The sequence below is a fragment of the Chitinophaga vietnamensis genome (assembly GCF_902167635.1).
Lineage (GTDB): Bacteria > Bacteroidota > Bacteroidia > Chitinophagales > Chitinophagaceae > Chitinophaga > Chitinophaga vietnamensis.
Genome location: NZ_CABHMS010000001.1, coordinates 634386 through 692056 on the forward strand (window position 1 = coordinate 634386; position 57671 = coordinate 692056).

General features: G+C 49.9%; 48 protein-coding genes (2 of these 48 cut by a window edge). 25 read left to right on the forward strand and 23 right to left on the reverse strand.

Annotation, left to right across the window (positions count from 1 at the left end):
• Positions 1-383, reverse strand: the 5' portion of a protein-coding gene (locus FPG75_RS02695; RefSeq protein WP_236652709.1) for a nucleotide exchange factor GrpE. 205 nt of this gene lie to the left of the window's left edge; only the first 383 of its 588 coding nucleotides appear in the window; its start codon is at positions 381-383; the stop codon falls past the left edge of the window.
• A 122-nt stretch (positions 384-505) separates the two neighbouring features.
• Here FPG75_RS02695 and FPG75_RS02700 point away from each other — a divergent pair, with 122 nt between their 5' ends.
• Positions 506-1678 carry a class I SAM-dependent rRNA methyltransferase gene (locus tag FPG75_RS02700; RefSeq protein WP_143305014.1) on the forward strand — a complete coding sequence of 391 codons (1173 nt, stop codon included), beginning with the start codon at positions 506-508 and terminating at the stop codon, positions 1676-1678.
• Between the two features lie 108 nt (positions 1679-1786).
• On the opposite strand, the gene FPG75_RS02705 is transcribed toward FPG75_RS02700, so the two are convergent.
• The 6 genes from FPG75_RS02705 to FPG75_RS02730 all read right to left on the reverse strand — a co-directional run bounded on the left by FPG75_RS02705 (position 1787) and on the right by FPG75_RS02730 (position 14571).
• Complete coding sequence (locus tag FPG75_RS02705) at positions 1787-2320, reverse strand: hypothetical protein (RefSeq protein WP_143305015.1); 534 nt, start codon at positions 2318-2320, stop codon at positions 1787-1789.
• A 4-nt stretch (positions 2321-2324) separates the two neighbouring features.
• Entirely contained in the window at positions 2325-4925 is a 2601-nt protein-coding gene (locus FPG75_RS02710; RefSeq protein WP_236652710.1) for a GH116 family glycosyl-hydrolase, read from the reverse strand.
• A gap of 246 nt (positions 4926-5171) precedes the next feature.
• On the reverse strand, positions 5172-5420 hold the full coding sequence (locus tag FPG75_RS02715; RefSeq protein ID WP_161596638.1) for a T9SS type A sorting domain-containing protein: 249 nt from the start codon (positions 5418-5420) through the stop codon (positions 5172-5174).
• A 280-nt stretch (positions 5421-5700) separates the two neighbouring features.
• On the reverse strand, positions 5701-6732 hold the full coding sequence (locus tag FPG75_RS02720; protein WP_143305018.1) for a PorP/SprF family type IX secretion system membrane protein: 1032 nt from the start codon (positions 6730-6732) through the stop codon (positions 5701-5703).
• An 18-nt stretch (positions 6733-6750) separates the two neighbouring features.
• Entirely contained in the window at positions 6751-9594 is a 2844-nt protein-coding gene (locus FPG75_RS02725; RefSeq protein ID WP_143305019.1) for a PKD domain-containing protein, read from the reverse strand.
• 108 nt (positions 9595-9702) lie between these two features.
• Positions 9703-14571, reverse strand: coding sequence for a PKD domain-containing protein (locus FPG75_RS02730; RefSeq protein ID WP_143305020.1), 4869 nt, complete (start codon positions 14569-14571; stop codon positions 9703-9705).
• Between the two features lie 84 nt (positions 14572-14655).
• Here FPG75_RS02730 and FPG75_RS02735 point away from each other — a divergent pair, with 84 nt between their 5' ends.
• Positions 14656-15240, forward strand: a complete 585-nt coding sequence (locus tag FPG75_RS02735) for a methyltransferase domain-containing protein (protein ID WP_143305021.1) — start codon at positions 14656-14658, stop codon at positions 15238-15240.
• A 176-nt stretch (positions 15241-15416) separates the two neighbouring features.
• Complete coding sequence (locus tag FPG75_RS02740; protein WP_143305022.1) at positions 15417-15992, forward strand: dihydrofolate reductase family protein; 576 nt, start codon at positions 15417-15419, stop codon at positions 15990-15992.
• A 129-nt stretch (positions 15993-16121) separates the two neighbouring features.
• Here FPG75_RS02740 and FPG75_RS02745 read toward each other — a convergent pair whose 3' ends face one another.
• Positions 16122-17618: a carboxypeptidase M32 gene (locus FPG75_RS02745; protein WP_143305023.1), complete on the reverse strand. Its 1497-nt coding sequence runs from the start codon at positions 17616-17618 to the stop codon at positions 16122-16124.
• 33 nt (positions 17619-17651) lie between these two features.
• Here FPG75_RS02745 and FPG75_RS02750 point away from each other — a divergent pair, with 33 nt between their 5' ends.
• The 5 genes from FPG75_RS02750 (at position 17652) to FPG75_RS02770 (ending at position 23817) form a co-directional block, all read left to right on the forward strand.
• Positions 17652-18746 carry a Nif3-like dinuclear metal center hexameric protein gene (locus FPG75_RS02750; protein ID WP_143305024.1) on the forward strand — a complete coding sequence of 365 codons (1095 nt, stop codon included), beginning with the start codon at positions 17652-17654 and terminating at the stop codon, positions 18744-18746.
• 3 nt (positions 18747-18749) lie between these two features.
• Complete coding sequence (locus tag FPG75_RS02755) at positions 18750-19502, forward strand: zinc ribbon domain-containing protein (protein ID WP_143305025.1); 753 nt, start codon at positions 18750-18752, stop codon at positions 19500-19502.
• Between the two features lie 285 nt (positions 19503-19787).
• Positions 19788-21275: a tetratricopeptide repeat protein gene (locus FPG75_RS02760; protein ID WP_143305026.1), complete on the forward strand. Its 1488-nt coding sequence runs from the start codon at positions 19788-19790 to the stop codon at positions 21273-21275.
• A 17-nt stretch (positions 21276-21292) separates the two neighbouring features.
• Positions 21293-22942 carry a DNA repair protein RecN gene (recN, locus tag FPG75_RS02765; protein WP_143305027.1) on the forward strand — a complete coding sequence of 550 codons (1650 nt, stop codon included), beginning with the start codon at positions 21293-21295 and terminating at the stop codon, positions 22940-22942.
• A gap of 62 nt (positions 22943-23004) precedes the next feature.
• A complete protein-coding gene (locus tag FPG75_RS02770; protein ID WP_143305028.1) occupies positions 23005-23817 on the forward strand; it encodes an enoyl-ACP reductase FabI in 813 nt (270 codons plus the stop codon).
• A gap of 165 nt (positions 23818-23982) precedes the next feature.
• Here FPG75_RS02770 and FPG75_RS02775 read toward each other — a convergent pair whose 3' ends face one another.
• The gene (locus FPG75_RS02775; protein ID WP_012794455.1) at positions 23983-24204 is read right to left on the reverse strand and encodes a DUF2795 domain-containing protein; all 222 of its coding nucleotides are present in this window, start codon (positions 24202-24204) and stop codon (positions 23983-23985) included.
• A gap of 139 nt (positions 24205-24343) precedes the next feature.
• On the opposite strand from FPG75_RS02775, the gene FPG75_RS02780 reads away from it, so the two are divergent.
• Positions 24344-24970 carry an ABC transporter ATP-binding protein gene (locus FPG75_RS02780; protein WP_236652711.1) on the forward strand — a complete coding sequence of 209 codons (627 nt, stop codon included), beginning with the start codon at positions 24344-24346 and terminating at the stop codon, positions 24968-24970.
• On the opposite strand, the gene FPG75_RS02785 is transcribed toward FPG75_RS02780, so the two are convergent.
• From FPG75_RS02785 to FPG75_RS02795, 3 genes are read right to left on the reverse strand one after another with little or no spacing between them, the layout of a single operon-like run.
• Positions 24967-25869 (reverse strand): histone deacetylase family protein, encoded by a 903-nt coding sequence (locus tag FPG75_RS02785; RefSeq protein ID WP_143305030.1) that lies wholly within the window; start codon positions 25867-25869, stop codon positions 24967-24969. The two genes, FPG75_RS02780 and FPG75_RS02785, sit on opposite strands and share 4 nt — an antisense overlap.
• Positions 25870-25881: 12 nt before the next feature.
• Entirely contained in the window at positions 25882-26550 is a 669-nt protein-coding gene (gene pdeM / locus FPG75_RS02790; RefSeq protein WP_143305031.1) for a ligase-associated DNA damage response endonuclease PdeM, read from the reverse strand.
• Between the two features lie 18 nt (positions 26551-26568).
• Positions 26569-29022: a ligase-associated DNA damage response DEXH box helicase gene (locus FPG75_RS02795; protein WP_143305032.1), complete on the reverse strand. Its 2454-nt coding sequence runs from the start codon at positions 29020-29022 to the stop codon at positions 26569-26571.
• Positions 29023-29091: 69 nt separating this feature from the next.
• Here FPG75_RS02795 and FPG75_RS02800 point away from each other — a divergent pair, with 69 nt between their 5' ends.
• The gene (locus FPG75_RS02800) at positions 29092-30417 is read left to right on the forward strand and encodes an NCS2 family permease (protein ID WP_143305033.1); all 1326 of its coding nucleotides are present in this window, start codon (positions 29092-29094) and stop codon (positions 30415-30417) included.
• Here the strand turns inward: FPG75_RS02800 and FPG75_RS02805 are convergent.
• The 3 genes from FPG75_RS02805 to FPG75_RS02815 all read right to left on the reverse strand — a co-directional run bounded on the left by FPG75_RS02805 (position 30388) and on the right by FPG75_RS02815 (position 32808).
• Positions 30388-31446, reverse strand: coding sequence for a S66 peptidase family protein (locus FPG75_RS02805; RefSeq protein WP_143305034.1), 1059 nt, complete (start codon positions 31444-31446; stop codon positions 30388-30390). The two genes, FPG75_RS02800 and FPG75_RS02805, sit on opposite strands and share 30 nt — an antisense overlap.
• Before the next feature lie 37 nt (positions 31447-31483).
• Positions 31484-31885, reverse strand: coding sequence for an ester cyclase (locus tag FPG75_RS02810; RefSeq protein ID WP_143305035.1), 402 nt, complete (start codon positions 31883-31885; stop codon positions 31484-31486).
• 62 nt (positions 31886-31947) lie between these two features.
• Positions 31948-32808, reverse strand: a complete 861-nt coding sequence (locus tag FPG75_RS02815) for a helix-turn-helix domain-containing protein (RefSeq protein ID WP_161596639.1) — start codon at positions 32806-32808, stop codon at positions 31948-31950.
• Between the two features lie 42 nt (positions 32809-32850).
• On the opposite strand from FPG75_RS02815, the gene FPG75_RS02820 reads away from it, so the two are divergent.
• Complete coding sequence (locus FPG75_RS02820; RefSeq protein WP_143305037.1) at positions 32851-33429, forward strand: hypothetical protein; 579 nt, start codon at positions 32851-32853, stop codon at positions 33427-33429.
• On the opposite strand, the gene FPG75_RS02825 is transcribed toward FPG75_RS02820, so the two are convergent.
• Both FPG75_RS02825 and FPG75_RS02830 read right to left on the reverse strand, forming a co-directional pair.
• Positions 33430-34029: a hypothetical protein gene (locus FPG75_RS02825; protein WP_143305038.1), complete on the reverse strand. Its 600-nt coding sequence runs from the start codon at positions 34027-34029 to the stop codon at positions 33430-33432.
• Positions 34030-34071: 42 nt separating this feature from the next.
• Complete coding sequence (locus FPG75_RS02830; RefSeq protein WP_143305039.1) at positions 34072-34545, reverse strand: Lrp/AsnC family transcriptional regulator; 474 nt, start codon at positions 34543-34545, stop codon at positions 34072-34074.
• Between the two features lie 143 nt (positions 34546-34688).
• Between FPG75_RS02830 and FPG75_RS02835 the strand changes: the two genes are divergently transcribed.
• Positions 34689-36059, forward strand: coding sequence for an MFS transporter (locus FPG75_RS02835; RefSeq protein WP_161596640.1), 1371 nt, complete (start codon positions 34689-34691; stop codon positions 36057-36059).
• Between the two features lie 28 nt (positions 36060-36087).
• On the opposite strand, the gene FPG75_RS02840 is transcribed toward FPG75_RS02835, so the two are convergent.
• Together FPG75_RS02840 and guaA are read right to left on the reverse strand one after the other, a co-directional pair.
• Positions 36088-37392, reverse strand: coding sequence for an ABC transporter substrate-binding protein (locus tag FPG75_RS02840; RefSeq protein ID WP_143305041.1), 1305 nt, complete (start codon positions 37390-37392; stop codon positions 36088-36090).
• 117 nt (positions 37393-37509) lie between these two features.
• On the reverse strand, positions 37510-39048 hold the full coding sequence (gene guaA, locus FPG75_RS02845) for a glutamine-hydrolyzing GMP synthase (protein WP_143305042.1): 1539 nt from the start codon (positions 39046-39048) through the stop codon (positions 37510-37512).
• A 94-nt stretch (positions 39049-39142) separates the two neighbouring features.
• Here guaA and FPG75_RS02850 point away from each other — a divergent pair, with 94 nt between their 5' ends.
• The 10 genes from FPG75_RS02850 (at position 39143) to FPG75_RS02895 (ending at position 48485) form a co-directional block, all read left to right on the forward strand.
• Positions 39143-39877, forward strand: a complete 735-nt coding sequence (locus FPG75_RS02850) for a head GIN domain-containing protein (protein WP_143305043.1) — start codon at positions 39143-39145, stop codon at positions 39875-39877.
• Between the two features lie 285 nt (positions 39878-40162).
• On the forward strand, positions 40163-41083 hold the full coding sequence (locus tag FPG75_RS02855; protein WP_143305044.1) for a TroA family protein: 921 nt from the start codon (positions 40163-40165) through the stop codon (positions 41081-41083).
• A gap of 176 nt (positions 41084-41259) precedes the next feature.
• The gene (locus FPG75_RS02860; RefSeq protein WP_143305045.1) at positions 41260-42396 is read left to right on the forward strand and encodes a beta-ketoacyl-ACP synthase III; all 1137 of its coding nucleotides are present in this window, start codon (positions 41260-41262) and stop codon (positions 42394-42396) included.
• Positions 42397-42420: 24 nt separating this feature from the next.
• Complete coding sequence (locus FPG75_RS02865; protein WP_143305046.1) at positions 42421-42819, forward strand: hypothetical protein; 399 nt, start codon at positions 42421-42423, stop codon at positions 42817-42819.
• Positions 42820-42827: 8 nt separating this feature from the next.
• On the forward strand, positions 42828-43832 hold the full coding sequence (locus tag FPG75_RS02870; RefSeq protein ID WP_143305047.1) for a BtrH N-terminal domain-containing protein: 1005 nt from the start codon (positions 42828-42830) through the stop codon (positions 43830-43832).
• 3 nt (positions 43833-43835) lie between these two features.
• Positions 43836-44582, forward strand: coding sequence for an ABC transporter ATP-binding protein (locus tag FPG75_RS02875; RefSeq protein WP_236652712.1), 747 nt, complete (start codon positions 43836-43838; stop codon positions 44580-44582).
• 3 nt (positions 44583-44585) lie between these two features.
• Positions 44586-45878: an ABC transporter permease gene (locus FPG75_RS02880; protein WP_143305048.1), complete on the forward strand. Its 1293-nt coding sequence runs from the start codon at positions 44586-44588 to the stop codon at positions 45876-45878.
• Between the two features lie 89 nt (positions 45879-45967).
• Positions 45968-46225 (forward strand): phosphopantetheine-binding protein, encoded by a 258-nt coding sequence (locus FPG75_RS02885; RefSeq protein ID WP_127035163.1) that lies wholly within the window; start codon positions 45968-45970, stop codon positions 46223-46225.
• Positions 46226-46237: 12 nt separating this feature from the next.
• A complete protein-coding gene (locus FPG75_RS02890; RefSeq protein WP_143305049.1) occupies positions 46238-47452 on the forward strand; it encodes a beta-ketoacyl-[acyl-carrier-protein] synthase family protein in 1215 nt (404 codons plus the stop codon).
• A gap of 16 nt (positions 47453-47468) precedes the next feature.
• Positions 47469-48485 carry a beta-ketoacyl synthase chain length factor gene (locus FPG75_RS02895; protein WP_161596641.1) on the forward strand — a complete coding sequence of 339 codons (1017 nt, stop codon included), beginning with the start codon at positions 47469-47471 and terminating at the stop codon, positions 48483-48485.
• Here FPG75_RS02895 and FPG75_RS02900 read toward each other — a convergent pair.
• From FPG75_RS02900 to rpsT, 3 genes are all read right to left on the reverse strand, one after another.
• Positions 48482-49597, reverse strand: a complete 1116-nt coding sequence (locus tag FPG75_RS02900) for a PDDEXK nuclease domain-containing protein (protein WP_143305051.1) — start codon at positions 49595-49597, stop codon at positions 48482-48484. The genes FPG75_RS02895 and FPG75_RS02900 overlap by 4 nt on opposite strands.
• Before the next feature lie 188 nt (positions 49598-49785).
• Complete coding sequence (locus FPG75_RS02905) at positions 49786-51510, reverse strand: M14 family metallopeptidase (RefSeq protein WP_143305052.1); 1725 nt, start codon at positions 51508-51510, stop codon at positions 49786-49788.
• Between the two features lie 87 nt (positions 51511-51597).
• A complete protein-coding gene (rpsT, locus tag FPG75_RS02910) occupies positions 51598-51852 on the reverse strand; it encodes a 30S ribosomal protein S20 (RefSeq protein ID WP_143305053.1) in 255 nt (84 codons plus the stop codon).
• A 257-nt stretch (positions 51853-52109) separates the two neighbouring features.
• Here rpsT and FPG75_RS02915 point away from each other — a divergent pair, with 257 nt between their 5' ends.
• Both FPG75_RS02915 and odhB read left to right on the forward strand, forming a co-directional pair.
• On the forward strand, positions 52110-54866 hold the full coding sequence (locus FPG75_RS02915) for a 2-oxoglutarate dehydrogenase E1 component (RefSeq protein WP_143305054.1): 2757 nt from the start codon (positions 52110-52112) through the stop codon (positions 54864-54866).
• An 85-nt stretch (positions 54867-54951) separates the two neighbouring features.
• Positions 54952-56514, forward strand: a complete 1563-nt coding sequence (gene odhB, locus FPG75_RS02920; protein WP_143305055.1) for a 2-oxoglutarate dehydrogenase complex dihydrolipoyllysine-residue succinyltransferase — start codon at positions 54952-54954, stop codon at positions 56512-56514.
• A gap of 61 nt (positions 56515-56575) precedes the next feature.
• On the opposite strand, the gene FPG75_RS02925 is transcribed toward odhB, so the two are convergent.
• Complete coding sequence (locus FPG75_RS02925; protein WP_143305056.1) at positions 56576-57385, reverse strand: hypothetical protein; 810 nt, start codon at positions 57383-57385, stop codon at positions 56576-56578.
• A 73-nt stretch (positions 57386-57458) separates the two neighbouring features.
• On the opposite strand from FPG75_RS02925, the gene FPG75_RS02930 reads away from it, so the two are divergent.
• Positions 57459-57671: the start of an RsmB/NOP family class I SAM-dependent RNA methyltransferase gene (locus FPG75_RS02930; protein ID WP_144695821.1), read on the forward strand. Its footprint extends 1002 nt past the window's final position; only the first 213 of its 1215 coding nucleotides appear in the window; its start codon is at positions 57459-57461; its stop codon lies off the right edge, out of view.

Below are 57671 nucleotides of genomic sequence, written 5' to 3' on the forward strand. Positions count from 1 at the left end.
CCAAACACCAGGCTGGTGCCATCTTTCACGGCGTCCAGATCAGTAGCAGTTTCCATCTGTTTGGCCGCCCGCTCGCTGTCGTCCAGCACATCCAGCAAAGATAAGATTACTTCCTTGCTGGCTGTTTGCATCAGCTCAATCTTCTCTTTGGCCGTACGCCTGCGGAAATTGTCGAACTCCGCCTGCAAGCGCAGATATTTATCACGCAATTCATTCAGCTCCTGTTCCTTCTTTTCCAGTTCTCCAGATTCTTCCAGTTCATCATTCATATGCGAAGTACCGCTCACGTTCTCATCAGTATTGATATCCGGCATGCTTTGCTCGTTTTCACTGCCCTGCTTAGCTTTTCCGTTGTTATGCATGTCTTTTTGGTTTTCTGTCATAGTTGTAATGATTAATCTGCAAAGATACCCCAGTCAATTACTTTGCCAAGCGCCTGTTCGGTGACAATTAGGCAGGATATTTCATTGCTAATCCCGTACCTTTGCAAATCCAAATGCAATAAATGACAAAGGTTTTTTTAAAGAAAAAAATACAGAACAGGGTACTACAGGGCCATCCATGGGTTTTTGGCAATGAAGTGGGTGAGATAGACGGCCCCGTGAACGCCGGAGACATCGTGGACGTATTCACCCACCAGGGCTTCTTTGTGGGGAGGGGTTACATCAACCCTCAGTCGCAGATACTGGTACGCCTGCTCACCCGCGATAAGAATGAAATGATCAACGACGAGTTTTTCTACCGCCGCCTGCTCAAATGCTGGGAATACCGCCAGAAGCTCGGCTACGTGGAAAACTGCCGCCTCGTATTCGGTGAAGCAGATGAAATGCCCGCCCTCATCATCGATAAATTCAATGACCACTTCGTGCTGCAAACACTGTCGCTCGGAATGGATAAATGGAAAGGCGCCATCGTAGATGCGCTCAACAAAATATTCTCTCCCAAAGGTATCTATGAACGCAACGATGTGCCCGTGCGGGAACTCGAAGGCCTGCCCCAGCAAAAAGGCTTTCTCAGCGCACCTTTCGATACCAATGTGATCATCAATGAAAACGGCCTGAAATTCCATGTAGACGTAGTGAATGGCCAGAAAACGGGCTACTTCCTCGATCAGCAGGACAACCGCCGTGCTATCCAGCATATCGTTAAAGGCGCAGACGTGCTGGAAGCATTCTGCTATACCGGTACTTTCTCCTGCCATGCCGGCCACTACGGTGCAAAGAGTGTATTGGGGCTCGATATTTCCGAACATGCCGTGAACACCGCCCGCCGTAATGCGGAGCTCAACAAACTACAGGATGTATGCCAGTTCCAGGCTGTAAATGCTTTCGACCAGCTGAAACAATGGACCCGCGAAGAAAAGAAATTCGATGTGGTGATCCTCGATCCGCCTGCATTTACCAAAAGCCGTGAAAATATCCAGAAGGCCATCACCGGTTATAAAGAGATCAACCTGCGTGGTATGAAGCTGCTAAAGCCCGGCGGGTTCCTCGTTACAGCCTCCTGCACCAACCTGGTGCCGCCTTCCATGTTCCTCGAGATCATCGATATGGCCGCTAAAGACGCTAAAAAGAAACTGCGCCAGGTCACTTTCCAAACGCAGGCACAAGATCACCCGATCATGTGGAATATCGAAAATACCACCTATCTGAAATTCTTGATAGTAGAAGTACAATAAATAATTATTTGGTTATTTGATTATTTGGATATTTAGATATTTAGGTTCAAGGAAGATCTTCTTTGAACCTAAATATCTAAATATCCAAATAATCAAATAACCAAATAATTATTTATTGTTTAACTGTTCCCTGAGCCGCTGCTCTTTCTCCGGGCTCCAATATTTACAATCCAGGTTGATAAATACAGAAGAATAAGGCACTGTGGTATTGGTTTTCAACACCAGCACCTTGAACAGTGATGCTGTCTTATCCATTTTTGCAAACACGGAATCGTGCAGGAGCGATTGCACGCTGTGGCCTTTCAGTACGGCTTGCAGCGAATCGCGGTAGGGGCCTGCATCCGGTACAAAGGAAAGTTCTTTATCTGTATAGAGAACAGGACTTACATGCGTGCCTGCATTGAGCTGCGCTATCACGTATTGCGTTACTGCCGGTACAGTGGAATTGGTATTGAGATAGATGATGCCGGCGGACGATTGCAGCGGGAAAGCCTTATCAGCCACAATGATCCAGTTGCGGTGACCCAGCAGCGGAAGCAGGCTGTCTACCTGCGATTGCCAGCTCTCGGCGGCCTTTTGCGGCGCTTGCTGACAGGCAAACAGCATGATAACGGTAACGGCTATATGAAAATATCGGCGCATGGTATCAGGTGAGTAAAAGGTGAAAAGATTGACCTGCTGTTATCTGCACAGGCCTGTCCAGTTGTATGATCAACTCGCCGTTCTCTTTCCGGGAAGTGGCGGCGATATTTTTATTGTCGACGCTTACGCTCGCCCTGCGGGCATTTCCCACCGGGAAGCGGAATGTTTGCAAACGCAAGGTGCCGTACTTCAACGCGAGCGCGTGCTGTTGCCGCTGCCCCGATACCTGCTGTGAGTAAGTGCCCCAGCCTTCTGCCGTAACAAAGGGTGCGCGGAAATCATTTTTATGAAAGGCCGGTGCAAATCCGATCTCTCCTTTAGGGCCATGGTAGCGGAACCCGCAGGCGGTCACAAATGTGCCATAGCTGGCCATGGCGCGGGCATAGTGATCGCTGCATTCTATTTCATTGAATGGGTTGCGCTTGGCGGCATGATAGCGGTCGTGCACCGCTTTGGTAAGCGTGAGGGCTTCTTCGGTCATGCCTTCGGCCATCATATGCGAGGCTACCTGGTGCTCAAAGCCGGTCATGCATTCAAAGAAGTAGCCCAGCTGCCAGGCATCTTTCACTCCGAAAGGATATGCTTCATTTTTGGGGTTGGTGTTCATCACCATACCGGCTTCGCCTGGAAGCGCGTAGGGGCGCCAGCCCTGGTGCTTTGCTTCAAAAGGCCCCACGTCAGGCATGTAATTGTATTTCCAGAGCGCCTGCAATGCCGATTTTGTTTTTGCTTTATCCAGCACGCGGTCCATACCTACCTGGAATGCCCAGCTCTGGCCATAAACCTGATCAATATGACAGGTATTATAAGAGCCGATCACGGAGCGTCCTTTCACTTTATCCGGTTGATGAATGAAGTATTCGCCATTGAACAATTGCGATTCCATATTGCTGCGGCCCTTGTCCACATAGGATTTGCAGGTTGCGGCGAAATCGGTGTCGTTCATTTCTTCCGCCATCAGTTGCCCGGCTTTCACGGCCGCGATGCAGAGGCCTACGATCCACGCGATCTCACCATCCCATACGGCATCGAGCGTATTTTCCATGGGAGTATCTTCCATGCCATCGCCGTTGCGGTCCTGTTGGATGATGAACTGTGTAGCCCTTTTGATGTTGGGCCAGTTATGTTGTAAGAAGGTATTGTCTTTGCTCATCTGGTGTTCGCGGTAGATGCGCAATACGGTGCCTGCTTGTCCGTCGATGGCGGGGCGCTTTTCTGCTTCGCCGCGGAACAGGATGCCGCCGTCGGCCATCTGCGCGATGCCGAGGTCCACCCGCTGGCGTGTGTCCCTTTCCAGTGCGGGGAAGATGCGGCCTACCGCCTGTGCATATTGCCATACATGCGTGCAGGTGCCTTCGCAGGAACCTACGCCTTCCCACGCATAGAAGCGGCCGGAGCGGAAGCGGTGCGCGGTGGTGGTGGCTAGTGTGGAGATATTGAGGAAAGTACGTTCCAGGAACCACCAGGGCAAGGTGGCGTCATACCAGGTGTCTTTCCACTGGCGGCTTTGCCCGGAGAGGCTTTCATAGTGCGTAGCTACATAATCGATCACTGCGGCAGCATCGGCAAAGCGGTTGGCATAATATCTTCCTTCTCCCTGTATTCCTTTAAAATGAAGATTCGGAAAGTACCAGCTGATCGCAAAATTATTTCGTATAGCCTTTCCCGGTAGTATCTCCTGTGAAAGCGATGTTGATGCAGTCAGTGTAGCAGATATCTCTTTCGTAACCGTTTGTGCGTAATGGCGCAAAGCGAGGTTAGTTGCCTGGAAATCCGTGTCCATCGCCGCTTTGCTGTCAAGTGCGGCGATGCACATATTCCCGTGGTCGGGTTGTTGCAGCAATGCGGGATCATCGCCACTCTTGTTGCGTACGCTGCACATAACGCCACTCCATTTACTGCTGCGCATAGCAGTGTTCACTCTTTCATGTATATCATTTTTAGCGGATGATATGGCTGTTTTATTTTCGAGCCATCCTATCAAAGTGGCTTGTACCGGCACTTTGCCGGTGTTTTTAATTTCATAGGAGAGAATGGTGACGGGCAACCCGGAGTCATCTTCATTCAGGGGGATGAAGGGAGAGAAGGCTTCCAGTGTTACGGTTACCGGCAATGCCGGATCGATATAAGGGATGGTGGCTATCGGGTAGGTGGCTTCAAAGCTGATCTCCGGCCAGCTGGCTTCATCCAGGCGGCGCAGGATATGTTGCCGGCCGCAGGTGAGCGAGAGGGCAAAGCCCTGATCGAGCGGACGTATATCTTTCGAAGGCTGGATATAGCAGGCGCCATCGCGGGAGCGTACTTTCTTTCCTTCGTTAAGCACCGGGTTATTCCATGGCACTTCTTTCGGCTCAATGCCTTCCTGGTTTTTATTGAAGATATCCCAGAGCCAGAGGCGGCCATCGCCGCCGAGATACACGGTGCCGCAGAGGATACCGCCTACCGGCATACCGATATATTGCAATTCATTTTTACGCTTGAAATAAGTGGTGGCTTGCCCTCTTTCATACAGGGATGCTATCCAGGCTGCATCCGGTTGTTTATGGAGCAGTAACCGGCTTGCCTGGCCCAGCGCGGGCAGACGCAGTGTTACTGTGCCGGCCATAGTAAGACCGATATTCCTCAGAAATTGTCTTCTAGCGATCGTCATTTGTTTATTGGATGATACTTGTGGGAAAGCGCGGAATAAAATAAATCATTGTTCACTGCCATGGAATCTAAAACAATATAAAAAAGATTTATAAGCCTTGTGTGGGGATGTTAAATGAGGCTCATAAAAAGAGAAGAAATCATTAAAAAACGAAAGGCTGTTTCTGATCAGAAACAGCCTTTCGTTCATTATCTTTTATACTTACTTGACCACATTGAATTTGCCGGATTCTATCAGGTTACCGCGCTGGTCCCTGAGTTGGTAGATATACAGCCCGCTGTAGTAGTTATCCAGGTTCAGCGGCGTTCTGTTGCTGATACCTTTTAACTGTTCCATTTTTTTACCTAAAAAATTATACACAATAAGATCGTAGGTGCGGTCGTTAGTATGTTGTTGCGGTTGAATTTCGAAGTAGATAGTAGTTGTTGCCGGGTTGGGATATAATTTCACGACCTTACTTCCCCCGTCCTGATTAGGTAGGTTCCTATCGCTTTGAGCCTTTCCGACAAGGGTAATGAGGCTAAAAACTATTGTAAGAATGAGGGTAGAGGTCTTCCACATAGTATTATAAAGATAGAATTTTTTTCAAATATTTCCTAATTTTTGTTTGTCAGATACACAATATCGTCTCCCCAGTAAATTTAACAAACGACAAGCCATTTTGTTAGACCTGCCGTCTTTTTTATGTAAATTTTAACGCTTTTGATAAGTTGTTGATAATCAACGTTTATTAAAAACGTGGACAGTTCACACTCTCCAGCGTGCTGTTCCTGCTATTCAGGAAACCTTTGAATACGAGTGATATCTCGAAGCCCCCAAAGGTTTGACTGGCCGTGCGCAACTTGGAAATATTGGTATCATAGCTCATCGACACTTCGTATTTGTCCATATCCAGTTTGATGGTAGGGATGATGGCATCGTTCCAGCGGAGGAAAAGGCCGCCATACACACCCCTGGTGGATTCCAGGCCTTCGTTGAGCAGGCCGTAGCCGATCATGGCGCCGCCAATATATTCGGAATAAGTGCCCTGGTGCAACTGATTGTATTCTGCAATTACTTTTACACGTTCCGCGGCAGGAAAGGTAATGCCTGCGTTGAATGTAAGTTTGGGCTCTAGCTGTATGCTGTTGTCTTTGTAGAAAGACACTTTGGCGCGGTTGAAATGATAATATCCCACCCCGATATAGTAGTTGATATCTTCCCGGATCACACTGTTGTAACTCAGGCCCACACCGGCATCCAGGTAGCTGTAGCCTTTCAGCGCCAGGCGGCCTTCTTCGCCGGTGGCCGCCGCCGGATCGAAACGGCCATTGGTGTATTGGTTGTTGAACGTCATGTTGGTGGGATCGAACTGGCGCTGTACAAAGCCGCCCATAAAGCCCAATGAGAGGAAACTACTCTTATCCTCACTCAGCGACTTATGATAGTTGATGGCCGGAAACACTTGTGTAGACTGCAATTTAGAGGTGCCGGCACGATCGTATGTGAATTGCATACCCGCTGTTACATAATCGTTGCTCCTGCCTACAGGAAATTTAAGTTCACCGCTGAGGGTACCGGTTTGGTAAGGGATAGTAACACTGTTCCACTGGTTGCGGTATACGGCCTGTATACGCACGTCACCGTTGAAAATGCCTATCAGCGCGGGGTTACGTAGGATAGGCGTTTCATAGAACTGGGAAAGGTGTATATCCTGCGCAAACAGTTCAGGTGCGCTTGCGAGGCAGACGAGCAACATCAGGATGCGGTAGATCGTTTTCATGTTGGCCAGGTTAAAAGATTATCTGAGTAATGTTACGTTGCCTTTCAGCTGGAAAAATTCGTTCGTGTCGCAATATGCTTCTATGAAGTAGATGTACACATCTGATGGTTGCGGCTTTCCGTTGAAATTGCCGTTCCAGCCAGCGCTTACATCGTCTATATTGATCTGTTCCCGGTGATATACTTCCTGTCCCCAACGGTTAAAGATGCGGAAGGACTTAATGAACCTGATCCCTTTCCCTCGAGGATAAAAAATGTCATTCTGCCCGTCGCCATTAGGGCTGAAGGTATTCGGAATGAACACTACATCGGTGTTGCAGATGAGATCTACATTCACGACGCCACTTTTCGTACACCCGTAAGCGTTAGTTCCGGTAACGCTATAGGTGATCGGCTTGCGCACGGCGGCCGTTACGAGCGGGCAGGTGGGGCAGTCGAGATAATCGGTGGGCGACCATTGCCACTTCACAATATCGGTGCTGCCGGTGGCCGCGAGTTTCACGATGGTGCCTACGGTAACTGTTTGATCTTTGCCGGGGTCTACGCTGGGCACCGGTTTCACAGAAATGTTGACAGACAGCGGCCCGGCGGCGGGACACATCGGATCATTGGTACCGGTTACCTGGTAAGTGATATCTTTTGACGGTGTGGTGATCGGTTCTGCAATGGTATTGTTAGTAAGGCCATCTACCGGTGTCCAGTTGTAGAAAGCGGCGCCGGCGGCACGCAATTTCACTGAGCTGCCATAGCACACCATGGTGTCTTTGCTCACAGTGAGGTTGGCTTTCGGCACTACGCTGATGTCCGCGGAGTCCAACATCGTACATCCGTTGGCGTTAGAGGCCTGCGCGATATAACGCGCATTGGCCACCGGCGATACGGTAGGGGTGTTACAAAATACGCAGCTGATATTGTTGTTGGAAAGCCATTGCACCGTGCCATCGGAAAGCGCATTCAGCGTGGTGCTGGCGCCTTCGCATATCTTCGACTGCGTGCTGCTGACGCGTATGAAAGGCGTGGGATTGACGTTAATAGCTTTGGTGATAGAGTCCATGCAATTGCGTGCATCGGTGATCACCAGTTTCACGTTATAACCGCCGGAAGCCGTGTATTTAGTGGGTGGCGGTGTTTGCGAAGCAGACGAAAGGCCGTTGCCAAGATCCCAGCTGTAATTGGTGATAGGTGTATTCGGTGAAGTAACAGAAGTATTCACAAAGTTGACCGGCTGGCCTGCGCAGTTGTTACCACTGGTGTTGAAATCGGCCTGTGGCGCCATGATGGAGATATTGCCCGGCTTATCCACCACATCATCACAGTAGGCTGGATCGTTATAATGGATCACCAGCTGATCGTGAAAGGTGCCGGTGCTTTGCCATGTTTTCGTATAGCTTTGTAAGGTAGTATTGTAGGAGGTGCCATCACCGAGGTTCCAGGTGTAGCTGGCCACGAGGGTGAGCGGCACATTGAGCACTTCATAGGTTACCTTGCTGCCGCGGCAGACGGTACTTACGCCGGTGGTGAAGTCGGCCTTGAAATATTGCAAGGTCTGAAAGCTGCTGTGGTTGCAGGGGCCGCCGTTTTCTCTCACTGTAAGCCTCACGGTGTATTTGCCGGGCGTAGTGTAATTATGTACGGCATCTTTAGTGAATACCAGCGGGGAGTTATCGCCAAAGTCCCATTCGTAGGTACTTTGAGCGGTGGTGTTGGTGGAATTATTGGTGAAGATGAACTGGCTTTTATCCGTACAGGAACGCACAAACGAAAACTTCGATACTGGCCCGGAAATGGTCACCATGGCTGGCGGAGCGCTAGTATAGCAGCCATTGCTGCCAGCTTTCATCTTTACGGTAAGCGTGCCGTTGGCGTTGAAAGCATGTTTAATATCGTTGCTGGAAGTATCGAGTTGAGCGCCGTCGCCAAAGTCCCAACTGTAGGTATCTACATAGTTGGCATTGGCCAGCAGCCTTACCGGGTCGCCGGTGCAGGTGCTGGTAGGCGATACGCTGAAACTTACGTTGGACGGCGGGTTGCCGGTATGTACCAGTTTGTCGAACGTTTTGGTAACGGTACATTGTTGCTGGGTGGTAACGGTAAGGCCTACACTATAAGTGCCGGTTTGCGCGTAGTTATGGGTAACGGAACCGGTGTTAGTGACCTGTGAATTTCCATCTCCAAAATCCCATTTATAAGACAATACCGGGTCGTTCACCGTGTTGGTGGAAGAAGCGGAAAACGAAGCAGTATAAGGCACGCAGCCGGATACCGGCCCGCTCATCGTAATATCCGGAAGGGATACGTTGATATAATTATTTTTAGATAAGGAAGAAGCGCAACCATTGATATTGGCGGCAGTGAGCGTAACGCTGAATTTACCGGCACTTGCATAGGAATGCGAGATCGTGGTTTGATCAGTGGTAACGGGTGCGCTGCCATCTCCAAAATCCCAGGTATGCGATACGGCGCCAGGCGTAAGATCCGTGAAGTTGGCGGTATATGGTTTGCAGCTTTGCGTTACATTGGCGTTGAAATCCACTACAGGCGTGCTGCCGGCTACAAAGTCGCGCCAATAGGTGCTGGCGCCGCTGCTATATTGCACGGTAAGCGTCACCTTCTTCGGTCCGCCGCTGCTGTAGGTGATCTGCGGGGATACGTCGTGAGAGGTGCGGCCATCGCCGAAATCCCAACTATAGCTGATAGCGCCGCTGGTAGAGGTATTCTGAAATGTGATCGTTACGGGAGCACAGAGATTGGCAGGAGATGCAGTATAGTTAAAACCTGCCTGCTGCGACAAAGCCGCTTCAGCTGGTATAAGGGCTAACAGGAGCAGCAATGCCCGTAAACACTTTGCCTGTAGATATTTCATAGGTTGGACAGGTTTTCCATTGACTGTTTGAAAGCACAAATTAACGAAATTTATATATATTTTATACAGCTATCCATTTTTCCAGCGGCTATTGGCGGCTGGAAAACTTTATCTCAGCAAAGTAATATTGCCTTTGAGAATGGATACTTCTCCTTTGTCGCACACCACTTCGGCATAGTACACAAATACATCGGGGTTGAGCGGATTGCCCTTGAACCGGCCATCCCAGCCGAAAGTGGGGTCATCGGTATTAAAGTTGGCCCGCTCAAACACCATCTGCCCCCAGCGGTTGAATATCCGGAACACCCGCACGGTTTGTACGCCTTTGCCCCTGATGTAGAAAATATCATTCTGTCCGTCGCCATTGGGAGAGAAGGTATTAGGAATGAACAGCATGCTGGAGCTACATATCAGTTTGATGCTGATCTCATCAGAACTGGTGCATCCCCACTGGTTCACCACAGATACCAGGTAGGTGATATCGGATTTCGGTATAGCCGTTGGCGTTAGGCAGTCCGTGCAACTCAGGTCTGTGGCGGGCGTCCACTGAATGCGGACGATGTCGTTACTGCCTTGCGCATTGATGGGCACCACGGTGCCAGTGGGTACGGTAACACTTGGTCCTGCCTTGATAACAGGTGCAGGACGAACGAAAACGCGAGCGAGCGCAGTGTCAGCAAAACAGCCGTTATCATCCCAGCCTACTACCTGGTAGGTGATATTGCCCGCAGGGCTGGCCACAGGGTTGGGAATATCGTCGCGATTGAGGCCGCGGGCGGGTATCCAGCGGTAGTGCATGGCGCCGCCGGCATTCATTTGTATGCTTTGGCCGGCGCAGATCTCCTGGTCTTGCGCATAGATGTGGAAAGGCTGCACCACGCTGACTTTTACAGCCGCCATATTCGTACAGTTGTAAGCGTTAGTAGCCACTATTTTGTACATGGTGTCGATATCCGGTTTTACCACCGGCGTTTGACTGGCAGGATCGGAGATATTGTAGTTCGTCCAGCTAACTTTCACATCGGGGGTGCTGTTGGCCATCAGCTGTAAACCCGCGCCACGGCAGATGTTGGCGGTAGCGGGCGATGGGGCCAATGCCGGTATCGGGTTTACAACGATGTTGGATGTGGCCGTGCTGGGGCAGGAACCATCGCCATTGGTAACCGTGAGCGTTACAGGAATGGCGCCCACCTGGTTCACATGGAGCACAGGCGGGTTTTGTACGCTATACTGCTGGCCGTTGCCCAGCGTCCAGGACCACTTTGTACCAGGAAGATTTTGTTTATCGCTGCCGCTGAGCTGCACGTCGCCAACGGCGCAGAGGGCCGGTATCGGGGCGATCACGGCCTGGGGCTGTGGCGGTATCACTACCGGCAATGTTTTTTGTGCCGGGCAATTATAGGCGCTGTTGATCTTCAGTGTTACCTGGTGGGTACCAGGTACGGTGTAATTGAAGCGGCCATCTGTAGTGCTGGCATTATTGGCCGGATCGCCAGGCATGCCAAAATCCCACGCACTCTTGAAATCCAGTGCCAGCGAATCTTTCGTTAATGTTTTGCTGTTATTTTTAAAGGTGATGATACCGCCGCCGCAGGCCTGTGTATTGTCTACCGTAAAATCAGCAACAGCCTGATCTACGATGATCTTGTCTGTACTCAATACAGGTACGGAACAGCCCTGGTCATCTGTAAGCGTTACACGCGGATAATAGATACCTGCTTTCGTATAGGTGTGACCGGGAGATGTGGGAACAGTGGTGGTAGCTACAATACCATCATCGAAATCCCAGCTGTAGCTGCTGGTTTTGACGGCATTGGCTGTTACCACTACATTCAGCGGCACGCAGCCGGTAGTAGGCGTAGTGTTGATAGTGCCGTCCGGCCCTTTGATGGTGAGCGATTGTCGCGCGGTATCGGCACATCCGCCTTCAGCATATACGATGAGCGTAACGGTATATGTTTTGGCCCTGGTGTAGATGTGCACGTCCGGGTCATTTTTCGTGGAGGTGCCATTGTCGCCGAAATCCCAGGCAGCTTTGATATAGTCGGAAGACGTATTGGTGAACTGCACTTTCACTGGCGGACAAGGCTGCAAATTGGCAGGGATCGTGAAAACGGCCTTGGGATCGGGCACGCGGAGCACGCTGGGTTTGGTGATCTGGTCCGTACATCCGTTGGCGTTAGTAACGGTGAGCGTTACATTGTAAGTGCCCGGCGTGTTATATACCTTCGAAGGCCTTGCGCCGGCGCCGGTGGTGCCATCGCCAAAGTCCCAGGCATAGCTGGTAATAGTGCCGGAGGATTGATCCACAAATGTGAATGGCTGGTGCAAACAGGCAATATTTACCGGTACCATAAAGTTGGCCTGCAACTTATCGAAATGAACCGTTTTTTGCACAGCTACCGGGCAGCTGAATTGATCCAGCGTAGTAAGCGTTACCGTATAGTCGTTCGGGTTAGTATAGGCGTGTTTTGTGTTCAAAGGCTGTGTGGTAGCGATTTCTGGCGTACTGCCATCGCCGAAGTTCCAGGTCCATTTCACAATCTGATTGCCTGCATTCACTGTTGATTTATCTGTAAACGTGAGGGTGTCTCCTTTACACAGTCTGCCCGAAAAATCAAAATCAGGCGTAGCGCCATTGACTGTAACAGCGATGGTGGGAGCGGTACGTGTACAACCGTTTTTATCAGTGATAGTAAGAGAGATATTGAAGATGCCTGTTTTGTTATATTGATGAGACATCCCTTTTGCGGGATCAAAACTATTGCCCTGCAGATCATCTGTTTGTCCATCTCCCCAGTTCCACAGGTATTCGTTGATATTACCCGGGTTCAGCGGGTCCAGCGTCACATTGAGTTTATTGCCCAGGCAGATATTGGCCTGGTCGCCGTGTATCACCGGCTTTTCATCGATGATATTGACAGATTGTTTTAAGGTAGATGTACAAAGGCTGTTATCAACAGTCAGGGTCACCTGGTAGATGCCGGTTTTAGCATATTGATGATCCGGGCTTTGCACATTGGACGTGTTGCCATCGCCAAAATCCCAGGTCCACTTTTTAGGCAGGGTAGGGTCGGCGCCAAAATCTGAATTGTCTGTAAACTTGCGGTGGTAAGGGTCTGCGCAATCCGGCGCGGTATTGAACCGCGCGATAGGCGGCATGATCACCACATAATCTTTTTTGGTCAGCGTGTTCGTACAACCATTGTTATCCACGATCAGTGTAACGGTATGTTTTCCGATCTGTCCGAATTTATGGTTCGGATTCTCTACGGTTTCTGTGCTGTTATCATCGGGGAATATCCAGGTCCAGGCGTTCCCTCTGGGTGTGGAAAGATTGGTAAACTGGATGGGGTCGATGGCGCATGATTTCAATGGCGTAGCCGTGAAATCCACTACCGGCAAGGCGCCGGTGCGCACAACGGTAGTGGCAAGGCCTTCGCAGCCGGAGGCAGAAGTGATCTTCAGCCAGACCGTAAAAGTGCCTTGCGTAGTATAAATGTGTTGCGGTGCGGCTTGTGTAGAAGTGCCGCCATCACCAAAGTCCCACTGCCAGGAGGCAACAGGTTCTGTGAGATTAGTAAGGGCGGAAAAGTCCACCGGCAGCGGCAAACAACCTACATTGGCGCTGGGTTGTATGGTTACCTGCGGTAGCACAATATTGATGTATCCCGGCAGGTTGACTGTTTTCGTACATATGTTACCGTTAGTTGCCGTTAATGAAACATTGTAAGCGCCGGCTGCGCTATAAGTATGTGAAGGGTTTTGCAGCGTGGACGTATTGCCATCGCCGAAATTCCATTGCCAGCTGGTAGCATTCGCCGCATTGGCATTGAACTGGGTAGTAAAGGGCACTTTGCAGGAACTCACAGGCGTAGCCACAGGATTGATAACAGGAGCAGGCACTACATGCACCGTTTGTGTGACAGTGGCGGAACAGTTATCCAGCATCACGTCCAGTTGCACGGTATGATCGCCGGCTGGCAGTTGTTTTACAGCGTCGATGCCGGTTTGCGTGGTACCGTCGTCAAAGGTCCATTTGGCGCTGGTAGGCACGGGTTGCGTCGTATTCTTGAAATGGATATCCTGGCCGGTGCAGGCCGCATCGCTAGTGAAGGAAGGCTTCACATTTTCGATGACGATGTAATCCGTTTTGGTAGCTGGCGCAGTGCAATTGGCGCTGGTAGTGGCCGTGAGCACAACGGTATATTTTCCTGCTTTCGTATAGGTGTGTACGTTACTTGTGCCAGTGGCGCCATCGCCATAATCCCATTGATAGGTGTATGGATCGGTGCTGGTATTGACAGTGGTGTTGAAAAAGGTGACAGTGAGCGGTGCGCTGCAACTTTGTGTTTTGTCGGCCGTGAAAGTGGGCTGTGGCGCATCCTGTACTTTGATAGGCACGGGCTGGCTGTTGCTTCTGCAACCGAAGCTGTTGGTAACAATGCTCACCACATTATACGTACCGGCGGTTTTGAACTGGTGCGTAACATTGCCGCCGCTTGCGCCGCTGCCATCGCCGAAATCCCAGTCGATGCTTTTGATGCTGCCATCGCCAGGTGTGGACATATCCGAAAAGCTGGTAGTAAAAGGCACGCAGCCGGCAGTGAGCGGCGCCTGAAAATTGACAGTGGGCTTGTTATGTACTGTGATATCAATGGAGCGTGTAACCGTTCCCGTGGGATATACTACCGACAGGGTAACATGATACACCTGCGGCGTGAGAAAAGTTCTTTGAGGAGAGAGCTTGTCGTTGACATGAGCGCCTACGCCGAAATCCCAATCGAAGCTGGTGTAGCCGGGATCGGCCGTGCCGGTGAATTGCACCGTGAAGGGCGGGCAGTCGCTGGTTTTGTCAGCAGCAATGGTCACATTCTGCGCAGCGGTTCTTCCCAAAAAAGCAAACAGAAAAAACAAGCAGCCGGCAAATCGGCTGACGAACATCCAGGGATATTGTTGCAGGTTTTTCATTGGCATTGGCTATGCCTTTACAGGCATTTTTTCATAGGTGCATTCTAAAGTCTAAAAATACTACTTTCACGATATTATCTCCATTAAATTATGAATACCGATATGGATAGCCAATATTGGAATGAGCGGTACCTGAAAGGCGAAACTGGTTGGGATATGGGGCAGGTGTCGCCACCTTTGCGCGCCTACATTGATCAACTGAGGGACCGCCAGCTTCGTATACTCATTCCCGGTGGCGGCAACAGTTATGAGGCTGCTTACCTGCAACAGCAAGGTTTTCAACACGTAACGGTGCTGGATATTGCGCCGGTGGTGGTGGAGCGCCTGCAGCAGGCCTTTGCTGGCAGCGGTATAAGGATATTGGAAGAAGATTTTTTTCAGCATCAGGGTACTTATGACATCGTGCTGGAGCAAACATTTTTTTGTGCAATATCACCCTCCCTGCGGGAAAGTTATGTGCAGCATATGCACGGGTTGATCAGGTCCGGCGGGCATCTGGCGGGGGTACTGTTCAATCGTGAATTTGCGCATGCCGGTCCGCCTTTCGGAGGTAACGCACAGGAATACACGCAGTTATTTGCTCCGTGGTTCACTTTTAAGACATTCGAGCCCTGCTATAATTCTCATCCGGCAAGAAGCGGGAATGAGTTGTTTATCAACTTTCTGGCGAAGTAGCGTGGGGGCAAAGGCTCGCTGCGCTCGCATAAATTGGATGCAGGATTTTATGATGGAAAGGATTTATCAGGATTTTTTGAATGGAGTGGTATGGCGTAATCTCCCCTGATCTTTGGCATTTATTGGTCTTACGCCGCTATTGGGGATAGCTTATTTTTGAAATAAATCTTTCACTTATGCGCAAGCTGATTATGAAGATGTCGATGTCGGTCGACGGTTTTGTTGGCGGCCCCAATGGAGAGCAGGATTGGGTTTTCAAGAGTTCGGACGAAGGTTCGAGAGCCTGGAGCGTTGAGCGGATTGCGGAGTCCAGCCTGATCATTATGGGCAGAAAATCGTTTGAGAACATGGCGCCTTACTGGCCTACCGCAACAGGGCCTTTTGCCGCGCCGATGAACGAAATCCCCAAAGCCGTATTTACCCAAAAAGGGTTTAAAGTATCAGCCGGCGATGCTTCAGCTGCGGCCGGCTCCTGGGCAAAGCCGCTGGTCTTCGACGGCGATCTCGCTGAAAGTATCAAACAACTGAAACAAGAAGCTGGAAAGCCGATTGTTGCATTGGGCGGCGCCGGTTTCATGCGCAGCCTGATAGGTACAGGTCTCATCGATGAATACCACCTGGCGATCCATCCGATCATGTTAGGCGCAGGCCTGCCGATCTTCACAGGCGCCGCAAAGCCGTTCGACCTGAAACTGGTTGATGCGAAGGATTTCCCTGGCGGAATTGTTGCTCACACTTATCGGCCTGCATAGTATCCTCGTGAAGATAGCGCTTCAAGCTATCTTCACGAAAATCGCTGTCTATCTTAATAAAAAATCCTGATAATCCTTCCCATCATAAAATCCTGAACCAGATTAACGCGAGCGCAGCGAGCCTTGCTCCTATAGGAACTTCCCGCGGGCATAGTCCAGGAAATAGCTGAACTGCAGCGGCTTTCCGGTTACTTTCTCACATAATTCATTGGAGGTATAATAGCGTCCGAAAGGATGGATATTATTGCGAAGCCATTCCAGCAAAGGATGGTAGTTGCCTGCCGCAATGCTCGCGCTTATGTCCGGCACCTGCTTTTGCGCAGCGGTGAAGAATTGCGCGGCATAAAAGCTGCCCAGCGAATAGGTGGGGAAATAGCCGAAGCTGCCGTGCGACCAATGTATATCCTGTAAAACGCCCCGTACATCATCAGGTACAGTTACGTGTAGGTATTGACGGTAGTATTCGTTCCAGGTATGGTGCAGGTCTTTAGCCGCAAGGCTGCCATCTATGAGCCCCTTCTCAATCTCATAGCGTATCATGATATGGAAGTGATAGGTCAGCTCGTCGGCCTCTGTGCGGATAAGGGATGGCTGTACGTGGTTGATGGCTTTATAGAAATCTGAAAGACTTACCTGTTGCAGGTTCTGTGGAAATACCTGTTGCAGCTTGCTATACTGGTACTCCCAGAAAGGCAGGCTGCGGCCTACGTTGTTTTCCCACAGCCGCGATTGCGACTCGTGGATACCCAGGCTGGTGGCCTCTCCGCAGGGAAGGCCATATTGCTCGGTTGGCAGGCCTTGTTCGTAGAGCGCATGGCCGCCTTCATGGATGCAGCTCCAGGTCATGTTGCTGAAATCGTTCTCGTCAATGCGCGTAGTAACGCGCACGTCCTGCGGGTTGAAGCTGGTAGTGAAAGGATGTTCGGAAATATCTTGCCTGCCTGCTTTCATATCATAGCCCATGGCTTTGAGCAGGCCGATACCCAGCTTCCATTGCTGGTCGCGGTCGTAGTGCCGGTGCAGGAAATCCCTGTTCACCTGCGGCCGCTGCGCGATCTCATCCAGCAGCGGGGAGAGCGCGGTTTTCACTTCCTGAAAGATGGTATCGAGCATGGTAGTGGTAGCGCCCTTTTCATATTCGTTGAGCAGGGCATTGTATGGATGGCCTTTGTAGCCTAGGATATCTGTTTCCTGTTTTTTAAGCGTGATCATGCGGTCGAGCAATGGCGCGAACAGCTGGTAGTCATTGGCTTTGCGGGCTTTGATCCAGGCATGGTAGCATTCGTTGGTCGTTTCAGAAAGACTGGCAACAAAAGCGGCCGGGTACTTTTTATTCTTTCCGTAATCTTCCAGCGAGAGGGCGATATTTTTCTGTTGCACATCGTCCAGGTCGCCACGTTGTTGAAGTTCCTGTAACAGCTCGCCCAGTGCGGGTTCGGTGAACATTTCATGCGCGATGGTGCTGAGGGTAGTGATCTGTTGCCCGCGGAAGGCAGCGCCTTTTTCCGGCAGATAGGTTTCCTGGTCCCACCCTAAAACAGCGATGGCATTTCTTACATCCGCAATTTTTTGCATCTTTAATTTGTAATCTGCATATAGTTCTGCTGTAGATTTGCTTCCTGGCATAAAGTGTTTTTTGCAAATGTAATTTTTACAGACATGAAAATAAAAGAGATCATACAGGCGATAGAGGCGTTTGCACCCTTGCAGTACCAGGAGAGTTATGATAATGCGGGCTTGATCTTTGGAGATGCGGGCTGGGAGGTGACCAACGTGCTGCTGACGCTGGATGCGACGGAGGCGGTGATCGACGAGGCCATTGCCAGGGGCTGTAACCTGGTGGTGGCGCACCATCCCATCGTTTTTAGCGGGTTGAAGAAGATCAACGGGCGCAATTACGTGGAGCGGGTAGCTATCAAGGCGATCAAGCATGATATTGCGGTGTATGCAGCGCATACCAACCTGGATAACGTTCGCAACGGGGTATGCGCGGAGATGGCGTCGCGGCTGGGATTGGGGCAGTGCAGGGTGTTGCAGCCCAAGACCGGCCTCCTGAAGAAGCTGTATACTTTTGTGCCGCAGGTTGATGCCGAAAAAGTGCGGGCGGCGCTGTTTGCCGCAGGAGCGGGGCATATCGGCAACTACAGCGAATGCAGCTTCAATGCGGAGGGGAGCGGCACTTTTAAAGGAGGCGAAGGTACGGAGCCTTACGTAGGGCAGCCCGGGCAACGACATTTTGAGCCCGAAACAAAGTTGGAAGTGATTTTTCCGTTATATTTGGAATCCCGCGTGGTGGAGGCCTTGTTAAGCAGCCATCCTTATGAGGAGGTGGCTTACGATATAGTAGGGCTGGACAATGCTTACCAGCAGGTAGGCTCCGGGCTGATCGGGGAATTGCCGGAGGCGATGGACGAGATGCAATTTTTGCAATATGTGAAGCAACAGTTCGGGACCGGCTGCGTGCGATATACGCCGCCGAGGGGCAAAAAGGTGAAAACCGTGGCCCTGTGCGGGGGAGCAGGCAGCTTCTTGCTGAAGCGGGCCATCAGTGCAGGCGCTGACGCCTACATTTCCGCGGATTTTAAATACCATGAGTTTTTTGATGCTGATAATCAGATCATTATAGCAGATATAGGACATTTTGAGAGCGAGCAGTTTACAGTGGAATTATTTTATCATATATTGACTGAAAAATTCCGTAATTTTGCGCCTCTTAAATCTGTGATTAAAACAAACCCGGTAAATTATTTATAATACATGGCTACCGTAAAAGAATACTCCGTTGAAGAAAAATTAGCGTCTGTGCTCAGACTGCAAAAGATCGATTCCAAACTGGATGAGATCCAGGTGCTGAAAGGGGAGTTGCCGATTGAAGTGAAGGACCTGGAAGACGAGATCGAAGGGTTGAACACCCGCCAGTCTCATATCGAAAATGAGATCAAGGGTATCCAGGATTTCGTTTCAAACAAGAAAGCGGCTATCAAGGATGCGGAAGCGCTGATCAAGAAATATGAGAAGCAGCAGGATAATGTGAAGAACAACCGCGAGTTTGAAGCGATTACCAAGGAGATGGAAATGCAGACCCTGGAGATCAAGCTGGCAGAGAAACACATTAAAGACGCGAACGAAGAGATCAAAGATAAAAGCCGTGTGCTGGAAGGCGCCAAGAAAGCCGTATCTGATAAAGAAGCTAACCTGAAGCACAAGAAAGGCGAACTGGAAAAGATCATCGCCGAAACTGATAAAGAAGAAAAAGGTTTCCGTAAACAGAGCGAAGAAGCCCGCACTAAAGTGGATCCACGCTTGCTGGCTGCTTACGAAAAGATCCGCAAGAACTACCGTAACGGCCTGGCTGTGGTAACCATCGTGCGTGATTCCTGTGGTGGCTGCTTTAACGCGATCCCTCCTCAACGTCAGGCAGAGATCCGTCAGCACAAAAAGATCATCGTATGTGAGCATTGCGGCCGTATCCTGGTAGACAATGACCTGGAAGCTTCCGTGACTATCTGATCTTTATAGACGAAATTTTTGAAAGGGCATCGTAATGATGCCCTTTTCTTTTGTCCCCCATGTCCCACTATACGAAAAAAACTTATACTAATAAATTTAGTTTTGTTTTACTAATTATATTAGCTTTGCACGTAAACTTCCGTGCGCAGGTAGTTTGCGTAGCAGTTCTTTTTATTTGTGGCAGGAAATTGGATGGGCAATGCAACTTAAAATTTATGTAGTTGTTATTTGGGATTTGGAGATGGTTATGTGAGATTTGGCCTTAATTTCTGGAATTTTGCCCGTATGCGAATTGTTTTTTCTTTTGTTCTATTACTGAGTGTAGGGTTAACCGTTAGTGCACAACAGAAAGTGTATGATTTTAACAGCCGTTGTGAACAGGCCTATGAAGCGATCATGCAGTTGCGGCTTAACACAGGGAAATCTTTGCTGGAAGCGGAAAAGAAAGAGCACCCGGACAACCTGGTGCCTTATTTCCTCGATAACTATGCAGATTTTTTCCCACTTTTCTTTAATGAGGATGCAGGGGCTTACGCCAGCAAACGTGGCATGCGCTCCTTCCGGCTGGATAAAATGGCAGAAGGCTCGCCGGATTCTCCCTACTACCTGTACACACAGGCGGCGATCAAGTTCCAGTGGGCGCTCATCAAGGTGAAGTTCAATGAGAAATGGGATGCTACCTGGGAGATCAGGAAAGCCTATATGACGCTGAAAGAGAACCAGCGCCGTTTTCCGGACTTTATGCCCAACAAGCTGCTGCTGGGTACCATGCAAACGGTATTCGGTACTATCCCCGAAGGATATAAATGGATCACCAATATCCTCGGGCTTAAAGGCAGTATCAAACAAGGCATGGACAATGTAAATGCTTTTGTGGAGAGCAATGCGCCGGAAGCCAAACTGTTCAGGGAAGAGTCTTACTATTACTACTGTTACCTGATGCTCTTTATTGTGAACAAACCGGAAGATACCTGGCAGTTCCTGCAACGCAAGCAACTGGATACAAAAAATAATTACCTTTTCGCCCTGATGGTGGCCAACCTGGCCCTCAACAACCAGAAAGCCGCACTAGGCCTCAAGGTACTGACGGAAAGGAACGACACCGCAGCGTATGCCGATATCCAGTATTACAACTATGTGATGGGGCTGTTGAAGCTCACCCGGCTCGATAGCGACGCACATGTATACCTGGAGCGCTTCCTCAATAACTTCAAAGGGAAGTTCTATGTGAAGGAATGCCTGCAACGTCTCAGCTGGTACTATTATCTCGAAGGTAATCAGGCTACGGCTAATAAATACCGCGAGATGATATTTAACCGCGGCGGCACCGAAACCGATGCCGACAAACAAGCCCTGAAAGAGGCGCAAAGCGGCAAATGGCCTAACCAGCTCCTGCTGAAAGTGAGGCTCCTCAGCGATGGCGGCTACTTCAACGATGCCCTGAAACTGTTGCTCACCAAGAAAGCAGCCGACTTCAGCGGCATGGAAGAAAAGCTGGAATACGCCTACCGCCTCGGACGTATCTATGATGAAACCGGCCAGGACGACAAGGCCATCACAATGTATGATGTGACCATCAAAGTAGGCGCCAACAGGCCGGAATATTATGCCGCAAGGGCTGCTCTGCAAATGGGATATATCTACGAAAAAAGGAACGAGAAAGCAAAGGCCGCTCAATGCTACCAGCAATGCCTGGAAATGAAAGGCCATGATTATAAAAACTCCCTCGACCAGCGGGCAAAAGCAGGTCTGCAACGCATCAACGGAACTTAATCAAGGTATCACCTGATATGTTACAGCGATTAACCATCAAGAACTACGCAATCATCGATCACCTGGAAGTAGATTTCTCAGGTAATCTGAACGTGATAACCGGCGAAACCGGCGCGGGTAAATCTATTCTGCTGGGCGCCCTGTCCCTTATACTCGGTGAAAGAGCCGACCCCGGCGTGCTTTTCAATAAAGCCGAAAAATGTATCATCGAAGGCTTCTTCCAGGTGAAGAAATCCCAGGTGGCGAGCTTCTTCCAGGAACATGAACTGGACCTCGAAGATCAACTCATCATCCGGCGGGAAATCAGCGCCGCCGGCAAATCACGCGCCTTCGTCAATGATACACCAGTCAATATCTCCCAACTGTCGGAGCTCAGCAACTACCTCGTAGACCTGCACCAGCAGTTCGATACACTGGAACTGGGCAATGCCGATTTCCAGCGCGAGGTAATCGATGCACTGGTCAACAAGCCTACCGACGTACAACAATACCATCAGGCATACCTGCAATATGTGCAGGTACAAAAGAAATATAAAGAGCTGTCCGACAGCCGCGACAGCGCCAACAAGGAACTGGACTATAACCGTTTCCTGCTGGAAGAGCTGACAGAAGCCAATTTCAGCCCCAACGAAATCGAAGACCTCGATGCTGAACTGCAAGTGCTCAGTCATGCCGAAGAGATCAAGAACACCCTCAGCCGCGTGTATTTCCAGCTGAAAGAAGATGAGCAGCCGATATTACAACAACTGAAACAATTGCAATCATCGCTGCAAGCAATATCTTCTTTTCATAAAGACGTGCCGGCCATCGCAGAGCGCTTGCAGTCTTCCTATGTAGAACTACAGGATATAGCCGGTGATGTGGACCGACTCACTGATCAGGTACAATATGATGGCGGCCGTATTGAGCTGGTAAATGAGCGCCTGGCTATGGGCTATCGCCTCTTCAAGAAACATGGCGTACAAAACACTAATGAACTGTTGCAGATAAAGGATGAGCTGACGCAGAAGGTAGACAGCGTGCTGAACCTCGATGATCAACTCAATGCGCTGGAACAGGAACAAAACCGGCTGAAAGCCGCACTGCAAAAGACGGCGGCACAGATCACCGCAGCGCGCCAGGAAGCGGCAGTGCCGTTTGAGAAAAAAGTAAATACCCTGCTGGCACAGGTAGGTATGCCTAACGCTCGCCTGAAAGTGGCCATCACAACGGGAGAGCTGAACCCTTACGGTCAGGATACCATCGAGTTTCTCTTTGACGCCAACAAGAGTAACCAGTTTGCGCCCGTGGGGAAAGTGGCCTCTGGCGGGGAATTGAGCCGTATCATGCTTTGCATCAAATCACTGGTGGCGCAATCGGTATCACTGCCCACTCTTATCTTCGATGAGATCGATACCGGTATTTCCGGGGAAGCGGCCAGGCAGGTAGGCGTGATCCTGAAGGATCTCGCCAAAGCCCACCAGATCATTGTGATCACGCACCAGCCGCAGATCGCGGGCAAAGCCGATGCGCATTATTTCGTGTATAAAGATGCCAAGGCCGACAAAGTGACCACCAGCGTACGTTTGCTGACAGAGGAAGAACGTATCAACAAGATCGCGCAGATGCTGAGCGGAGAGAAACCTACCGCTGCCGCACTGGAAAACGCAAGGGAAATGGTACGTTGATACTTAACAACTTTTTTTTTCAACTATAACGACTATTTTTGCCGAAATTAATTTTTGACCAAATGGCTCATAACTTATTAAAAGGGAAGAAAGGTATCATCTTTGGCGCATTGGATGAAAAGTCTATTGCATGGAGAACCGCGCTGCGTTGTGCGGAGGAAGGCGCTGAAATCGTGCTTACCAACGCTCCTATCGCCCTGCGTATGGGTGAAATCAAAAAGTTGGCGGAAACCTGTAATGCACCGGTGATCCCCGCTGATGTTACTAACATGGACGACCTGACAAACCTGTTCACTAAATCCATGGAGCATTTTGGCGGTAAGATCGATTTCATACTGCACTCTGTAGCGATGGGTATGAACATCCGTAAAGGCAGAGCCTATACCGACCTGGATTACGACTTCAATCACAAAACATTTGATATCTCTGCGATGTCCCTGCATCGTATGCTGCAAACAGCTTACAAGCTGGATGCACTCAACGAATGGGCGTCTGTAGTAGCCTTGTCTTATATCGCTGCTGAGCGCGTATTCCCTGACTACGGCGAAATGGCCGATGCCAAAGCCCTGCTGGAATCTATCGCGCGCAGCTTTGGTTATCACTATGGCGCGCACAAGAAAGTGCGTGTAAATACCATCTCTCAATCACCCGTTAAAACCACTGCCGGTTCCGGTGTGAAAGGTTTCGATGGTTTCGTTGCTTACGCCGAGCAAATGAGCCCGCTGGGTAACGCCAGTTCAGACGATTGCGCTAACTACGCAGTGGCCATGTTCTCTGACCTCACCAGAATGGTTACCATGCAGAACCTGTTCCATGATGGCGGTTTCTCTAAAACCGGTGTCTCCCAGTCTGTTGCTGATCAAATGGAAAAATAGTTCTACCAATCAAATCATATCAAAAAGCCGCTCCCACCGGGAGCGGCTTTTTCATTACAAGCCATCAGCCCCGTAGGGGCGACAGCCCGGTAGCCCGGTAGGCACAAAAAAAGCCGCTCCACTCACATGGCACGGCTTGAATGTCTATTAACAAAGGATTACCCGTTAATACTCATCTTCATTAAAGAAGAAGTCATCTTGTGACGGATAATCAGACCAGATATCTTCAATCCCCTCATAAATCTCGCCTTCGTCCTCCAGCTCCTGAAGATTCTCTATTACTTCGATCGGTGCACCGGAGCGGATGGCGTAGTCGATAAGTTCGTCTTTCGTAGCTGGCCAGGGAGCGTCCTCCAGGTATGAAGCTAATTCTAATGTCCAGTACATCGTATTAAAAGTTTTACTTTTTAATTTTCCGCAAAAGTATTATTTAATTTGAAATAAACAACTTTTACTATTTTATCGGTTATTTACTTTTCTTTGGGTTATGCTAACCGCTCGCAATGTTACCAAAAATTATTCCAACTTGCCTATTCTGAAGGGAGTGGATATAACTGTCAGTAAAGGAGAAATAGTAACGATCGTGGGATCATCAGGAGCTGGCAAAAGCACCTTGTTACACATTCTCGGAACGCTGGATATGCCCACCACTGGCGAGGTGTGGCTGAATGATGTCAATCTGACCGGCTTGAAGGGCAATTTCCTAGCTGATTTCAGGAACCGTCATATTGGCTTTATCTTCCAGTTCCATCACCTCTTGCCGGAGTTCTCCGCACTGGAAAATGTTTGTATCCCCGGCTTTATTTCAGGCGCACGCCGCAGCCAGGTGAGAGAACGCGCTGCATTCCTGCTCGAAACCCTCGGATTGAAAGACCGCCTGGATCACAAGCCCAATGCGCTTTCCGGCGGCGAGCAACAACGTGTAGCCGTAGCCCGCGCGCTGATCAACAACCCTGCGGTGGTGATGGCCGATGAACCTACCGGTAATCTCGACTCCAGGAATGCCCGGGAACTGCATAACCTTTTTCTTGAATTGAGAGATAAATTTCAGCAAACCTTTATCATCGTTACCCACAATGAAGAACTGGCGCCGCTCAGCGACCGGCAGCTGTTGATGAAAGACGGCAAGATCATTCACTCCACAGCCGTTTAGCCGCCATAGATACTAATGCCCGCCTTGAACGTATTACAATGTGCGTTCACGATATCGCGTATACGTGAGGAATAACCGCCGCCCATGGCCACGGCGCAGGGAATATCGTGTTTCCTGAGATGATGGAATACCATCTCATCCCGCTGCAAACAGCCTTCTGCTGTCACTTTCAACTTGCCAAACTTGTCGGTAGACAAGATATCCACCCCGGAAAGATAGAAAACAATGTCAGGTTTCACGCGGTTGATGAGCTGTGGCAGGGCCTCTTCCAGCAATTGCAGGTAGGTGCCGGTATCCGTGCCATCGGCCAGTGGCAGGTCCCAATCGGAGCGTTCCTTGTGGAAAGGATAGTTATGCGCCCCGTGCATGCTGAACGTATACACGTGCGCGTTATGTTCAAACAGGGAAGCGGTGCCATTGCCCTGGTGCACGTCCAGGTCGATGACCAGCGCCTGTTTCACTTTTTTATGATGCAGGAGATAATTGGCCGCAATGCCAAAATCGTTGAGCAGGCAGAAACCTTCGCCGCTATCCGCAAAAGCATGATGCGTGCCGCCGGCCACATTAAAACCCAGCCCGTTTGATAAAGCATGCAAGGCAACATCGATGGTCCCCTGGCAGATGGTGATTTCGCGGAGGGTGAGCGCCGGTGATTGCGGTAGCCCGATGCGCCGCTGTTCACGGGCGCTGAGCTGCTGATCGCGCAGCTTGTGCCAGTATGCAGCAGTGTGGGTGAGCAGAATGGAACCTTCGTCCAGCGCCGTAGGCGCAAACAATTGCTCCGGGCGGATCACACCTTCCCGTAGCAGTTGCGCAGGTATCAGCTCATATTTTACCATCGGGAAACGATGATCAGCAGGCAAAGGATGTACATATATCTCGTGGTACGCGATCTTCATACGGCCAGTCTTTTATTGCGCTCTCAGGATCGATTTGCCGGCGATCACAAAAACAGGTTCACCTGGTTCAGGATGTAGGGTGGCCGAGCCGGTGAAGTCGCCAAAAGCGGGCAGGATACCGCAATAGCTGCCGAAATAAAAGCAGGGCAGCCTTAATCGCTGACGTGCTACGCCTTCCATTACATACGCAGGATGCAGGTGTCCTGAAAACGTATATTGGTGACCGTTATCATCTTCACAGGGTTCATGTATAAAGTGGATGCCCTGCAAGGTAAGCCCGGTATGGGTATGCACCTGTAACTGTTCGTAAATATCCGCCGGCATGATATCATGGTTGCCGATTACCAGATCGAAGCGCACCTGCGGAAACTGCTGCCGCCAGATACGGAAATATTGCACCTCATTGTTTTCCTGGCTATGGAACATATCGCCCACAATAATGATACGCTTCGGGAGGTATTGCGTGATCAGTTTTTGCAGACGGTAGAGGTCTTCCTCTGCAATGCCCGCCGGCACAGCGATTCCCGCCTTGCGGAAATGCGTGGCCTTGCCCAGGTGAAGGTCCGACAGGATTAGCGCTGCTTCTTCCTGCCAGTAGATCGCCCGTTGCGGCAGCAGATGCCAGTGCTGCGACTGATAATAAAATATTTCCCCTGTCACTGGATCTTCCGTTTTTAACATAAACTGCAAATTACATTCTTATCCGTTGGCAGAAATCAATTTTTTGATGCGGTCTTCCAGCTTTTCGCTGGTCATTGTATCGCGGAGACTGTCTACTTTTATCGGGAAGCAGAACGGCGTGAGTTGCTGCGGCCGCGTGATCACGATATTGCTGGCCTGGATGCGGTCCATCGTTTCGCGGAGCCTGGCCTCTTCCATCTGGTAAAAGAATGCCTCGTTGAAGGCCTGTCTGAGCAACAGGTTTTGCGGATCATAATCTTTGAAGACGTTAAACAGCAGTGATGCTGATGACTGCAAATGCCTGTTGGCCTTGTGTTTACCGGGATAACCCTGGAAGATGAGCCCTGCGATCACAGCGATATCGCGGAATTTTCTTCTCGCCATCTCTGTTGCATTCACGCTTGTTTGTAATTCTGCATTCAGATTTTCTGTAGAGAATAATTGCTTCACATTTTCATCGTTCAGCGGGATCGGCTGATCGGAGAGCAGTTCAAACCCGTAGTCGTTCATCGCGATAGAAAAAGTGATCGGCTGTATGCGGCTGATACGATAGGCCAGCAGCGCGGCCATGGCTTCATGCACCAGCCTTCCCTCGAACGGATATACGAAAAGGTGGTAGCCGTCTTTCGTATCTATCATCTCTATCAGCAGTTCATTATCTTTCGGAATATGTGATAATTCTTCCTGTAAATTGAATAATGGTTGTAGCGCCAATAGTTCGGGGTCCTTTGTTTTCCGGGAGAGGGCTTCGTTGAATTTCTGGCGCAGCATACGTCCGAGGTTGGCCGAGAGCGGGATGCGGCCGCCCATCCAGCTGGGCACGATCGTTTTTTTGCTGGTGGATTTCCGGACAAATGCCGTCATATCCTTTATCAGCACAAATTCCAGGTTGCGACCTGCGAGGGTGAAGGTATCGCCGGGTTGCAGGCGGGAGATAAAACTTTCTTCGATCACGCCTACATATCCGCCACTCATAAATTTTACTTTCATCATCACATCGCTCACAATGGTGCCGATGTGCAGGCGGTGGCGCATGGCCATCATGCGGCTGCGGCATACGTAGAAATTGCCGTTGCGGTCTACCTTTTTAAATTCGTCGTACGTGTAGAGCGCATCGCCGCCGGTGGTGAGGAAGGAGAGTATCCATTGCCATTCGTCTTCCGTGATGGACTGGAAGCAGAAGGTGTTGCGTACTTCTTCGAATATATCTGTTGCAAAGAAACCATCGGATACGGCGAGGGTCATCAGGTATTGCAGCAGCACGTCCCAGGCGAGGAGCACAGGCATGCGGCTTTCGATGAGTTCCTCTTCCATGGCGGCTTTGAGGGCGGCGGCTTCTACCAGTTCGAGGGCATGGGTAGGCAGGAAAAATATTTTGCTCACGGCGCCGGGCTGGTGGCCGCTACGGCCGGCGCGTTGCAGGAAGCGTGCTACTCCTTTGGGACTGCCTACCTGTATGACGGTATCCACCGGACGGAAGTCCACGCCCAGATCGAGGCTGGCCGTACATACCACCGCCTTGAGGATACCATTATGCAACGCTTCTTCCACCCATATACGCAGTTCCATATCGATGGAGCCATGATGCAGCGCGAGGGCGCCAGCCAGCTGGGGCGCATGTTTCAGGAGCGACTGGTACCATATTTCCGACTGCGAGCGGGTGTTGGTGAACAGGAGCGTGGTCTGGCTCTCTTCGATAACAGGCAAGGCCTGCGGCAGCATGCGGATGCCCAGGTGGCCCGCCCAGGGATAGTTTTCTATTTCATGCGGGATCACGCTTTTGAGGGCGATATTCTTTTTCAATTTGGCGCGAATGATCACGCCCGCGTGGTGATGCGCGCCCAGCAATACTTCCATGGCTTCGTCGAGGTTGCCGATGGTGGCAGAGATGCCCCATATTTTCAGTGGCGGCCTGTCGGCCTCGCGGGCCAGGCCTTTCAGGCGGCTGATGCCGAGTTCCGTCATCACGCCGCGTTTGCTGCCGATGAGTTCATGCCATTCGTCAACAACGATGGTGTGCAGGCGTTTGAATATTTCAGGATATTCTTTTTGCGCGAGCAGGATATGCAGGCTTTCAGGGGTGATGATGAGCACTTCCGGCATCTGCCGTTTTTGCTGCGCGCGCGTGCCGGTGGGCGTATCACCGCTGCGGATGCCTACCTCCCAGGGTATCTGTAATTCTTCCAGCACCTCGCTCATAGCGCGGGCCAGGTCTTTGGCAAGAGCGCGCAACGGCGTTACCCAGAGCAGCTGCAACCCGTTTTTTTTCTTCTTCAGATAATCTTTCGGATGGGCATCTATCCAGGCGATCACCACTCCCAGGAAGAGAGAGAAGGTTTTACCGAAGCCGGTAGGGGCATTTACGAGGCCCGACTTGCCCTCCAGGTAAGCGTTCCAGGCTTCTTCCTGGAATGCGAAGGGCTTCAGTTCTTTTGCGGCCAGCCAGCTGGTGATCACCTTTCTTCCACTCATACAACAAAGTTATATTGATTATCGCTGCATAAATTTAAGCTAAACAACAAAACAGTTTACTTTTGCAGCATGCTCGCAAAATTTTTTCAGCTCTCCGAAAATAACACCACATTCAAAAAAGAAGTACTGGCCGGTTTAACCACCTTCTCCACCATGGCGTATATACTGGCCGTAAATCCGAGTATCCTTTCCGGTACGGGGATGGACTTCCAGGCGCTGATCACCGCTACGGCGCTGGCGGCGGCCATTGGTACGCTGGTGATGGCGCTCTATGCCAAACTGCCTATCGGCGTGGCGCCAGGCATGGGCCTCAATGCATTCTTTGCCTATACGATCGTGGCCTCGATGGGCTACAGCTGGCAGTTTGCGCTCACAGCCGTTTTTCTGGAAGGCATCATCTTCATCCTGTTATCTCTCTTCCGTATCCGCGAAGCGATCATTAACAGTATTCCCGAAAATCTGAAACATGCGATATCCGTGGGTATCGGGCTGCTCATCGCGCTGATCGGTATGGCCAATGCGGGCATCATACAAACAGGCATGCACCATGCGGGTAACGACAAGCTCGAAGGAGTAGTATTGAAGATGGGAAACATTACCAGCGTAGGGCCGCTGATCGCGCTGATCGGATTGATCATAAGCGCGGTGCTGATGTATCGTAAAGTAAATGCGGCCTTGCTGATCGGCATCCTGGCGGCAACGGTAGTTGGCATTCCGCTGGGGATTACACATTTCCCTGAAAACGGCCACCTGGTGGGCTTGCCGCCATCATTGGCGCCTATTGCATTTAAACTGGAATTCAGCAAGATATTCAGCCTGGATATGGTGATGATCCTTTTCACCTTGCTGATGGTAAATCTTTTTGATACGGTTGGCACTTTGATCGGGCTTTGCAACAAGGCCGGACTGCTGGATGCCAAGGGTCGCCTGCCCCGCGCCAAACAAGCGCTGATGGCCGATGCCATCGGCACCACCGCCGCCGGATTATTAGGCACCAGCGTAGCCACAGCTTATGTAGAAAGCGCCAGTGGCATTGCCGCCGGCGGCAAAACCGGGCTTACCGCGCTGACGGTAGCCGTGATGTTCCTGCTGTCGCTCTTCTTTGCACCGGTATTTGCGATGATCCCGCAAGCCGCTACTGCGCCGGCTTTGATCATTGTAGGCATGTTGATGATGGGGGCGGTAACGAAGATAGACTTCAACGATGTAACGGAAGCGATACCCGCTTTCCTCGCCATCGTGATGATGCCTTACTCTTATAGCATTGCGGAAGGCATCGTGTTTGGCATGCTTTCCTATGTATTGCTGAAAGTGCTCACGGGGCAGCATCGATCTATCAGCCCGGTGATGTATGTACTGGCGGTGTTATTCGTCGTTACTTTTCTCGTGAAATAATTTTTCCTGTAGGGTCACTTTGTCGGCCTCCACGCTCAAAGTGTGCACCACGCCGCATTTGAGTGCATAGTTGTTGCGCTGGTGGCCTACCGGGAAATTGAAGCATACCGGGTAGTCGAAGTCTTTCACTTTTTCATTTACGATATCATAAACGGTTCTGCCAAATTCTTCCCCAGGATCATCCGGTTTTATTTTATTGAATCCACCGATGATAAGACCGGCGAGATGATTGAGTTTGCCCGAGCGTTGCAGGGTGTTCATCATCCGGTCGAGATTATAGAGATATTCCCCTACTTCTTCGAGAAATAATATTTTCCCTTTGGTGATGATATCTGAAGGGGTGCCGCAGATGCTTTGTATCACCGACAGGTTACCGCCTGTGAGCAGGCCGCTGGCGCTGCCTTTGCGGTTCTGCGGATCTGACGGAGTGGTGTATTGCGTGCGTTTGCCAGTGAGCGCCTGGTAGATAGACATGATGGTATCCTGCACCACGGGATCCGACTGGCGGAAGTCGTCGGGAAAGCTGTTGCACATTTTGGAATGTAGCGAAGCGATGCCTGTAACGCGGCTAAGGTGGCAGTGTAGCACGGTTACGTCGCTGAAGCCGATCACCCATTTGGGCTTGTGGCGGAATTTGGAAAAGTCCAGCTGGTCGATGATGCGTGCGGTACCATAGCCGCCGCGTGCGCACATGATGGCTTTGATATGCTTGTCATCGAGCATGGCCTGTAAATCTTTGGCCCGTTCGGTATCGGTGCCGCCAAAGCTGTTATCGCGCGCTCCTACGGTCTTGCCTATACGAATAACGAATCCCCAGCTTTGCATAATGCGGATAGCGGGAGCGATTTCGTCGCGCTGAATATATCCCGCGGGGCAGGTGATGCCGATGATATCTCCCGGCTTGAGGTAAGGCGGAATGACGGGAGCGGGAGCGGGCGTTGTCTGCAGGTCAATGCCGGCGAGGGTTTGCAGTGCCGGCAAAGCCGCGCCGGCAGTGAGCATGGCAGACAAAAAATGTTTGCGGTTCATATGCTTAAAATAAGCATAATTCGGCAAATGCGGTAAGTCATTCTGCTGTTTTCATTTCGCGGATAGACCAGTGGCCGATATATTTTCCATCTCTCAGCTGGATGATATCGATGATGCGCAAGGTTGTTTTTTTGTTGGTAGGTTGCTGACCGAGCAAGGGGCCAACGAGTATGCCGCTAAAAGTTTTGTGGGTCATCACCCGGTCATCTTCCGCGATCATATCATGTATTTCCAGGGAAAGGTTGCTGAAACTCTTCTGTAAACCTTCAGTGATAAAGGTTTTCACGGACTCGCGGTCGTTGGCGAAACCTGGCGGCGCGGTGTGGTTAATGAAATCGGCGGCCACTATTTCTTCATATGCCTGCAGGTCGCCTTTTATGAGAAATGCTTCATTGAAACGTTTTACAACAGCTTTGTTAAGTTCTGTGGTGCTTTGCATGGTATTGATTTTTGTACCACAAAGCTACGGCTGTACATCGTTGCCATGATAACGGAAACGGCTCAAATAATTGCATTTTTGGTGCGGATGGCGCTGGGAGTTGTCCCATATTCCTGCCGGAAGCTGCGGATAAAATGAGGGATGTTTTCAAAGCCGCATTCTATGGCTATTTCGGCCACTTGCTTGCTGGTGGTTTGCAAAAGCGTATGTGCATAGGCCAGCCTTTGTTCATTGATCCAGCGGCGTGGCGGCATATGGTATTGCTGTTGAAAATCACGTTTGAAGGAGGCGAGACTGCGGCCGGAAAGCCGCGCCAGTTCCGGCAGCGTGAGCGGCTGGAAAAGATGCGTTTTCACCACCCAGGCAATATCCTCCGGTTGCGCCTGTACGATGTGTTGCAGGAAACCCTGTATGGCGGCGCGTTGCGGGCTGTCGAGCAATAAGAGAAAAAGCTCATACTGTTTTACTGGCAGCAGACTGGCGAAGTTAGCAGATGGTTGTGAAAAGTATTGTACATATTGCTCGCGGAAAGCTTCCAGCAGCGGCGTTAAAGGCAGGGTAAGATGCGTGGCTGTGTAATGCGGTACGGGCGTGGCATAGCCGAACTTGTGCAGGAAACGTTTCACCTGTTCATCTGAAAAATAAAGCAGGAGGCTCTGGAAGTCAAGCCCATCAGGCACGAAATCAGACATCACATACACGCCGCGTTTCAGCAACAGGATATTGCCTGCTGCTACTTTTACTGTATGTTTTTCAAAGTGCAATATTTTATGACCGGCAATTACAAACACGGCCATGTTTTCTTTCAGGAAAATAGTACGTTTGTGCACGGCCTTGCGTTGCTTGAGCATGGCGTAGTGCGTGGCGCCGGCCTTGAGCGCCTGCTGGTGGTCCATATCAATCGGGAACTTCAACATCATCATAAAATTACTAAATTGAATAAAGGAAAACCTCATTCATTGCTTATGCGTACATTTTTTCTTTTGATGATGAGCTTGTGCGCCGCTACTTTCGCGATGGCGCAACAAAAGGCCTGGCTCATTGTGCCCGGCAAATCCATCGGGCAGGTGACCATCGACGCACCGTCGGAAAGCCTGTCGGCGCTGGGCAAGCCCGATGGCGGCGATGCCGCTATGAACAAGGCCTGGCGCATCTGGTATGCGCGCAACAAAGACCAATCTGTTGACTCTTCGCATCTGCTGGCAGTATATACCGCCATGCGCACACAGGACACCCAGTATGTGAGACAGATCAGGGTGAACTCTCCGAAATTTAAAACGGCGAAAGGAGCAGGCGTGGGCACGGCAATGTCTTTGATTAAAAAGGCATATCCGGGTATCAAACGTACACGCATATACGAAAGAAAAAACCATTCCCTGCGCATTGAAGTATATGATGATAACAAGCGTGGTATTGCCTTTGAAACAACGAATGGCCGCACCTGTTCCATGGTAGTGGTACATGCGCCCGGCGAGCCTTTGGAGAACTATATGGACTATCATCCCGGGTTTGACAACACCCTGGAAGTGTTGCCGCAACGTTGATCATTTGAAATGCACGCCGATGTTGTAAGATACGCCCACGCTGGTGATGGACTGGATATCTTTATTATTGGTACCATCGTTAAGCAGCCAGGCGCCGCGCAGGCTCAATGAGCTGCGGCCTAAAGGGAATTGCAGGCCGGCGTTCAACACCGGTCCTTTGATATGTATAGCTTCTGTACCGCTTTCTTCTTCAAGGTCGGTGTTATCTATATTCCGGGAGGCGTTATGAAAACCGTAACCGCCGCCAGCGAAGAAACCCCAGCGCTGCGAAGCCTTTCTGGTGGCTGCATTGCCGTAGTTGTAATTGATCACCAGGGGAACGTCTATTATAAAAACGCTGGACGATTCACCACTGCTGTTGCTGGTATAACTTTCATGCAAATTAGCGCCCAGGCCAAGGTGTGTGCCCACAGAAACGGCCGCGCGGGGAGATAGTACGAAGAAATTATAGCGCGGCGAATACACCAGGCCTCCGCTGAGGTAATTGCGGGCTGTGAATAAGCCCAGGCCCACACTCTGCGAAAAGCGCAGGGATTGTGCACTGGCAAGCAGCTGACAAAAAAGAAAGCAAATAATGCCCGGAACTGCGCGTTGGAACATAGGTTAGGGAGATGTCACCCCAAGATAATACAAAAAACATTATTAGTATACTACCTGGTGCGTGGCCTTGATCACAGAGATCACGAAAATACTTTGCGTATGACTGAGGTTGTCCAGCTCGCCCAGTTTGTTCACATAAAATTCTCTGTATTCGTCCATATCTTTCACCTGTACTTTGATCATGAAGTCGAATTCGCCGGAAATGTTGAGGCATTCGGTAATCTCCGGGAAGGTGAGTATCTCTTGTATAAATTTTTTTCCGTATTTTTTATTGTGTTCTTTGAGGGTGATGTAACACAATACCGTAAGGCCTTTGCCTATTTTACGCGGGTCAACGATGGCTGCATACTGTTTGATTACGCCAGCTTGTTCCATTTTGCGGATGCGTTCATATACCGGCGTGGTGCTCAGGTTCAGCTGTGATGCAATATCGCGGATGGTCATTTTCGCATCCTGTTGCAACAATTTTAAAATGTTCATGTCTCTTTCGTCCAGCGCCAGTTGTATTTCCTGCATATTTTCTTTTTTATGGATCGATGATCACAATATTCGGAATAAATATCTATATAAAGATAGATAAAAAGATAAATTTTCCAAAAAAATAGAAAATATATTATCCCTGTTCCTAAATGGATAAGTTTGCAGCGAAATACAACAACATGAAGCAGCGAATTATTCTCACCGTGGCATGCCTGGCCATTTTCTTTGAAACACTGGATGTATCTGTATTGAACATGGCCATTCCGCAGATGGAGTTGTATTTCAGCGCCGGCCCCGATGGTATCCAATGGGTACAAACAGTGTATGTGCTTTGTTATGCCGGCTTTGTGTTGCTGGGAGGCCGCCTCGCCGACACCAACGGCAGGAGGCGCATTTTCGTTAGCGGCGCGCTGCTCTTTGCTGCCGCCTCACTGGCAGCAGGTTTTTCTGTGTCGTTTGCGTGGTTGCTCACCTGCAGGGCCTTTCAGGGTATTGGCGTAGCCATGGCGATTCCTGCGGCCATCGCTATTATCACTAACACTTTCCCGAACCCGGTAGAGCGTAACCGTGCACTGGGCGTCTTCGGCGCCATGGCAGGCATTGGATTCGCTACGGGGCTTGCTACCGGCGGTATCATTAGCAAGGTACTGGGCTGGCAATGGGTGTTCTTCATCAATGTGCCTGTAATCGCGGTGGCAGTGATACTGGCCCTGCGCTATATTCCGGCAGATGAGCGCAATAAACGTACTTCGCGGAATATATGGAGCGGCGTTATGATCGCCATACTGATGCTGCTGGCCTCCTGGCTGATACATTCCATCGGCAGCATCGGCCGTAATCCGCTGCTGTTCGGCATTTTGCTTGCCGTCTCGGGTATCTTGGGTTATTACTTTGTGAAGCGGGAAAGCGTACATCCGTCGCCGTTAGTCGACTTCAAACTGTTCCGGCTGCCCGGCGTGATCACGGGCAACCTTGGCGCCTTTCTCTCCGGCAGTGTGTTTCTCTCCTATATTTTTCTGCTTACTTTGTACCTGCAACAGGAGCTGCATTTCAGTTCTGCTACCGCGGGGCTGCTATTGTTCCCGTTCAGTATACTATCCGGCCTTACCTCGAAATACCTGCTGCCACGGCTGTTGCAGCGTTTTGGCGTGGTGAAGACCGGCATCATCGGCAATAGTTTCATGCTGTCGGGCATCCTCTTTTTCCTGCTGAGCAATTATATGGGGCATTCATTGGTGTTCCTTTTTTTCGCGGTGCTGTGCCTCAATTCTGTGGGTATTTCTATCATCTATCCCTGCGTAACGATCCTGTCGGTACAATCAACGCCGGAAGCGCAACACGGGCTGGCGTCGGGTATCAGCGCCACTTCGGGCTCTTTCGGCAACGGGATGGGCCTTTCGGTGATTGGTGTGGTGATGCGGCTCTGCGAACAGCAACATTGGAATATTTATGGTGCGGGATTGATCACCTTAACGATATTGGCGGTGCTGGCGATTGTGCCATTGATCTCATTTTGCTATCTGCGGCCAGAAGCCCCTGAAGCGCTTTGAGCGCTTCAGGGGCTGGTCTTCGCGAAGATCATTTCATTTTAATATCTGCAGTATCTCCTTTCTGTATGATGAAGATATTTTTATTCTCGAAGTAAGAAGGCGTAGTTTCCGGCTCTTTCAAGTAAACCGGCTGGAAGTTGTAATTGGTGATCACTTTCGGCGCCTCTGCAACGGTTCCGTTGAAATAGAGACCCTTGGCGTTCAGCTGCCGGATGAAATAATAAGTAAGGTCAAATCCTTTATAGGCCATATCTGAAGGACGTGCCTTGTATGTTCTGCGGAAATAGTCATTCACATATTTGCTGAACAAATCAGATTTGTCGTTGAAGTAGGGAGAAGAGTAATATATCTGTAAGCCTTTGAATTCCGGATCTTTCAGTTTGATCACATCCCAGGTGGGCATACCAAATATCTGCAAGGGATAGGTAGCCGCGTTGGTGCTCAGTTTGCGCAGAATGTTCTTGGCGCCGGCTTCATCGAGCGCTGTTATGATCACTACGTTAGGGCGGTCGGTGAGCAGGTATTTAGACAGTTCTTCAGGCGTAGTGGCATCGCTCCATACTACTTCACGTATCCTGGATTTTTTAGGATTGGCAGATTTTTCATATGCTGCCTTGATATCCGCTGCCATGCGGCCTTCGAAGGCGCTGTTGCGGCGCAGCAGCACAATATTTTTGGTAGCGAAAGCATCCTGCACATAATTGTGGATCGCTTCACAGTGCGTTTTCAGGGTGCTGTTGCTGATGAAGAGGAAGGGATTGTCGTTGATGCCGCCATCGTTGGGGAAGGTGGCAGACACGAAATTGATCTCCTTGCGTTTGGCAAAGTCGCTGAGCTCTTTCAGGTCGGGGTTGGTAACAGCGCCGATGATGAGGTCAGTGTTATCCAGCGCCTTGCTGCGGAGCAGGCTGCCCACGCTTTGTTTGCCCTTACTATCGTATACGGTTACATTAAGATGATAGCCTTGTTGCTGGAGACTGTCGAGCGCCAATTGGGCGCCTTCGTAAAATTCCAATCCGGGCAATACATACCTCGGCATAGTACGGCCGGGAATATCGTTGGAGGTAGCAAATACGGAGTCGAGGTACAATGGTGTAAAGAGGGCAACATTATAGGAAGTTTTTTTTACTTCCTTCCCGAAAGCAGGAACGTTGAAAGGTGCTCTGGCAGCTTCTTTCGGGGATTCCGGTTTTTTCTCCGGCGCAGGTTTGTTGCTGGGGGGCGGTGGTGGCGGTACACGACTGGTCGTTTTCCGGGAGGAAGAACACGCGCTGATCACGACAGAAAAAGCCAGTCCGGCTAACAGGTGTTTGATAGAAACTAATTGGCTCATAATAAAGATTAGTGACTGGTAAGATGTGAATGGTGAATAGTTGTTGACAAATAGTGAATGGTGATCAGCCAAAATCAAACCAAACTATTCACCATTCACTATTTATCAAAGTATCTGCTATTCCCACTCGATCGTGGCGGGTGGCTTGGAGCTGATATCATACACTACGCGGTTGATACCTTTCACCCTGTTGATAATATCGTTCGACATTTTAGCCAGGAATTCGTATGGCAGATGCGCCCAGTCGGCGGTCATGCCATCTACCGATGTTACGGCGCGGAGGGCCACGGTAAATTCGTAGGTACGTTCATCGCCCATTACGCCCACGCTCTGTACGGGGAGAAGGATGGTACCGGCTTGCCATACTTTATCGTAGAGGCCTGCTTCACGCAGTCCTTCGATGTAGATGGCGTCTGCTTCCTGTAACATAGCCACTTTTTCCGGTGTGATGGCGCCAAGGATACGGATCGCGAGGCCCGGCCCGGGGAAGGGATGGCGGCCCAGGAAGATCTCGCTGATGCCTATTTCACGGCCTACGCGACGTACTTCATCTTTGAAGAGAAAGCGCAGCGGCTCTACCAGCTGCATGTTCATCTTCTCAGGAAGGCCGCCCACATTGTGGTGCGACTTGATGGTAACAGAAGGACCGTTCACAGATACTGATTCGATCACGTCAGGATAGATGGTACCCTGGCCGAGGAAGGAGATATCCTGGAGCTGAACGGCTTCATGCTGGAACACTTCTATGAAGAGGCGGCCGATGATCTTGCGTTTCTTTTCCGGATCGGAAACGCCGTCCAGCTGGCCATAGAACAGGTCTTTGGCGTTTACGCCCTTCACGTTGAGGCCCATATGCTTGTATGATTCGAGTACGGTATCGAATTCATCTTTGCGTAACAGGCCGTTATCTACAAATATGCAGAAGAGATTTTTACCGATGGCCTTGTGGATCAGCTCTGCTGCCACGGTGGAGTCTACGCCGCCACTGAGGGCCATTACCACTCTTTTATCGCCCACCTGCTCTTTGATGCGCGCGATGGTTTCCTGTACAAAGGCGGCAGGGGTCCAGTCCTGGCTGCATTTGCAGATATGCAGGAGAAAGTTGCGGATGATCTGTTTGCCTTCGAGGGAGTGTGTTACTTCCGGGTGGAACTGCAGGCCGAAGATCGGGTTAGCAGCTACCGATGTGCTTTTGAAGGCGGCTACCGGAATATTTTCGGTGGTGGCGATCACTTCAAAATGCTCGGGGATACGTTTGATGGTATCGGAGTGGCTCATCCACACCTGGCTTTTGGCCGCTATATCATATAAGAGTTTTTCTTCTTTGTCCTGGTGCTCCATAAAAGCGCGGCCATATTCGCGGATATTGCTTTTGGCCACTTCTCCGCCAAAGTTCTTTGCCATCAGCTGTGCGCCGTAGCAGATGCCCAGCACCGGCACTTTTGCGGCCATGGCAGCGATATCCACATTGGGTGCCTGCGCATCGTTCACGGAAAATGGGCTACCTGATAAAATGATGCCCTTGATGGAATCGTCCCAGGCAATCGGCTGGAGACATGGTTTAATTTCGCAATAAACATTCAGTTCCCGGATGCTGCGTGCGATCAGCTGTGTATATTGGGAGCCGAAATCGAGGATAAGTATCTTTTCTGTCATGGTGGTGCAAAGATAAAGCCCTTCCGCCAAATTCGGATTTTGAAATTCCAAAATCGGAAAACTGTGCGTATCTTTCTCCAATAATTAACTTACTATGAAAATTAGATTATTCCTGTGCCAGGCCACTGTATTGTTTGCAGCTATTGCTATGTTCAGCTCCTGCAATGTGGTAGGTCAGTTCCGTGTTAAAGGCAGCGGAAACGTTATCAAGGAAGAACGCAAGATCAGCAGCTTTCATCGTCTCAAAGTGGATGGCAGCATGAATGTGGAGCTTTCCCAGGGTGATACAAAAGCGGTAGTGGAAGCCGACGATAATATTGTTCCGGTAATAGAACTGGTAAATGATGGTAATGGTACGCTGACGGTACGTTTCAAGCGTAATACTTCCATCTCCACTCATCATGATATCACGGTGTATCTCACCTCCAATGAAGTGGATGACATCGCCCTCGCAGGTTCCGGTGATCTGAAATTCAATAACAAATTCAGCAGCAAGGAAGATGTAAAGATCTCGTTAACCGGCTCCGGTAATGTGAATGGCGCTATTGCTGCACCTGCTGTAAAGGCTTCTATCTCCGGTTCCGGTAATATACATATCAGTGGCGAAACACGTGATGTGAATGTATCTATCGCTGGCAGCGGCGACTTCTTTGGTGAAGAGCTGATGGCGGAAAATGCATCGGTGAAGATCATGGGCAGCGGTGATGCACGTGTGCATGCCAGCGTAAAACTGGACGCCAAAATTGCCGGCTCCGGTGATGTGAAATACAAAGGCACTCCCCAGGTATCCAGTTCTGTAGCGGGTTCTGGCACTGTTCAAAAAATCTGATCGTCAATATTGGCAAAATTTTAACACTCCATTTATCATATAAAGCAGCATTTATCTGTTAATTGGATGATCAAAAAAGTCCTTTAGTCCAGGTACTGCACCATCAAACAAAGCCGGTTGATGCAGTACCTGGCTGGGGCACAAGCCTTGCCAGTTATGTTTCTCCACCCCATCAAACGTTTCGACCCCTTATCTGCCGTAAAATCAAATTATCATTAAATCTTATAAATGAGACTTCTTTTTTGTATGTTTACGGTTTGAAATTGTTGAACTCCTATTCCTTTTATGAACGAAAGACCGAAGATCCTGGTGGTATATTATACCCAAACCGGGCAATTAAAAAGGATCATAGATCATGTGTTGGCGCCGCTGGAAGGCAAGGCCGACATTACATTTGAGCAACTGGTTCCGGTTGAACCGTTTGTATTTCCCTGGAAAAAGCAGACGTTTTATGATACGATGCCGGAAACCGTTCAGGGAACACCGCGGGCTATAAAGCCGTTGAAAGTGGATGTGCACGCGCACTTCGACCTGGTGTTGCTGGCTTACCAGCCCTGGTTTCTGTCGCCCTCACAGCCTACTGCCGCGTTCCTGCAAAGTGAACAAGGTGCGCAGCTGCTGAAAGGCAAGAACGTGGTGACCCTGCTGGGCGCGCGCAACATGTGGCTCAATGCACAGGAAAAAGTAAAAGGATATCTGCAAGAAGCCGGCGCCACGCTGGTAGGCAATATTGTTTTGGTAGATAAGTCCCCTAACCTGGTTTCGTTGATCACCATCCTTCGCTGGGCTTTCAAAGGAAAAAAAGAAGCAACCCGTTTTCTGCCACAGGCGGGCGTTCAGGAAAACGAGATTGTGACCTCCTCTCGCTTTGCCGCTCCGCTGGCCGAAGCGCTGGATAAAAAAGAATGGAGCCAGCTGCATCCGCAGTTGCTGGCGCTCAATGCCGTAGAGCTGCTGCCCAACCTCGTATTGCTGGAAGGTAATGGTATCAAGGCTTTCCGCTTCTGGGCGAAATTCATCAGCGCCAAAGGCGGCCCGGGCGCCCCCGAACGCCAGGGTCGTGTGAGTATGTACCGCGGACTCTTGCTGGTAGGTATCTTCGTGCTCACGCCGATCACGCTGATCTCTTCCCTCATTAAATTAAATCTCAAAAAAGCAGCACTCCTGCGCGAAGTAGAATACTATAAAGGTATTACCTTGCGCTGACGTGCCGGAACAGAAACAGCACGTCTTTTGCCAACTTAACATTGGAACCGCTAGCGCCGGTCCCGTAATATTGTAATTCCGATTAGAATTATATATTTACGTCTGTGAATATCGTAAATCAAACCAAACATGTTTAGCCAACGGGTTGCATGTGAAAAATGTCGAATTATTTTCAAATGAAGGAAGTATATATTACCAGGCTGTCGAAATTCTTACCTAACAAGCCTGTCGAAAATGATGAAATGGAGAGCATCCTCGGAATGGTGGACGGAAAGCCTTCCCGCGCGCGTTTAAAGATCCTGGGCAATAACAAGATCAAAACCCGTTATTATTCGCTTGATAAAGAAGGAAACTCCACCCACTCCAATGCTGAGATGACCGCCGAAGCGGTAAAGGGTTTGTTTGACGAAAAGTTCCCTATCAGCAAAATGGAATTGCTGGCCTGTGGTACCACTTCCCCCGACCAGTTATTACCTAACCATGCAGCCATGGTACACGGTATCCTCAAATGCCAGCCCGTAGAGCTGATCGCCGCTACCGGCGCTTGCGCGGCAGGTATGCAGGCCTTCAAATATGCCTGGATGTCTATCCGCTGTGGTAACACCTCCAATGCAGTAAGCACTGGCTCCGAGAAATTCTCCGCCTGGATGCTGGCACAGAAATTCCAGCCGGAAGCAGAGAACCTGAAAAGCCTCGATGAAAATCCGATCATCGCTTTCGAAAAAGACTTCTTGCGCTGGATGTTATCTGACGGCGCCAGCGCCGCCCTGTTCCAGGATAAGCCCAATGAAGAAGGCTTGTCGCTGCGAGTAGACTGGGTGGAGATCGCTTCTTACGCCAACGAACTGGAAACCTGCATGTATGCCGGCGCTATCAAAAATGCGGACGGCAGCACCAAAGGCTGGATCGATATGACGCCAGACGAATGGGCACAGCATAGTGTTTTCTCTTTTAAACAAGATACCCGCCTCCTCGGTAAAAATATTGTTCCTTCCGGCGCCCAGATGTGGAAAGAGCTGGTGGAACGTCATAACATTAATCTTGATGAAATAGATTTCTTCCTGCCACATCTTTCTTCTGAATTTTTCAGATTGAAGATAGATGAAGAGATCACCCGCCTGGGCGTACCTATCCCGCTGGAAAAATGGTTCACCAACCTGGCCAACGTTGGTAACGTGGGCACCGCTTCCCCTTACCTGATGCTGGAAGAGCTGATGAATGCCGGCCGTTTCAAGAAAGGACAGAAAGTGGTGATGATGGTACCTGAGAGCGCACGTTTTTCATATGCTTATGCCCACATCACGGTGGTATAAGCATTCACCCAAAAAACTGCTGTCATGAAAAAAGATGAAGTGCCGCAGGATAGCGATAACCTGCATGAAGGTACATTCAAGCAAATTATGTATGCGGTGGATAACTCCGGCGACTATGTACAGGTGCAGAGTTCGGGCTGGGAACCGGAGAACATTGCACTGGGACAAGCCTGGGAAGAAGTGAATGAAAATGTGAAGGCTGCGCGCGAGCGTGTGCTGGCCGGAGAAATCAGCCCCATCGCCTATTACATGGTAAAGACGCTGATGGATCTGCCACTGCTGGCTAACTATGTAGGTAAATTCCAATGGCAGGTGAAAAGGCATATGAAGCCGGCTGTGTTCAAAAGGTTGAGCACTCAAATGCTGCAACGCTACGCCGATGCATTCAAAGTGAGCATCGACGAGCTGAAAAATCTGAAGTAAAAAGTATCATGAGCGAAATACAATTCCATCACACACAAACAGCACATTGCGAAAGCGGCGTGATCTCCAACCTGTTTGCTTATCACGGCTTGCAGATCAGCGAACCGATGGCCTTCGGCATCGGCGCAGGTCTCTTTTTCGGGCACCTGCCGTTTGTGAAGGTGAACGGCGTACCAGGCACCACTTACCGCATCTGGCCGGGAGCGATCTTCCAGCGGGTATGCAAGCGCCTGGGCGTACGAATGGAATCACATAAATATTCCACGCCCGAAAAAGGCATGCAGGCACTGGATGAAGCAGTAGCGGCAGGCGTGCCGGTAGGGCTGCAATCCAGCGTTTATTACCTGCCTTATTTTCCGGCGTCTTACCGTTTTCATTTCAATGCGCATAACCTCGTGGTGTATGGAAAAGAGAATGGCCATTATCTCGTCAGCGATCCGGTGATGGACAGCGTGACTACCATAGACCGCGACAGCCTGGTGCAAGCCCGCTTTGCCAAAGGGTTTCCAGCGCCTAAAGGCAAGATGTACTACCCGGTACATGTGCCGAAAGAGGTATCGCTGCATCAACCTATTAAAGAAGGCATCCTTCAGACCTGTCATTATATGCTCAAGATCCCCATTCCTATGTTCGGGGTGAAAGGCATCCGCTTTCTCGCCAACCGCGTGAAGCAATACCCGGAGAAAGTAGGGGAGAGAAGGTCTGCCTTGTATCTTGGAAATATCATCCGTATGCAGGAAGAGATTGGCACCGGCGGCGCAGGTTTCCGTTTCCTGTATGCTGCATTTTTACAGGAGGCCGCTCAGGTGCTGCAAAAAGATGAATTGAAGAAGATGGCAACAGAGCTCACCCAAACCGGTGACCTGTGGCGCAATTTCGCGTTTGCTGCCGGCCGTGTGTGCAAGAGCCGTACGACCGACAATGTGTCCTATCAACAACTGAGTGAAATGTTATTGCAATGTGCCGATGCAGAAGAAGCGTTCTTCAAAAAACTGGCACAGGTGAAATGGTAAGATATGTCCAGCATCGCTGTTAATGAGTTATATAAAACCTTCAAAGGAGCCGCGGAGCCTACATTAAAAGGGCTCAGCTTCTCGTTCCCGGAAGGCCGCATTGCCGGACTGCTGGGGCCTAACGGCGCTGGCAAAACCACTACGATCTCTATCCTTTGCGGACTGGTACATGCCGACAGTGGTGCGGTGACTATCAACGGTCTTCACCAGAATGCTGCACACCGCGAAGCCATCAAGCGCCTGATCGGTGTTGTGCCGCAGCGCATCGCGTTGTATCCGCAGCTCACCGCCATGGAAAACCTCACTTATTTTGGTAATCTCTACGGATATAAAGGAAAAACATTGCAGGCGCGCATCCTGCAATACCTCGAAGTGTTTGGCCTGGAAAAGGCCGCCCACAAAGAGATCTACAAATATTCCGGTGGCATGAAGCGCCGTGCGAATATCATCGCGGCCATCCTGCATCAACCTTCTTTGCTGATCCTCGATGAACCTACCGCGGGTGTGGATGTACAATCGCGCAGCATGATCCTGCAATTCCTCCGGGAATATAACCGTAGCGGCGCCAGTATCCTGTATACTTCCCATTTACTGGAAGAAGCACAGTCGCTTTGCGAGGAAGTTGCGATTATAGACGAAGGCCGCCTGATCGTTCAGGGCCGGCCACAGGAGCTGATCAGCCAGCAGGCCACCTGCAGCAACCTGGAAGATGTTTTCCTTCATTATACCGGGCATGCACTAAGAGACTAGCATATGTTAAGATTTCTGGCAACAATAAAAAAAGAATGGCAGCTGCTGTTGAGGGATAAAATGGGACTCTCGCTCCTGTTTGTGATGCCGGTGATATTGATCACCGTGATGGCCCTCATACAAGATGCGCCCTTCAAAGATTACCAGGAAATAAAGTTTGATATTTTAACGGTAGATAATGACCATGGCCGCCTGGGACGATATATCCGCGAAGGACTGGAGCATGGCGGTCAGTTCAATATCATCGATTCTTTGCAGGGGCAGCCTGTTACCGCGGAAATGGCCCGCCAGCTGGTGAATAATGGCGATTACAAGATCAGTATCATTATCCCTTCAGGCGCCACAGCGGCCATTGTGAGCAATGCTAACCGCATCGTGAACGATATCACACATCGCATGGGCATGACAATGTCGCTGCCGGTAAAAAAAGGTATTGATTCACTGAATGTGACCATCTACTTTGATCCCGCTGCCAAGAAGGCTTTCAAAGGAGCCATTCACCAGGCGATCGATAATTTTTTGACACAGGTGGAGACAGACATGCTGCTGGACCGCATTAAGCAGCAACTGAAAAGTAAAGACTCCACCGTGCAAAACAACGATACCCTTGCAATACGCCTGCAGGCCGTAGGTTTGAAAGAACAGGCCACCGGTACCGCCAAACAGGCCGAGGTGATCTCCAACTCGGTGCAGCACAATGTGCCGGCATGGAGCATCTTCGCGATGTTCTTTATCGTGATACCTATCGCGGGTAATATGATCCGTGAAAGGGAAGACGGCAGCCTGCTCCGCATGAAGTTGATACCAGGTTCCTACCTGTCCATTCTTGCAGGAAAGATGATGTTCTTTGTAGGTATCTGCATATTACAATTCTACCTGATGATGCTCGTGGGTATCTATGCCATGCCCTGGCTCGACCTGCCAAAACTGGCCATGGGACAGCATCATGGCGCTACCCTGCTGGTGGCTGCGGGCATCGGGCTGGCCGCTACCGCATATGGCATACTCATTGGTACTTTGTTTAAAACGCCCAACCAGGCGCTTAACTTCGGTGCGATCTCCATCGTGATCCTCTCCGCCATCGGCGGCATCTGGATACCGCTGGAAGTAATGCCCGCCAAAATGCAGGTGATCGGGCATCTGTCGCCCCTCAGCTGGGGCCTCGATGCGATCAACGATATCTACCTGCGTAATGAGGATATCGGCTTTGTGTGGAAGAACGTTTTACGGCTGATACTCACCGGATTGGCCATGCTGGCCATTGCCGGCTGGGTGGAAAAAAGAAGAATGAACTGATAAATGTTTTCAAAACAATACTAAAACTGTATTTTTACCCCTTACAAGGGCATTCGCCTGCGCCAGAGCAGCGATAAACCTACAACATTATGGAAGAATTAAAAAAGAAACTGAAAGAACAGATCATTGAAGCCTTGAACCTGCAGGATACCAAACCGGAAGATATTGACGACAATGCGCCGCTGTTTGGTGAAGGGCTTGGGCTCGACAGCATCGATTCACTGGAACTCATGGTACTGCTGGAAAGACAATACCACATCAAAGTAGAAGATCCGCGTGAAGGCCGCAAGATCCTGCAATCTGTTCAGTCTATGGCAGAATTTATCCAATCCAAACAACCGGCATAAGCGATTGGCCACATGGCGGAAAGAGTGTTTATAACAGGGATGGGAATGATCACCGCCATTGGTGATAACGTAGCCGGAAATTTGCAAGGCCTGCGCGAAAGCCGTAGTGGCCTTGGATATACCCGCTATATCGATACCATTTACAAAGATGTTTTACCGGTTGGAGAAGTAAAGCAGGACAATGCCGCGCTATTTGCTATGGCGGGTATTCCTGTGCAGAACGGATTTACGCGCACCACCTTGCTCGGCCTGGTAGCGATGCGTGAAGCCCTGCACCATGCCGGTATCCGCGATATACAGGATGTGCCCACCGGCTTTATCAATGCCAGCACCGTGGGAGGGATGTGCGATACCGAAAAAGTATATTTCGATATCATCAACCCGGAAAAAGAAGGCGTATTCCTGCAGTATGTCGACACACTGGATTGCGCCGACTGTACACAGCGTATAGCCGACACCGTTGGTTTCAGCGAACATATCGCCACTGTAAGCACGGCTTGTTCCTCCTCTGCCAACGCATTGATGTTTGGCGCCCGTATGATCAAACAGGGGATGCTTCCCCGGATGGTGTGCGGCGGCACGGAGGCGCTCACCCGCTTTACACTCAACGGTTTTAACTCGCTGAAGAACGTAGATAAAAACTTCTGCCGCCCTTTTGATCAGCAGCGTACCGGTCTGAACCTCGGTGAAGGCGCGGCCTACCTGGTATTGGAGAGTGAGTCGTTTGCGCGGACCAACAACAGCCGCATACTGGCGGAATTCAGCGGTTACTGCAATACCAACGAAGCATTCCATCCTACCTCGCCCTCCCCGGATGGCGATGGCGCTTACGAAGCCATGAAAAATGCGCTGGCAATGAGCGGCAGAACCCTGGAAGAGGTGCAGTATATCAATGTGCATGGCACCGCCACTTTAAATAATGATATCTCTGAAGGGAAAGCATTGGAGCGATTGTTTGGTACCAGGGTACCTTTGTTCAGCTCTACCAAACCCTTTACAGGACACACGCTGGCGGCAGCCGGCGCTATTGAGGCCATCTATGCAGCATTGGCCATACAACATGGACTGATCTTCCCTAATCTCAATTTTTCAGAAAGGATGGAAGAATTGCAGATAGCACCTGTGACCACCTTGCAGGAGGGACAGTCTGTAAACAATGTTATTTCAAACTCATTCGGCTTCGGAGGCAATAATGCCTCTCTCGTGATCAGTAAATATGAAGGGTAAGTGTTACATACAAGGAATGGCGGCCATTTCCCCGCAGCATACTTTCGACGGGGATATTTTCTCTGCGCCGCTGGTGCATACAGACCGTAACCTGCTTGCCTGTATCGAGCCTGATTACAAGCCATATATTCCGGCCAACAGTTTGCGCCGCATGTCGCGCATCCTGAAGATGGGCCTCACGGCTGCACTCCGTTGCAGTGCCAACAGCGGGATCAACGCACCTGGCCCTATCGTTACCGGCACCGGCAAAGGTAGTTTGCAGGATACGGAAAAGTTCATCAAAGAGATAGAACAATACCAGGAAACGGCGCTCAACCCCACGCCTTTCATACAATCTACCTATAACTCCGTGAACGGCCTGATCGCTCTGCAACAGCAGTGCACCGGCTATAACAATACTTTTGTACATCGCGGTTTTTCCTTTGAAAACGCGTTGCTCGATAGCATGCTGTTGTTACAGGAAGGCGCTGCTCATACGCTCACCGGCGCTTTTGAAGAGATCACCGCAGAACATTTCTATATCAAAAGCCGCATCGGTTTTTGGAAATCCGCACCCACCGACAGCCGCGAGCTGTATCAGCAGCTCACACCCGGTACTATCTCCGGCGAAGGTGCTGCTTTCTTTGTACTAACGGCTACGCCTGCACGTGGTAGCATCGCTGCCATCAATGGCTTCAGGATGCTCTATAAACCAACGCCTGAAAAGCTTTCCGCCGTATGGCAGCAATACGGCGAAGGTGTAGACCTTATCCTCACCGGCCGCAATGGCGATAGTAACCACGAACACTATTATCAACAGCTGGATCAGATCTTGCCCGGCATTCCACAGTTGCCATTCAAACATCTCTGTGGCGAATACGACACCGCGGGCGCTTTTGGCCTGTGGCTGGGCGCCAGTATGCTGCAAAGTGGAAAGGCGCCACAGCAGTGGTTCCCGATGATCGCATCGTTGCCATCTGGTTTCAACAGGATATTACTGTATAACCATTTTTACGGAGAGCAGCATGTGCTGATGGTGTTGGAGCGGGTTTAGAGATTGCATCTCCGTAGCTCTTCTGCCAGAAAATGTTCCAGTTGTTTTTTAGTGGGCAATTGCACAGCATATCGCGAGACAAAAAGTTGTTGGTCCATGCCTGCCGGTATCGCAAACTCCACCAAAGATTCATTTTTATTAGTTACGAGCAGAATGCCTATTGGCGGGTTGTCGCCAGGCTCCATCATTTTAGCTTTGAAGAAGTTCAGATAGGTAGTGAGTTGTCCGGCATCAGCAGTAGTGAAGTCCCCAACCTTCAGTTCGATCAATATATGACAACGTAGAATCCGGTGATAGAAAACGATATCGATAAAGTAGTATTCCGGTCCGATCAATATTCTTTTCTGCCGGCCTTCCAGACAAAATCCATGACCCATTTCCAGCAGGAAGTCCTGCAGGTGGTTCAGTAACTGTTCTTGTACCAGGTTTTCTTCCCCCAATATTTTCTGAGGAATATCGAGAAACTCGAACGTATATACGTTTTTGATGAAATCTGATGGAACTACTGGAGATGCGGTACGTTGCTGGATCAGCCTGGAGAGCTTTTCCGGGTCCTGGGCAAGTCCCATTCTTTCAAAATACAAAGAACCGATCTGGCGTTTCAATTCACGTACGCTCCAATTGGCCTTCATGCATTCAAGCTCGTAAAAGGTACGTTGAAGTTGATCTTTGATGGTTAGCAGGCAGGTGATGTGTGTGAAAGATAAATTGTCGACTATTTTGTTAGCGGGCACTTGCAGCGGGTTTATTGATGCAATTTCTTGACTATTAGCGTTTTGGAATTCGTCAGTCAGTGACTGACGAATTTGAATGGCGCTGTTTTTTAACTTATCTCGTACTAGTTCGTGTATTTGAGGATAGTATAAATAGAACTGCCTGAACAATTTCAGGTTAGTTTCGGACATTTTCAGATGAGATAATTTTTCTGTGATCTTGATCATCAGATTATCCCGGTACTTTGCCCTATCCTGGCCGCTTTGCTCGTATTCAACGATGTAATAGCCAATAAGCCAGTTGCGTAAAGTGAGGGAGCGATTAACTGCTTTAGCCGCTGTTTGCTGGAAGCGCACATGCGTGGCTTCAATGGTGTTAACAAGCGTATTAAACTTCATAAGAAGATGATTAAGTTTTTCAATAAAAAGTCGGCTGAGGTGGGATTTACCAGAAGTGAGCTACAAATTTAAGCGCTTTTTATTATCAGCAATATTCATTTTGTTCAGTGTGAAAATTTTTAATGATCTGAATAAAAAAAGCGGGGAAACACTGTCCCCGCTTATCTTTCAGTTGATCATTATCTTCTTTATCTCACCCTGTACACCGGGTATCTCAAATACTCCGGTTCTGCGTAAGGCGAATTTTTATATACAAAACTTAACTGTGCCGGGCCGCTGTGTGCGAAGGCAGTATCGGCGGCTTTCTTTTTCTCCAGTGCATCTTGAAGTGCAGGATGTGTTTTCAGGTATTCGGCGCCGGTGTCTTCAAAAACGTAGGAGGAGTAGCCTTCTTTCTGACCCAGGATTGCATCGAAGAAATTCCAGGCGAAGAAGGAGTCGCCGGCAGTGGGTTCCAGCGTTTCCATCAGGTAGCGGTTGGCGGTTTGATTCATCGGTATGTAATAATCGCCACGGCGGAAATGAATGGAATCCTTGCTGCTGCTCACTTTCACGTTGGTATGTACGTAATGCTTCTCGAAAGGTTTATTGTAGGATTGATAATCTGTGATGTGATAAACTTCTACCAGGATGGCCGTATCCCTTTGCAGTTGCTGCATTTGTACGTGGTTGTTTTTGAGGATGTCGATCACGGACCACCAGCCTTGCGGGATGATATAGGCCACTGGTTTTTCCACAAAGTTGGCGGCGTTGGCGTGGTTATAGAATTTCACCTGCCGCGTGTAGGGCCGGCTACGGTCGTAGTAAAGGCGCGGCAGCCCGGAAATGGCGCTGGGCTTGTGTCCTGAGGCGAAGCCTTTGAAGGTGATGTTGCTGTATTGGTTCATATCAAATTCCCAGGACAGTGGAAATTGCTGCTGATGCAGTTCCATTGCTTTGGTTTGCGCACGCAGCTGGCGGATAGCGTCGCTGTGTTCGCCGGTGAATTTGATGAAGCACTGCATCAGGGCATAGGTGGCCTGCACACGTTGGGGGTAGGGCTTCAGCATATGTGTTTCGGGCACAAAACCGAAGGTGTGGAAAAGTGTCGTATAGCCGGTGGAGTAGCGGGGGCTGTCCTCAAACTCTACCCAGCCGCTATCAGGTGTTTCGCCGAAGTGATTCACATAAGGAACAAGGTCGTAGCCTTTTTCCTTCATGAGGGTGTAGAGGCCTGGTTCGAAAGTGTTGTGAAGGAATTCGCCCATAGGACCGCCGAGTTTGTCGTGTTGAGTAGTGAGCAATGTCATGATGTGCTGGTAATCGGCGCCGTTGCTCACATGGTTATCCACAAATACATCGGGGTCGGCGAGTTGGTAGATCTGTTGGAAGGACCGGGCGTTACGGGAGTCGGATTTGATGAAATCGCGGTTCAGGTCGAGGTTCTGGGCGTTGCCGCGGGAGCCGAAGGCATCGGGGCCGTTCTGGTCTGCCCGGTAGAAAGTAGACCGGTTCAGCATACCGCCGATATTGTACACTGGTATTACGGCCAGCACTACATTGTCGGGGATGGAAGCTTTGCCTTGTGCAAGGTCGCGCAGGAGCATCATGCTGGCATCGATGCCATCGGGTTCCCCGGGATGGATGCCGTTGTTGATGAGGATAATGCGTTTGTTCTTTTTATGAAGACTGTTGAAGTCGAAATCGCGGGTGGGAGAGTACACTACGAGGTGCAGGGGCAGCCCGGCGTCGGTCGGTCCCATTTGCAACATCTTTATCTGGGGGAACTGTTTGGACAGTTGTTGATAGTATTGGATCACTTCCGGGTAGGTAGCGGTTTCCTGGCCTTTGGTTTTTTCGTAGCGGGTCACCAGGTTTTGTGCCTGGGCGGCCAGCGCGAGGCAGCAGGCTATGGCAGTCAATAGTTTTCTCATAAAAGTATTTAGAGATATGAAGCAGGAAGAAAAAACAAAAAGCCCTTCCCTTATGAGGAAGAGCTATAAATATTGTTACTGAAGCAATTAAGCTAAGGTGTTGATTTTCTTAGCCAGCTTGCTCTTCAGATTTGCAGCTTTGTTTTTGTGAATAACGTTACGTTTAGCCAGCTTGTCGATCATAGAAGCTACTTCTGATAATTCTTTTTCCGCTGCCGCTTTGTCTGTCAACGCTTTCAAATCACGGATGGCATTACGGGTAGTTTTACCGTAGTAACGGTTACGCTCATTACGCTTTCTGCTCTGACGTACGTCTTTTTTCGTTGCTTTATGGTTTGCCATTTTTCAAATTTCAAGTTTCGGACGGCAAAGGTAAGGATATTCTTTTTACAAAACAAAATTAATGTTCCTTTACCGGGGTGAGACTGCAAAGATAAGTCATTGACAGTTGCCGTGTACGCAGGTAATCATCTTATTATTTTATAATTTTTTCCATCCTCTGTATCAAAAAACGAGCGATATTTGCAATCCCATTATATTATTATATTGGGCACCAACAGAAAAGTATTTGAACTGAAGATCAGCAAAACTCGTTGTAAATGAAGGACTTCTCATTTGTCACCAATTCACATCCTGCTTACATAGAATCATTATATCAGGATTTCCGCAAAGATCCCAATTCCGTAGACCCAGAATGGGTAAAATTTTTTGAAGGGTTCGATTTTGCAGTATCCAACGTCAACGGAAAGGCGGGAACCGCTGCTCCCGCGGCGGCAGGCGGCACTTCGCCGGTGACCAATGACCAACTGGAGAAAGAGTTTGGCGTGTACCGCCTCATTCAGGCTTATCGTAAAAAAGCGCATCTGATCGCTAAAACCAACCCGATCCGTGAACGTAAAGACCGTAAAGCCGGCCTGGAAATTGCCAATTTCGGCCTTTCTGATGCCGATATGAACACGGAATTCTTTGCCGGCTCCTTCATCGGCGTAGGTAAAACCACCCTGACTAACATCATCGCCTATCTGAACAAGATCTACGCTGGTTCTGTAGGTATCCAATACACTTACATCAACGACCGCACCAAGGCTAAATGGCTGGAAAAAGAATATGAAGCCGCCATGATGCAGCCGCTGTCGCTCGAACAACGCCGCCGCATCCTGCAGAAGCTGAACCAGGGCGTGATCTTCGAGAAATTCCTGCATACAAAATACATCGGTCAGAAACGTTTCGGCCTGGAAGGCGGCGAATCCACCATTCCTGCGCTGGATGCGATGATCAATATTGCCGCTGAATATGGGGTACAGGAATCTGTGATCGGTATGGCACACCGCGGCCGCCTCAACGTGCTGGCTAATATCCTCGGTAAAACCTACGAGCAGATCTTCAACGAATTTGAAGGCCTCGCCGTACCGGATATGACCATGGGCAGCGGCGACGTGAAATATCACCTCGGCTTCCGTTCCCAGGTAGCTACGCCCTCCGGCAACCAGGTAAACCTGCAACTGATGCCCAACCCTTCCCACCTGGAAGTGGTAGACCCGATCGTGATCGGTTTTGCACGCAGTAAAGCAGATGTGATCTATAACAGCGATTACGACAAGATATTGCCCATCCTCATCCACGGTGATGCCGCTGTTGCCGGTCAGGGCATCGTGTATGAAGTGGCACAGATGAGCAAACTGAAAGGCTACTACACCGGTGGTACCATTCACTTTGTGATCAATAACCAGATCGGTTTTACCACCGATTTCGATGATGCCCGTTCGTCGGATTACTGCACCAGCGTGGCTTCTATCGTACAAGCCCCGGTATTCCATGTGAATGGCGACGATGCGGAAGCAGTGGTGAAAGTATCACAGCTGGCAGCCCGCTACCGCCAGGAATTCAATGAAGATATCTACATCGACATGGTGTGCTATCGCAAACATGGCCACAATGAAGGCGATGAGCCCAAGTTCACACAGCCAAGCCTCTATGCGCTGATCGACAAGCACCCTAATCCGCGTGAAGTATATACCCAGTACCTGCTCAACAACGGCGAATCTGATGCGCAGGCGCTGGCCAAAGAAATGGAGAAAAGTTTCTGGGACGACCTACAGGCACGCCTGGATGAGGTGAAACAACATCCGCTGCCTTATGCCAAACAAAAACCTGAAGAATGGTGGCAAGCCCTCCGCAAGGCTACCCCGCAGGATTTTGAGTCTTCCCCGGTAACCGCTATCAGTGAAGAAGATTTCAAACGACTCTTCGACGGTTTGATGAAATGGCCTGCCGACTTTGTGCCGCTGCGCAAAGTGAGCAAACTGTTGCAGGACAAGATCAAATTGTACCAGGATGAAGGCAAGGTAGACTGGGCCACCGGCGAGCTGTTGGCCTATGCCAGCCTGCTGATCGAAGGCAAAGATGTAAGAATGAGCGGAGAAGACGTGAAACGCGGTACCTTCTCTCACCGTCATGCCGTATTGTTCGATGAGAATAACAACAGCACCTACGACCGTCTGAACCACTTCCAGGAAAACCAGGGCAAATTCAGGATATACAACTCTTTGCTGAGTGAATATGGCGTGCTGGGCTTTGAATATGGTTATGCCATGGCTACGCCCAACAGCCTTGTATTATGGGAAGCGCAGTATGGCGATTTCGTGAATGGCGCACAAACAGTGATCGATCAATATATCAGCAGTGCAGAACAGAAATGGACTACACAGAACGGTCTTGTGATGCTGCTGCCACATGGTTATGAAGGTGGTGGACCGGACCACTCCAACGCGCGTCCGGAGCGCTTCCTGCAACAGTGTGCAGAAGAGAACATGGTGGTGACCAACATCACTACTGCGGCCAACTTCTTCCATGCCTTGCGCCGCCAGCTCACCTGGCCTTTCCGCAAGCCGCTGATCAACTTCTCGCCTAAAGCTAACCTGCGTCATACCGGCGCTTATTCTTCCATGGAAGAATTTACACAAGGCGGCTTTAAAGAAGTATTGGACGACCCGTTCATCGAAGATGCCGGCGTAGTGAAGAAAGTACTGCTGTGCACCGGTAAAATGTACTTCGACCTGAGCGATAAACAGATCAAAGAAGAACGTAAAGATGTAGCGATCGTAAGGCTGGAACAGCTGTATCCGCTGCCTGTAAAACAACTGGAAGCCATTGCACAGAAATATAAAGGCGCTACTTTCTTCTGGGTGCAGGAGGAGCCGCTGAATATGGGCGCTGCTTCTTATCTGCAAATGAACCTGAAACAGATCAATTATGGTGTGATCAGCCGCAATCCAAGCGCGTCCACCGCTACCGGTTATGCAAAAGTGCATGCCCGTGAGCAACAGCAGATCATCGACACAGCGTTCAACATTTAATAAATTGCAAACTATAAACTGAAAATATTTGTTATTGTGATTCAGCACCGCTGAGCTGATAACAATCACCATCAACTGATTAAATATGGTTATCGAAATCAAAGTCCCTACGGTAGGAGAATCTATTAGCGAGGTAACAATTGCGAAGTGGTTGAAAAAAGATGGAGATTATGTGCAACAGGACGAAGTACTGTGCGAGATGGAATCTGAGAAAGCAACCTTTGAGCTGAATGCAGAAAAGGCCGGTGTGCTGAAGATCGCCGCCAATGCACAGGAAGGCGCCACTTTGAAGATCGGTGAAGTTGCTTGCACCATCGATACTGATGCTGCTGCTCCGGCACAACAGGCTGCTGCTCCTGCTGCATCCGCTGCCACGCCAGCACCAGCTCCGGCTGCGGCGCCTGCCGCTCCCGCTGTGAACAAGGGCGTGATTGAAATGAAGGTACCTACAGTAGGTGAATCTATCAGCGAAGTGACCTTGGTAAAATGGACGAAGAAAGATGGTGACTATGTAGAACGTGATGAAGTGGTTTGTGAACTGGAATCTGAGAAAGCCACCTTCGAGCTGAATGCGGAAGAAGCTGGTGCACTCATTATCGTAGCTAAAGAAGGCGACACCCTGAAGATCGGTGATGTGGCCTGCAAAATAGATACCGCCGCACCAAGACCTGCCGGCAAAGCTGCACCCGCTGCCGCTCCCGCCGCACCCGCTGCCAAAGCGGCCCCGCAGGCACAACAGGCGCCGGTGACCAGCATCCCCAATGATATCAAAACTACGCCGGTGGCTGCTGCCGTTATTGCGGACAAACAAGTAGACCCCGCTACCATCAAAGGTTCTGGCGCACATGGCAAGATCATGAAAGATGATGTATACGCTGCGTTGCAAAATCCTGGCGTAGCTATCGGCCATGAGCTGTTCAGCCGCGTTGAGCGCCGCGAGAAAATGAGCAACCTGCGCAAAACCGTTTCCCGCCGCCTGGTAGAAGCCAAGAACACCACCGCCATGCTCACTACCTTCAACGAGGTAGATATGACCGCTATCATGGAGCTGCGCGCGAAATACAAAGAAGTATTCAAGAAACAACACGACGTAAACCTCGGTTTCATGAGCTTCTTCACCAAAGCCTGCTGCTTTGGATTGCAGGAGTTCCCGGCTGTAAATGCTTACATCGACGGTGAGGAACTCGTGTACCACGACTATTGCGATATCTCTATCGCGGTATCCGCACCAAAAGGTTTAGTCGTGCCCGTTATACGCAATGCAGAAAGCCTGGATATGGCCGGCATCGAAAAGAAAGTGCTGGAACTGGCCACCAAAGCGCGCGACAACAAATTAAGCATGGATGAAATGACTGGCGGCACCTTCACCATCACCAATGGTGGCGTGTTTGGCTCGCTCATGAGCACCCCGATCATCAACATCCCGCAATCTGCCATCCTGGGCATGCACAAAATCCAGGAACGCCCCATGGCCATCAATGGCCAGGTGGTGATCCGCCCGATGATGTACATCGCCCTCAGCTACGACCACCGTATCATCGACGGACGCGAATCTGTGAGCTTCCTCGTACGTGTGAAAGAAATGCTGGAAAACCCCGAACAACTGCTGTTCGGTAAAGACCCGCTGAAAGCACTGCTGAAATTATAATAAAAGCCAGATGAAGATAAAAGCCCATGAAGCGCTGTAAGCACTTCATGGGCTTTTATCTTCAATAGTATTCATATATCTTCCACAACTTCTTCATTCCTCCCGCTGTTACATACGCTTTTCTCACACGACCGCAGGCATCTTTTTCATAAACATAATCTGTAGCTGCTGTTGTAGTAGCATAAGCATATTTGAGATCGCGGTGAGCCGCCAGGACAGGGCTTAGCATGGATGGATCAGTTGTGAGCGGACCCAGTTTAATATCATAGAACCGGGCAGCCATAAAACTGTTGTACTCCGGGTTGCTTACATTGGAATAAATGTACTGATAGATATCTACCGTTACCATACCGGCGTAGTAAGTACCTGTGATCAGTTTAACGAGATTTTGTTGCGCATCCAGGAAATAAGAAGTGGTAACGCCTTTCGTATTACCTGATGATAAGGTGTACGTAGGAATAGGCTGAGGCCATTGAGGAGCATAGTTGAATGAGAAAGCGTAACCCGCTGCCACGAGGTCCGGAGACATATAGCTGGCGGCCCTTCCAAGCGAATCAAAATAGAGCGATATCTTATAACCGTACGGGCTGATATAGATCGTGTCCACGCGGTTTTTATTGTTATAATGAAGATGATAACGAGAGGTGAACTGCCCGTGAGTGGTATAATCATCTTCTATCACTGAATCTACTCTTGCCTGCTGGTCATAGATATACTGTCGTACATAACTGATACCGCCACTTACCGTATCATAGGCCGTAACTTTTTTCAGGGGCATTTTACAATTGTATTCTGGCGGGACGCGCTTGCAGGCAAAGAAAGTGAAAGCTACCAACAGGCATACAGGAATTAAACAGGTACATTTTTTCATAACTGGTATTTAGGGTGTTAAAAAAGCAAGGGAGATGTAGGGGACGCGGTTAAGAGGTGTGATCAACAAATATATGACCAGGGCCTGCGATGTGCCTGCATCGGCAATTTCAGCGTATCTTTGCGCCATGACCCGTTGGGAGAATTACCTGGTATCAGCAGAAAAGATCATTGTTGCGTATAAAGGCGAGCTGCCTTTGCATCATTTCCTGAAAGCATTTTTCAAGCAGCATCCGCAGATGGGCAGCCGCGACCGCCGTCAGGTATCGCAGCTGGTATATCACTAT

Coding starts and splice junctions, on each gene's coding strand:
- FPG75_RS02700 (WP_143305014.1), top strand. CDS start 506: ATGACAAAGGTTTTTTTAAAGAAAAAAATACAGAACAGGGTACTACAG.
- FPG75_RS02705 (WP_143305015.1), bottom strand. CDS start 2,320: ATGCGCCGATATTTTCATATAGCCGTTACCGTTATCATGCTGTTTGCC.
- FPG75_RS02710 (WP_236652710.1), bottom strand. CDS start 4,925: ATGGCCGGCACAGTAACACTGCGTCTGCCCGCGCTGGGCCAGGCAAGC.
- FPG75_RS02720 (WP_143305018.1), bottom strand. CDS start 6,732: ATGAAAACGATCTACCGCATCCTGATGTTGCTCGTCTGCCTCGCAAGC.
- FPG75_RS02725 (WP_143305019.1), bottom strand. CDS start 9,594: ATGAAATATCTACAGGCAAAGTGTTTACGGGCATTGCTGCTCCTGTTA.
- FPG75_RS02730 (WP_143305020.1), bottom strand. CDS start 14,571: ATGCCAATGAAAAACCTGCAACAATATCCCTGGATGTTCGTCAGCCGA.
- FPG75_RS02735 (WP_143305021.1), top strand. CDS start 14,656: ATGAATACCGATATGGATAGCCAATATTGGAATGAGCGGTACCTGAAA.
- FPG75_RS02740 (WP_143305022.1), top strand. CDS start 15,417: ATGCGCAAGCTGATTATGAAGATGTCGATGTCGGTCGACGGTTTTGTT.
- FPG75_RS02745 (WP_143305023.1), bottom strand. CDS start 17,618: ATGCCAGGAAGCAAATCTACAGCAGAACTATATGCAGATTACAAATTA.
- FPG75_RS02750 (WP_143305024.1), top strand. CDS start 17,652: ATGAAAATAAAAGAGATCATACAGGCGATAGAGGCGTTTGCACCCTTG.
- FPG75_RS02755 (WP_143305025.1), top strand. CDS start 18,750: ATGGCTACCGTAAAAGAATACTCCGTTGAAGAAAAATTAGCGTCTGTG.
- FPG75_RS02760 (WP_143305026.1), top strand. CDS start 19,788: ATGCGAATTGTTTTTTCTTTTGTTCTATTACTGAGTGTAGGGTTAACC.
- recN (WP_143305027.1), top strand. CDS start 21,293: ATGTTACAGCGATTAACCATCAAGAACTACGCAATCATCGATCACCTG.
- FPG75_RS02770 (WP_143305028.1), top strand. CDS start 23,005: ATGGCTCATAACTTATTAAAAGGGAAGAAAGGTATCATCTTTGGCGCA.
- FPG75_RS02775 (WP_012794455.1), bottom strand. CDS start 24,204: ATGTACTGGACATTAGAATTAGCTTCATACCTGGAGGACGCTCCCTGG.
- FPG75_RS02785 (WP_143305030.1), bottom strand. CDS start 25,869: ATGAAGATCGCGTACCACGAGATATATGTACATCCTTTGCCTGCTGAT.
- pdeM (WP_143305031.1), bottom strand. CDS start 26,550: ATGTTAAAAACGGAAGATCCAGTGACAGGGGAAATATTTTATTATCAG.
- FPG75_RS02795 (WP_143305032.1), bottom strand. CDS start 29,022: ATGAGTGGAAGAAAGGTGATCACCAGCTGGCTGGCCGCAAAAGAACTG.
- FPG75_RS02800 (WP_143305033.1), top strand. CDS start 29,092: ATGCTCGCAAAATTTTTTCAGCTCTCCGAAAATAACACCACATTCAAA.
- FPG75_RS02805 (WP_143305034.1), bottom strand. CDS start 31,446: ATGAACCGCAAACATTTTTTGTCTGCCATGCTCACTGCCGGCGCGGCT.
- FPG75_RS02810 (WP_143305035.1), bottom strand. CDS start 31,885: ATGCAAAGCACCACAGAACTTAACAAAGCTGTTGTAAAACGTTTCAAT.
- FPG75_RS02815 (WP_161596639.1), bottom strand. CDS start 32,808: ATGATGATGTTGAAGTTCCCGATTGATATGGACCACCAGCAGGCGCTC.
- FPG75_RS02820 (WP_143305037.1), top strand. CDS start 32,851: ATGCGTACATTTTTTCTTTTGATGATGAGCTTGTGCGCCGCTACTTTC.
- FPG75_RS02825 (WP_143305038.1), bottom strand. CDS start 34,029: ATGTTCCAACGCGCAGTTCCGGGCATTATTTGCTTTCTTTTTTGTCAG.
- FPG75_RS02830 (WP_143305039.1), bottom strand. CDS start 34,545: ATGCAGGAAATACAACTGGCGCTGGACGAAAGAGACATGAACATTTTA.
- FPG75_RS02835 (WP_161596640.1), top strand. CDS start 34,689: ATGAAGCAGCGAATTATTCTCACCGTGGCATGCCTGGCCATTTTCTTT.
- FPG75_RS02840 (WP_143305041.1), bottom strand. CDS start 37,392: ATGAGCCAATTAGTTTCTATCAAACACCTGTTAGCCGGACTGGCTTTT.
- guaA (WP_143305042.1), bottom strand. CDS start 39,048: ATGACAGAAAAGATACTTATCCTCGATTTCGGCTCCCAATATACACAG.
- FPG75_RS02850 (WP_143305043.1), top strand. CDS start 39,143: ATGAAAATTAGATTATTCCTGTGCCAGGCCACTGTATTGTTTGCAGCT.
- FPG75_RS02855 (WP_143305044.1), top strand. CDS start 40,163: ATGAACGAAAGACCGAAGATCCTGGTGGTATATTATACCCAAACCGGG.
- FPG75_RS02860 (WP_143305045.1), top strand. CDS start 41,260: ATGAAGGAAGTATATATTACCAGGCTGTCGAAATTCTTACCTAACAAG.
- FPG75_RS02865 (WP_143305046.1), top strand. CDS start 42,421: ATGAAAAAAGATGAAGTGCCGCAGGATAGCGATAACCTGCATGAAGGT.
- FPG75_RS02870 (WP_143305047.1), top strand. CDS start 42,828: ATGAGCGAAATACAATTCCATCACACACAAACAGCACATTGCGAAAGC.
- FPG75_RS02875 (WP_236652712.1), top strand. CDS start 43,836: ATGTCCAGCATCGCTGTTAATGAGTTATATAAAACCTTCAAAGGAGCC.
- FPG75_RS02880 (WP_143305048.1), top strand. CDS start 44,586: ATGTTAAGATTTCTGGCAACAATAAAAAAAGAATGGCAGCTGCTGTTG.
- FPG75_RS02885 (WP_127035163.1), top strand. CDS start 45,968: ATGGAAGAATTAAAAAAGAAACTGAAAGAACAGATCATTGAAGCCTTG.
- FPG75_RS02890 (WP_143305049.1), top strand. CDS start 46,238: ATGGCGGAAAGAGTGTTTATAACAGGGATGGGAATGATCACCGCCATT.
- FPG75_RS02895 (WP_161596641.1), top strand. CDS start 47,469: ATGGCGGCCATTTCCCCGCAGCATACTTTCGACGGGGATATTTTCTCT.
- FPG75_RS02900 (WP_143305051.1), bottom strand. CDS start 49,597: ATGAAGTTTAATACGCTTGTTAACACCATTGAAGCCACGCATGTGCGC.
- FPG75_RS02905 (WP_143305052.1), bottom strand. CDS start 51,510: ATGAGAAAACTATTGACTGCCATAGCCTGCTGCCTCGCGCTGGCCGCC.
- rpsT (WP_143305053.1), bottom strand. CDS start 51,852: ATGGCAAACCATAAAGCAACGAAAAAAGACGTACGTCAGAGCAGAAAG.
- FPG75_RS02915 (WP_143305054.1), top strand. CDS start 52,110: ATGAAGGACTTCTCATTTGTCACCAATTCACATCCTGCTTACATAGAA.
- odhB (WP_143305055.1), top strand. CDS start 54,952: ATGGTTATCGAAATCAAAGTCCCTACGGTAGGAGAATCTATTAGCGAG.
- FPG75_RS02925 (WP_143305056.1), bottom strand. CDS start 57,385: ATGAAAAAATGTACCTGTTTAATTCCTGTATGCCTGTTGGTAGCTTTC.